Below are 57671 nucleotides of genomic sequence, written 5' to 3'. Positions count from 1 at the left end.
TGGGCCAAGGGCGGCAAGGCCGGCAAGGGTGTCCGCGAGGTGGGCCGCAACCAGGTCGAGATCGTCGACATCGGCCAGGCCAGCCTGGACAACCTGGAGCTCAACCCCGGTGAGCGGCTCGCCTTCTCGCTGAGCTTCACGGCGGCCGTGCCGACCCGGGAACAGACCGCCGTCAACGTGACCCAGGTCGGCCCGGACACCACCGGCGCCGCACGGGCCGACCTCGGCGGCGTGCGGTACGACATCACGGTGGTCCAGCGGGCCAAGTAACGCCCTCGAGGGGCAGGGACGGAGGTCGCGGACGGGGCCCGCGACCTCCGTTCCACCCGTCCGGCCGGTGTCCCGGGCGGTCGCCGCCTCGCCCGGTCCCGCCCGGTGTCCGCTCAGCGCAGGGTGACCCAGGCGGTCGCCACCACGTACCCGGCGGTGCGGGCGCAGAACTGGACCGGGCCGGCGGGCGGCACCCCCATCGAGAAGTAGCCGACCGCGTCCACCGGCACCTCCTCGTACGGGCCGACGGCGGTCCGGGCCGCCACCCGCCCGCCCCGGGCCGGTGAGAGCTGCCCGACGATGCCGGTCGGGGTCAGCTCGATCTCGACCACCACCGCACCGGTGCGGAACGTCAGCGTGCGGGCCGAGCCGGCGGAGCGGGTGGGACCGGCCGGTTCCGGGTCGCAGACCGAGTCGAAGGTCAGCTCGGCGAGGGCCAACTCGGCGTCGACGGTCCGCCAGCTGAACGCGGCGTGCGCTGCGGCCAGGAACTCCTCCGGCACCGGGCCGGAGTCCCGCAGGGCGGCCCTCAACTCGGCCAGCAGGGCGTCGTCAGCGGCTGGCGGCCACGGCTCCATCCCGGTCACCTCCGCTCCCCTCGTCACCCGGGCGCGCCCTGAGGAAAGGGGCGAGTGCCGGACAGTTCCGCAGCTTGTGCAGGCACCGGGCCTGACTCGGACCGACGCTACCCACCGGCATGCCCAACCGCGCGCCGATCTCGCGGTAGCTGACCGGCGGATCGGCCAGCAGCAGGGCCAGCAGGTCCTGGCAGCGCGGCGGCAACTGCGCGAACGCCTCCCGCAGCGCCTGCTGCCGCTCGGCGCGCAACAGGTCCTCGTCCGGGGTGACCGGGTCCACCAGCAGATGGGCGCCGACGTGCCGGTCGACCGAGTCGTCGTACGGGTCGAACGGCTGGGTCCGCCGGCCGAGGCGAAGCAGCCGGTAACACTCGCGTCGGGTGGTGGTGACCAGCCAGGCGGGCAGGGCGTTCGACTCCCGCAGCCGTCCCAGGTGCTCCACCGCACGAAGCCAGACGGTCTGGTTCACGTCCGCCGCGTCGACCTGGTCGAGCCCGTGGGACCGGATCACCGAGAGCACCAGCGGGGTGTAGCGGCGCACCAACTCGCCCCACGCCCGCTCGTCACCGCAGGAGGCGGCGGCGACCAGCCCGACGGTGCTGCGCTCGCTCACCGGTACGACGCCCGGCGCGCCGCTGCCGACGACCTCACGCGACGAGCACGCCGTAGTCGGGATGCCAGCGGGGACCGGCGACCAGCACGGCTCGGGCCGCCTCCGCGCCGAGCCCGGCGCTGGTCATCAGCGCGGCCAGCCGGCCGGCGACGTGGCCGGTGGCGAACGAGGTGCCGGTCCAGGCCGCGAAGCCGTCGAAGTACCGGATCGGCTGGCCCGGCAGTTGCAGTCGACCCCTGACGTAGGTGCTGGTCCGGTCCCCCAGGGCACAGGCGTCCACCCACGACCCGTAGCTGCTGTACGGCGCCGGGACCGGGCCGGTGGCGCCGGCACTCACCGCGCCCACCGCCAGGACCCTGTCCAGGGCGGCCGGCCAGGCCCGCCGGCTGGTGCCGGCGTTGCCCGCCGACGCCACCACCGCTCTGCCGGGCAGCCCGGCCAGGGCGTTGACCAGCGGCAGCGGAGGCTGATCGTCCTGGGTGAAGTAGCCCAACGAGAGGTTGACGACCGACACCTGCGGGCCGAGCCGACCGAGGGCGGCGACCAGCATCTCCTCGTCGCCGACGCCGGTCGCGTTCAGCGCGGCCTCGGGATCGAGACGTACGCCCGGCGCCGCCTGCCGGACCACTCCGGCGACGAAGGTGCCGTGGCCGCCCTGGAGTGCGAGCACGTCAGCGCCGACGTAGAGGGCGTCCTCGTCGTCGACCTCGGGAAGGTAGCTGCCGGCCAACCACTGTGGATGGCGGGAACCGGCCAGCCGCCAGATGCCGGTGTCGCAGATCCCCACCGTCACCCCCGCCCCCTCACCCGCACGCGCCGGATCCGGTGCGGGCAGGGCAGCGGCGACCCGCGGCGGACCGCCCGGGTTGCCCATGATGTTGCCGAAGCCGAGCAGGGCGTGGTGCGGCTGGAGCAGGGGCGCCGGCTGCCCGGGCCACTGCTTCGGGTCGCGGAGCCTGGTCACCACCGACGGGATGTCGGTCTCGGTGGCGAAGAGGAGTCGGGCCACCCCGCCGAAGCCGACGCCCTCGGTGACCGGGTGGCCGTAGCTGCGCAGCCGACCCACGACCCGCTGCACGTCGGGGTGGGCCACGAGCAGTTGCCGGGGCCGGTAGAGGAACTCCCGGCCCGTGACGGCGTGGCGGCGCAGGTCGGGGTCGGCGGCCAGGGCCTCCAGGAAGACCCGCTGGTAGGTCTCGTCGGGCGACTCGCCGGCGGCGGCCGGGGCGCCGCGCCCGACGAGACCGAGCGGCGCCGCCGCGGCGGCAAGGGTGGACCAGGCCATGACCTGCCGGCGGGACAGCCCGGCGGGCGGGCGCGACGCGAAGGAGTCGTCAGACGGCACCGGTCCTCCAGGCGGTCGAAGATGCGTGGTCGGCGGCGGGCCGGGCAGCTACGGAAGCGCTCTCCGAGGCACCGGACGATTATTTCAAAGGATAGTCGGGTGTCAATTGATCGTCGGTCAGGCGACTGATATCCGATCCGCCTCGAGGCGATTGACCGGGGAGCGCGACTGCGGGATTCTTCTTGGCATGGCCGACAGCACCGATCCCGGTGCCGTCCAGGCCCAGGCCGCACTCGACGCCGTCCAGCGCTACCCCCGCGAGGCGATCGCGATCGCCCGGCAGGTCCTCGCCGCCGGGCAGCCCGACGCCGACGAGCGGTCCACCGCCGAACGCGCCATCGGGCTGGCCCTGCGGGAACTCAACGACCTGCCGGGCGCCCTGCGGCACCTGCGCCGGGCGGTGCGGGTCACCGACTCGCCCCGGGCACGGGCACTGGCCCGGATGAGCCTCGGGTACGTCCTGGCCAACGCCGGGCGCACCGGCGCGGCGCTCCGCGCGGTGACCCTGGCACTGCCCCGACTGACCGGTGCCGACGCCGGCCGGGCCCGGATGCAGCGGGGCGTCGTGCTGCACTACCGGGGACGGTTCGACGAGGCGGTCCGGGACTACGGCATCGCGGTGGAGATCGCCCAGCGCGAGGGCGACCTGCTACTGGAGGCACGGGCGCGCAACAACCGTGGGCTGCTCAACGCCCACCGGGGCACCAGCCGGGACACCGACGACGACCTGTTCCGCTCCGCGGCCATCTTCAGCCGGCTCGGGCTCGACCTGGCCGCCGCCGACACCCGCTGGAACATCGGCATCGCCGCCGGCCAGCGCGGCGACGTCGCGGGCGCGCTGCGCAGCTTCGCCACCGTCGGCGACGAGTACCGCCGGTTGTCGGTGCCCCGGCCGGCGCTGCTGTTGGACCGCTTCGAACTGCTGCTCTCCGTACCGCTGGTCGACGAGGCGGTCGAGGTCGCCACGTCCGCCGTGACGGAGCTGCGGCGGCGCGGCATGGCCTCGGATCTCGCCGAGGCGCTGCTGGCGCGGGCCCGGGCGGCGCTGCTCGCCGGTGACCTGGACACCGCCGCGACCGCCGCCGCCTCGGCCCGGGCCCGCTTCCGCCGCCAGGGACGCCGCATCTGGGCCGCCTTCGCCCGGCACGTCGAACTGCGCGCCGAGTTCGCCCGGGGCACCCGGGCGACGGCCCTGCTCACCGCCATGGTGCGCACCGCCGGGCAGCTCGACGCCACCGGCTGGCCCTCGCCGGCGCTGACCACCCGGATCGAGGCCGCCCGGCTGGCCGAGGCGATGGGCCGGCCCGCCCGGGCGGCCGAACTGCTGGCGGTGGCGGCCCGCGCGCACCGCCGGGGCACCGCGCCCCACCGGGCCCAGGGCTGGTACGCACTCGCGCTGCGGCGCCGGCTCGACGGTGACCTGCGCGGGGCCGCCCGGGCCCTGCGCCGGGGGCTGGGGGTGCTCGACGGCCACCGGGCCTCCCTGGGCGCCACCGAGCTGCGCGCGCACAGCGGGGCGTACGGGCACGAACTCGCCGCCGAGGGACTGGACATCGCCGTGCGCACCGGCACGCCCGCCCAGGTGTTGGCCTGGGCGGAACGCTGGCGGGCCAACGCCCTGCGGATGCGCGCGGTGCAGCCGCCGCAGGACCCCGAGCTGGCCGCCGCCCTGGCCGAGCTGCGGATGGTCAGCACCGCCCTGGAGGACGCGCTGCTCGCCGGGCACCCCGGGTACGCGCTGCGGCGCAGCCAGGGCCGACTCGAACAGCGCATCCGCGAACTGGCCCGGGGGGCGGACGGCGGGGCCCGGGGCGCGGACGGCGGCGACCTGGTGGCACCGCCCACGGTTGGCGCCCTCGCCGCCGCGCTCGGTGACGCCGTGCTGCTTGAGCTGGTGGCGCACGGGCCACGGCTGCGGGCGGTACTGGTCCGCGACGGTCGGACCAGCCTGCACGACCTCGGCCCGCTCGACGAGGCGCTGGGCCGGGCCCGCCTGCACCGGTTCGGCCTGCGCCGGCTGGTCACCACCGGCGACTCGGCCAGTGCCCGGGCCGGGGTCGAGTTCGCCACCACCGCGCTGGACCAGCAGCTCTTCGACCCGGTACGCCGGCTGCTGCGCGACCGGCCACTGGTGATCGTCCCGATCGCCGCGTTGCACGCCGTGCCCTGGTCGGGCCTGCCGACCTGCGCCGGCCGGCCGGTGACGGTGGCGCCCTCGGCGACGGTCTGGTTGCGCGCCGTCGGGCGGATCGTCCCGGCCGGCCCGCCGGTGCTGGTGGCCGGGCCCCGGCTGCCCGCCGCCGAGACCGAGGTACGTCAGCTCGGCGCGGCCCTGCCCGGCTCCCGCCCCCTCACCGGCTGCGCCGCCACCGCCGACGCGGTCACCGACGCGCTGAACGGGGCCGGGCTGGCGCACATCGCCGCGCACGGCGCCTTCCGCGCCGACAACCCGCTCTTCTCCACCCTCGAACTGGCCGACGGGCCGTTGACCGCGTACGAGTTGGAGCGGCTGACCCGCCCACCGGGCTGCGTGGTGCTCTCCGCGTGCGACTCCGGCCTCTCCGGCGTCCGGCCGGGCGACGAGGTGATGGGCTTCACCGCCGTGCTGCTGGCCCTGGGCACCCGCAGCCTGATCGCCACCGTGTTGCCGGTCCCGGCCGACCTGACCACCGCGCTGATGCTGGACCTGCACCGGCGGATGCGTGCCGGTGCTCCGCCGGCGGTGGCGCTCGCCGAGGCCCAGCGCGCGTTCGACACCGCCGGTGGTGGTGGCGCCCATGCCACCGCCGCCGCGTTCGTCTGCTTCGGCGCCGGCTGAGAGGAGCCCAAGCCGGTGGGGAGCCGCCTGGTGTCGAGCGACCGGCAGGAGAACGGCGACGTGGCGACGATCAGTGACTCGTCCACCTCGGATACACAACGGCACAGCCAGCACTATCGCCGTCCACTCGCACTGGGCGAGTTCGGCGACCTGCCGCCACCCGGTCGACTCGGGTTCGTGGCGACGTAGGTCGCGATGATCGCGCCCGTGCTGGTCACCTGGCTGTCGGCCAGCCGCAGCGGACGGTGTGCGCCGTCGGCGCCGAACAGGCGCTTGCCGCCGCCGCCCACCACCAGCGGATCGATCATCACCCGGAGTTCGTCGACCAGGCCGAGGTCCAGCAGGGTCTGGAAGAGACCGGGACTGCCGATCAGATGCAGGTCCTTCCCCGTCTCGGCCTTCAGCGCGCGCACGGCCGCCTCGATGTCGTCTGGCAGCAGTGTCGAGTTCGACCAGCCGAGCGGCTCGTCGAGAGTCGTCGAGGCGACGTACTTCGGTAGCGCGTTCAGGGGCCCGGCGAGCACCTGCTGCTCCTCCGGCGCGTTCGGCCAGTGGGCCGCGAAGATCTCGTACGTGCCCCGTCCCAACAGGTAGCCGCCCGCGCCGCGTACGTTCTCGATCACCCAGCCCATCGACAGGTCGTCGAAGTAGTGGGCATGCCAGCCGCCGTGCTGGAAGCCACCGGTCAGATCCTCGTCGGGATAGCTGGGAGCCTGCACCACCCCGTCCAGCGTCATCCACTCGTTCGCGATCACTTTCCGCATCCCGGCTCCTACCGATCGTTGGTTCCGCCGCTCCGCCCGCACGGCGGAACAGCCCCGTCACCCTCGAGGACGGAGCCGGGCGCCCGTCTTCGACATGACCCGCGAGCGGCCGGGCGGCCCCTACCGCCGGCCGGTGAAGTCCTCGACGTGGTCGCGAGCCCACTGCGCGAACGTCAGTGCGGGCCGGCCCAGCAGATGCCGGACGGTGTCGGTGACCGGCTCGGGGTGCGTGATCATCGCCGCGTGGCCGGCGATGATCGCGGCGGCTACGCCCGCCGGCATCGTGGGGAAGAGCTCGGCGGCGGCCTGTGCGGAGTCCATCTCCTCGTAACGCAGTGTCCGGCCGAGCGCGGCACCGATCGCCGCGAGCTGATCGACCTGCGTCAGTTGCTCGGGGCCGGTCAGGTGGTGGGCCGCGCGCTGGTGCCGATCGTCCGTCAGCAGCCGCGCCGCCACCGCCCCGAGGTCCGCCTCGTGCACCAGGGCCCGTCTGGCCTGGGGAACGAACCACCGCAGTACGTCCGACTGCTGGATCTGCGGCGCCCACGCCAGGGTGTTCGCGGCGAAGCCGCTGGAGCGCAGGAAGGCGTACTCGGCGGCCGATCCTGCGAGCAGGCCCTCCAGATGGGCGTGGGAGCCCAGGATGGTCCCGTCCGGCCCAGCGGCACCGTCGGGGTCGTCCGGCACGCCGTGAGTGGACAGATAGACGATGCGCCCGACCCGCTCGGCCAGCGTCGCCACCAACCGACCTGCCGCATGGTCGGCCGTGACCGACGGGAAGACGAGGAACAGCGCATCCACACCGTCCAGCGCGGCGCTCAGGCCGTCGGGCACGGTGAGATCACCGCCGACCACCTCCACCTGCGGCCCCAGGGCCGCCGATGCCCTCGCCGGATCGCGGGACAACACGCGCACCCGCACGCCCTCGGCCTCGACGAGCCGGGCGACGACCTGCCCGCCCACTCGCCCGGTCCCCCCGGTCACCAGTACCGTCCGCTTCACGCTCATACCAACCACGCCCTGATCCGCTCGATCGAACCTGCCGTGTCGACGGTAGAAGTTGAAGTGGACTTGAGGGCAAGTGCCGGAGGACCGGCACCACGGTCGGCTGGGGCTCCGGCAGTCCCGACGACCATCCAGGGCGGACACCGCAGAGCCCGGGCGGGCGGAAGGTGCGTACGGCGTCGGCGGCCCGGCGCGGGTGGTTCCCCGCGCCGGGCCGTCGGACGGGTCAGCTCGCGGTGCAGGTGGGCGTGCCGGTCGGGCCGGTCCCGGTGCCCTGGAAGCCGAACTCGGTGGTGGCTCCGGCGGCGAGTCGGGCGTTGTAGTCGACGTTGCGGAACGTCACGGCGCCGCTGGTCCCGGTGGCGCGCGCGCTCCACGTGTTGGTGATCGTCGCGCCGCCCGGCAGGGTGAGGGCGACCGCCCAGCCGTTGATCGCCGCGGCGCCTGCGGTGACGCGTACCGTGGCGACGAAGCCGCCGTTCCACGAGTTCAGCGACACCGTCGCGGCGCAGTCGCCGGACGGCGGCGGGGTGGTGGGCGGCGCGGTGGTCGGGGGCGCCGTGGTGGGCGGCGGAGTGGTGCCGCCGTTGAGGGCGTCGAGGGTGGCGGTGTACGCGGGCTTCTTGTTGCCGCTGCCGTCGAAGAGCAGCGGGGTGCCGCTGGCCCGCCAGGAGTCCGTGTCCCGGATGCCCCACACGGTGATGCCGGTGCAGCGGGTCACGGCGAGGCAGGCACGCACCACCCGGCCGTAGTTGTCGGCCTGCGCCTGGCCCGAGCCCTCGATGTCCAACTCGGTGATCTGCACGTCCACGCCGAGGTTGGCGAAGCGCTGCAGGTTGGCCTGGTAGTCGGCGGGCACCGGGGAGGCGCTGTTGAAGTGCGACTGGAAGCCGACGCAGTCGATCGGCACGCCCCGGGCCTTGAAGTCCTGCACCATGGCGTACACCGCGTTGCTCTTGGCGTTCTGCCCGTCGGTGTTGTAGTCGTTGTAGCACAGCTTCGCGGTCGGGTCGGCGGCGCGCGCGGCGCGGAACGCCACCTCGATCCAGTCGTTACCGGTGCGTTGCAGGTTCGAGTCGCGGCGGGCCCCGCTGCCGCCGTCGGCGAACGCCTCGTTCACCACGTCCCAGGAGTGGATCTTGCCACGGTAGTAGGTCGCCACCTGGGTGACGTGGTTGACCATCGCCTGGCGCAGCGCGCTGCCGTTGAGGTTCTGCGCCCACCCCGGCTGCTGGGAGTGCCAGGCCAGGGCGTGGCCGCGCACCTGCATCCCGTTGGCGCGGGCGTGGTTGACGATCCGGTCGGCGTTGGCGAAGGTGAACTGGCCCTGGGACGGCTCGGTGGCGTCCCACTTCATCTCGTTCTCCGGGGTGACCGAGGTGAACTCCCGGTTGAGGATCCCGACGTACGTGGCGTCGGAGAGCTTGTTGGCGGCGACCGCGGCGCCGAAGTAGCGCCCCTTCTCGGCGGCGGACGCCCCCAGGGTCGTGCCGGCGCTGGCGCCGGACGCCACCGCGACCGTCGTGGCGGCGACGGCGAGACCGACCACGACCGACGCCAGCGCGACGCGTGGCCGCCGGCGGGTCACCGGGCGCCCGCTGGCACGGGCGAGCATGTTGTCCATGGCAGAGCCTTTCGATGAGCCGAATGGATGAGAAGGCCGCCTCGGCAACCGCCCGCCACGGTGTGGGGCCGGTGGAGTGGTCGCCCGGAGACCACGCCGCCGTCAGCATCCTCGACACCGTGAGTTGATCGAAGCCCTTCCATCGGACCGTATCGGAACATCTCCGGAACCTCAACGCCCGGTTATCGGATTCTTCCGACGGGTGCACGCTGCATCGCCGCCTCGGACAGGCTCACACCCTGCCCGCGAGCCGGACCGGCGCCTACCGGAGCACCGGAAGTTTCGGAGGTCAGGATCCGCGACGCAGGACGTCGACCAGAGCGGCCGGGTCGATGGTGGACGGCCGGTCGCTGACCTGCCCGTCACCGAGTTCGACGATCCGCCAGACGCCGTCGGCGCGCAGGGCCAGGTCCACGGTCACGAACGGCAGCCCCAGCGCCGCCACCGAACCGCTCACCGGGCCCGCGTCGAACGCCTCCGGCGGCGCGTCGTGCGGACTGTCGGGATGGGCGCCGACGAGGACGCAGACGCCGTCGACCCACCACGTGCGGACCTCGGCGGTGGTGAACCGCTCGAACCGGCGCAGCACCAGGCCGCCGACGAGGTCGTCGCCGCGCAGGTCGAGGAAGCGGCTGGCGACCCGCCAGGCGGCATCGCCGTCGTCGAGATCCGGGATGAACGCCGCCTCGTGCCAGTGGTGCTTCATCGACTTGGTGTAGTCGCGCAGCACCGCCGCCCCGCCGCCGAGCGCGCGCCTCGCCCGGTCGAATTCGGCACGCTCGGTGCCGACCGTCCACGCCGAGCGTGGCGTCAGCTCGATCAGGTCCGGGTACCAGCCCGGCAGCTCGTGGGCGCGCCGGTACTGTTCGGCGCTCGTACGCAGGCTGACGCCCCGTCGGGCCAACGCGTCCGCGAAGGCGGCGTACTGCTCGCCGCGCAGCATCCAACCGCGGTAGACCGCAACGCCCTCGGCCGTCACCCGCGACACCGCCCGCGACACGTCGTCACCACGGGTCAACGCGTCGTGGTCGACGACAGCGACCTCGACGCCGGCCTCCCGGGCGGCGCGTGCCTCCGGTGCGAAGTGGGCGTCAGGGTGGCGCGGTCGTAGCGGGTCCGAGGCGACGATCAGGAGCACGGGTGCATGCTGCCCCATCGGCGCTGACGACGCGAGCGCCGCCGGGCCGGCGCAGGACCGGCCGGCGGCACTCCGCCCGTCCCGAGGAAGTCGGTGCCCGCTCCTATGCTGAGCCGATGGACCTGGAGTTCGGTGGTGAGCTGTGGTTCTGGCGGGGCCCTGCGCCGTGGCACTTCGTCACCGTCCCCGAGGACGGCTGCCAGGAGTTGGCCGCGCGATCCGCGGGCGTGAGCTACGGCTGGGGCATGATCCCGGTCGCGGCCCGGATCGGGAAGACCGGCTGGAGCACGTCGCTGTTTCCCAAGGACGGGCGCTACATCGTGCCGGTGAAGGCGGCCGTGCGAAGGGCCGAGGGGCTGGCGGTGGGAGACACGGTGACGGTCCGGCTGGTCGTCGACGGGTGACCGGCCCACACCACACGCAGCAGCGCGACCGCGGCCGACGACACCCCTGACACGACACACCGGGCTGCGGCCGGCGCGGCTACAGCGTGGGTGGGTCCGGCAGGATCCGGAAGGCGACGTCGGCGGACTCGATCCGGGCAAGGTCCTCGGCGGTGATGCCGTGGCCGGTGAACCGCTGCACCGCGACCAGGCCCATCAGCTCCTTGCCACGGTGATGGTCGGCGAAGTCGAGGCCCGCGAGCACCCCCGCCGTCCCCCGTACCGGAAGGCACATTCCTACCATCGACGGCCGACACCGACATCGATCGAGCCGCGAGGGGCACGCCACCGGCGTCGTGCGGTGCGCGGCCCGGCGCGGTCGCTCCACGAGAACCCGCCCTGATCGCGGCGGCGCAGCAGTAGCGCCGGGGCGGATCGACAGGGTAGAAACATGCCAACCCTTCTTTCACGGCGTGATAGAAGTCGCGATGGCGAGAGAGCGCTCTCACAAAGGCGTCGTCCCCCGCCGCCGCCCCCACGAGGCAGGTCGACGACGACCGCGGTCCGGCCACCGGCGCGCCCACCCGGGCCGCGCCGGAACACCTCCCCCACCACGTCGCCGAGCCCGGCACCCGCCCCGGCCGGCGGAGAGGACGAACGATGAGAATGCAGTCCCCCGACCCGCGACGGCGGCTCCGCCGGACGCTCGCCCTCGGCCTGGTGCTGACGGCCGTCGCCAGCACCACCGGCACGGCCGCCGCCGCCGGACCGGCCCGGCACGGCGCCCCGGACTTCGGGCCCAACGTGACGATCTTCGACCCCGACACACCGGTCGCCGAGATCCAGGCGACCCTCGACGGGGCGCACGCCCGGCAGGTCGACGCCGAGATGGGCACCGCGCGGCACGCGTACCTCTTCAAGCCCGGCAGCTACGGTACGGACACGCAGCCCCTGCACGTGAAGGTCGGCTACTACACCGAGGTCTCCGGCCTGGGCGCCTCCCCCACCGACGTCACCGTCAACGGCAAGATCGAGACCTACAACCGCTGCCTCGAAGGCGGCGGGACCGGCAACTGCATCGCCCTGGTCAACTTCTGGCGCACCCTGTCCAACCTGTCGCTGTCCGTCAACGCCACCGGCCAGGACGGCTGCCGCTCCTCGGCGAACTTCTGGGCGGTCTCCCAGGCGGTGTCCATGCGCCGTCTCGACATCAGCGGCGGCGGCCTGTCCCTGATGGACTACTGCACCGCCGGCCCGCAGTACGCCAGCGGCGGCTTCATCGCCGACTCCCGGCTGCCCGCCACCACCAACGGCTCCCAGCAGCAGTGGCTCACCCGCAACAGCGAGGTCGAGAGCTGGTCCAACGCGGTGTGGAACCAGGTCTTCGCGGGCACCGTGGGCGCCCCCGACGACGCCGACTTTCCCGACCCGCCGTACACCACGCTGGACACCACGCCCCTGAGCAGGGAGAAGCCGTACCTGTTCGTCGACGACCGGGGCCGCTACCAGGTCCGCGTCCCCGCCGTCCGGCGTGACAGCCGGGGCATCTCCTGGGGCGACGGCATGACGCCGGGGCGCACCATCGGCATCCGGGACTTCTTCATCGCCAAGCCGTCCGATCCGGTGTACGTCATCAACGCCCAGCTCGCCCGCGGCAAGCACCTGCTGCTCACCCCCGGCGTGTACGACATCGCCCGCAGCATCGAGGTCCGACGGCCCGACACCGTGGTGCTCGGCATCGGTCACGCCACGCTCACCGCCGTGAACGGCGCCGTACCGCTGGACGTCGCCGGCGTGCCCGGCGTCGTCGTCGCCGGGGTGACCATCGACGCCGGCCCGACCGAGTCGCCGGTGCTGCTGCGGGTGGGGCGCGAGCACGGCCGCAACGCCAGTACCCCGCGCAACCCGATCACGCTCTCCGACGTGTACTTCCGCGTCGGCGGGCCGCACATCGGCAGGACGCACACCGCGCTGGAGGTCAACGCCGACCACGTCCTGATCGACCACACCTGGGTGTGGCGCGGGGACCACGGCGTCGAGGGCTTCACCGAGGGCGTCAACGGCGACACCGACCGCTGGCGGACCAACACCGGTCGCTACGGCGCCGTCATCAACGGCGACCACGTGACGGCCACCGGCCTGTTCGTCGAGCACTTCCAGCGGTACAACACGGTCTGGAACGGTGAGCACGGCACGACGGTCCTCTACCAGAACGAGCTGCCGTACGACCCGCCGACGCAGGCCGACTGGATGAACGGCAAGACCAGGGGTTGGGCCGGCTACAAGGTCGGCGACCGGGTGCGGCACCACACGCTGCACGGCGGCGGGGTCTACGTGTTCAACCAGAACAACCCGTCGATCCGCACGGAGAACGGCTTCGAGGTCCCCGCCGCCCCGGGCGTCAGGCTGCACCACGTCATGACCGTGAACCTGAGCGCCGGCACGATCGACCACGTGGTCAACGGCGTGGGCGCGGCGGCCGACACGACGCGGGTCGGCGAGCCCGTCTACGTCACGCGGTATCCCGCCGCGTAACCCCTGCGGGAGTCCGGGTCGGACGGGGCGCGCATCCCGCCCCGTCCGACCCGGTCGTCAGCCGGCGCAGTTGTTGTTGCGCGCGGGCTGGGTCAGCTTCTCCTGGCTGCCGAACTTCGCGTAGACCCGCAGGTAACACGGCAGCTCGACGTCGCCGTAGTAGCTCTGCACCTCGTTGGCGTAGTGCGTGGTGCCGCTCTGCGCGACCTGCCAGCCGCCGGCGTCGCCCGACTGGATCTCCCAGTAGACGTCGCCGGAGCAGCCCTGCAGGCCCTGCGACCAGGCGATGATGTTGGCCCCGTTGTAGATCTCGGACTGCACGAGCGTGCAGCTCGCCGCCTGCGCCGGGCTCGCGCCGGCGAGCAGGCCCACGGTCAGCATCGCTCCGGCTCCGACCGCCGACATCAACTTACGCATGCTCGATCTCCTCCACGATGGACGGCAGGTGTCCACCGGAGGGTATCCCGTTCCGGAGATTAGCTCCACGGCCATCGTCGATATTGGCGAAAAGTTTTACCGGCCTCCTCCGGCAGGCGTCGGCCGCCCCGCTACGGCCTCGCTGGCACGCCACCCCCGCCCCGCCGTTTACATTTAACAAAGTTAATTGATAGCCTCCCGCCATCGACGAGGAGGAATGCCATGCGACTTCGACGTACGATGCCCGCGCTGCTGGCCGGCGCGGCGCTCACCGCCACCCTGGCGGCCATGCCCGCCGTGCACGGCCGCGCCGCCGCGAATACCGCCCCCGACGTCGCCGCCGCGGCCTGCACCGCGCCGGCCTGGGCCGAGGGGACCACGTACGCCGCCGGCAGCCGGGTCAGCTATGCGGGGCGCTCCTACCAGGCGCTCGTGACGCACACGCCCCCGCCGGGCGCCGGCTGGAACCCCGCCGCGACACCCTCGCTCTGGACGGACCTCGGCGCCTGCGCCGGCGGTGGCACGCCCACACCCACCCCGACCGCCACGTCGGGGCCCTCCCCCACCCCGACGCCGACGCCCACCGCGACGCCGACCCCGCCCGGCCCGGGCACCTGCGCCGGCAAGCCGAAGCCGGCCGGCAAGGTGCTCCAGGGCTACTGGGAGAACTGGGACGGCGCGGCCAACGGCGTCCACCCGCCGCTGGGCTGGATCCCGATCACCGACGCCCGGATCCCCGCGCACGGGTACAACGTGATCAACGCGGCGTTCCCCGTCATCCGCGCCGACGGCACCGTGCTCTGGGAGGACGGCATGGACGCCACCGTCAAGGTGCCCACTCCCGCCGAGATGTGCCGCGCCAAGGCGGCCGGCCTGACCATCCTCCTGTCGATCGGTGGCGCGACCGCCGGAATCGACCTCAGCTCGGCCGCCGTCGCCGACCGGTTCGTCGCGACCGTCGTACCGATCCTCCAGCGGTACAACTTCGACGGCATCGACATCGACATCGAGACCGGGCTCACCGGCAGCGGGAACATCTCCCAGCTCTCCCCGTCGCAGGCGAACCTGATCCGCATCATCGACGGGGTGCTGGCGCGGATGCCCGCCGGCTTCGGCCTCACCATGGCGCCGGAGACCGCGTACGTCACCGGCGGCAGCGTCACCTACGGCTCCATCTGGGGCGCATACCTGCCGATCATCAAGCGGTACGCCGACAACGGCCGGCTCTGGTGGCTGAACATGCAGTACTACAACGGCAGCATGTACGGCTGCTCCGGGGACTCCTACCCGGCCGGGACCGTGCAGGGCTTCACCGCCCAGACCGACTGCCTCAACGCCGGGCTGGTCGTGCAGGGCACCACCATCCGGGTCCCGTACGACAAGCAGGTCCCCGGGCTGCCGGCGCAGCCCGGCGCCGGGGGCGGCCACATGGCCCCGGCGACGGTGGCCCAGGCGTGGAACACCTACCGGGGTGGCCTGAAGGGCCTGATGACCTGGTCGCTGAACTGGGACGGGTCGAAGGGCTGGACCTTCGGCGACAACGTGCGGGCCCTCCAGGGCCGCTGAGCCGCCGCGCACCCCGCGCGTCAACCGCCGGCCGCACCCCCGCGGCCGGCGGTCGGCGCCCCGGAACGCGCGGCGCCTCCGTCGCGTTCAGGGCCGGAACCGGTAGCCCATGCCGGGCTCGGTGATGAGGTGGCGCGGGCGGGCCGGGTCGTCCTCCAGCTTGCGGCGCAGCTGGGCCATGTACTGGCGCAGGTAGTTGGTCTCGTTCTGGTACTCGGGACCCCAGACGTCGTGCAGGAGCTGGCGCTGGCTGACGAGCTTGCCCGGGTGACGCAGCAGCTGTTCGAGCACCCCCCACTGGGTGGGGGTGAGCCGGACGTCGGCGCCGTCGTCCCGGGTGACCGTACGGGCGGCGAGGTCGACGGTGTGCCGGCCGACGCGCAGCGTGGCGGTGGTCGCGTCGGCGCTGACGTGCAGTCGCCGGGTCACGGCGCGGATCCGGGCGAGGAGTTCGTCGATGCCGAAGGGCTTGGTGACGTAGTCGTCGGCGCCGGCGTCCAGGGCCGCGACCTTGTCCTGGCTGCCGGCGCGGCCGGAGAGCACGATGATCGGGACGTGCGTCCAGCCCCGCAGGCCCCGGATGACCTCCACCCCGTCGATGTCGGGCAGGCCGAGGTCGAGCACCACCAGGTCGGGCGGGTCGCTGGCGGCTGCCTTGAGCGCGGCCGTGCCGGTCGCGACGGCCTGCACCTCGTAGCCCCGGACCCGCAGGTTGATCCGCAGGGCACGGACGATCTGCGGCTCGTCGTCGACGACCAGGATACGGGTCATTCCTGCTGCCCCTCTGCGGCGCTCGAGGTGGCGGCGGGCAACCGCAGCACCATGGTGAGGCCGCCCCCGGGGGTGGTCTCGGGAGTGATGCTGCCACCCATCGCCTCGGCGAGGCCGCGGGAGAGGGCCAGGCCGAGGCCGACGCCGGTGGCGTTGTCCCGGTCGCCCAGGCGTTGGAACGGCAGGAAGACGTGCTCCCACTGGTCCTGCGGGATGCCGGGACCGACATCGATGACGCGCAGCTCCACCTGGCCGGCGTGGGCGCTGGCGGTGATGGCCGGGGGCCGCCCGGGCGGGCTGTGCCGCAGGGCGTTGGCGACGATGTTGACCAGCACCCGCTCCAGCAGCCCCGGGTCGGCGACGGCGGCGGGCAGGTCGGCGGGGATGTCGGTGCCGACGTCGGCGGCCTGCGGACCCAGCTCGTCCAGGGCCCTCGGCACCGCGTCCTCCAGCCCGATCGGCACGCGGGTCACGCCGAGGGCACCGGCCTGCAGGCGGCTCATGTCCAGCAGGTTCGCCACGAGCCGCCCGAGCCGGTCCAGGGACTCGTCGGCGGTGGCCAGCAGCTCGTCCCGGTCGTCCGCGTCGAACTCGATGTCGTGGCTGCGCAGGCTGCTCACCGCGGCCTTCGCCGAGGCCAGCGGCGTACGCAGGTCGTGGCTGACCGCGGCGAGCAGCGCCGTACGCATCCGGTCGGCCTCGGCGAGCGGCCGGGCGCTGGCCGCCTCCTCGGCGAGGCGTTCCTGCCGCAGCGCGACCGCTGCCTGCGCGGCGAACGCCTCCACGACGCGCCGGTCCGCCGCCTCCAGCCGCCGGCCGGAAAGCACCACGGTGAGCCCGTCGTCCACCGGCACGGCCGTCTCGCCCGCGCCCGGGTTGCCCGCCGGATCCTCGCCGACGCTGGCCACGATCCGCCACGCCCCGTCCTCGCTGGCGTGCCCGGGCCGTCCCCCGGCGTCGGCGACGAGTTCGAGGACGCTGACCGCGCGCAGCCCGAACGTCTCGCGCAGCCGGTCCAGCAGCGCCGGCAGCGGCCGCTCGCCGCGCAGGACGCCACCGGCCACCGTGGCCAGCGTCTGCGCGTCGGCGGAGGCGCGCGCCGCCTCCCTGGTGCGCCGCGCCGCGACGTCGACGACCCCGCTGACGGCGACGGCGACGGCGACGAAGACGCCCAGGGCGAGCAGGTTGTCGGCCTCGGCGATGGTCAGCGTGCGGAACGGGGGCGTGAAGAACCAGTTGAGCAGCAGCGAACCGCCCAGCGCGGCGACCAGCGCCGGCCACAGCCCGCCGACGAGCGCGACCCCGACGACGCCGGTGAGGAAGAGCAGGATGTCGTTGGTGAGGCTGAGGTCCGGCAGGGCCCGCAGCAGGACCGTCAGCAGCGGCATGCCGAGCCCGGCGAGGCCGAAGCCGAGCAGCCGGCGCCGCCGCGACAGCGCGGCCGGCACGCCCGCGCCGCGCCGCCCCCGGCCCATCTCCGGGTGGGTGACCAGGTGCACGTCTATCGGCCCGGACAGCGCCGTGGTGGTCACCCCCACGCCACGGGAGAAGAGCTGCGCGAACCGGCCGCGCCGGCTCGCGCCGAGCACCAGCTGGGTGGCGTTCACGCCCCGGGCGAAGTCGAGCAGCGCCGCCGGGATGTCGGCGCCGAGCACCTGGTGGTACGTGCCGCCGAGGCTCTCCACCAGCACGCGCTGCCGGGCGAGCTGCGCCGGATCGGCGCCGGCCAGCCCGTCGCTGCGCGCGACGTGCACGGCCAGCAGGTCCGCGCCCTTGCTGCGGGCCGCGACCCGCGCGGCGCGGCGGATGAGCGTGGCGCCCTCCGGCCCGCCCGTGAGCGCCACCACCACCCGCTCGCGGGCCTCCCAGGTCTCGGAGATGCCCTGCTGGGCGCGGTAGGCGCCGAGCTGCTCGTCGACCTTGTCGGCCAGCCACAGCAGGGCCAGCTCGCGCAGGGCCGTGAGGTTGCCGATGCGGAAGTAGTTGCCCAGGGCCGCGTCGATCCGGTCCGGCCGGTAGATGTTGCCGTGCGCCATCCGGCGGCGCAGCGCCTCCGGGGTCATGTCGACCAGCTCGACCTGTTCGGCGGCACGGACCACCGCGTCGGGCACCGTCTCGCGCTGGGTGGTGCCGGTGATGCGCGCGACGACGTCGTTGACCGATTCGAGGTGCTGGACGTTGACGGTCGACAGGACGGTGATGCCGGCGTCGAGCAGCTCCCGCACGTCCTGCCAGCGCTTCTCGTGACGCGAGCCGGGCACGTTGGTGTGGGCCAGTTCGTCGACCACGGCGACCTCGGGCCGCCGGGCCAGCACCGCGTCGAGGTCCATCTCGGTGAACGCGGCGCCGCGGTAGGTCACCACCCGACGCGGCAACACCTCCAGGTCGCCGACCATCGCGGCGGTCTGGGGGCGACCGTGGGTCTCGACCAGGCCGACCACCACGTCGGTGCCGCGCTCGGCGCGCCGCCGGGCCTCCTCCAGCATCGCGTACGTCTTGCCGACGCCGGGCGCGGCCCCGAGGTAGATGCGCAGTTCTCCCCTGGGCACGCAGCCATCCTCCCTGATCACCGGCACGGCCGGTCGTCGGACCACGGACCACGGGTGGGGCGGGGCACCCGGCCCCGCCCCACGCCGGCCCTCACGCGACGGGCAGCGCCTCGTCGAGGGCGAGGTTGAGGGCGAGCACGTCGACGGCGGGGGCGCCCATGAACCCGAGCACCCGGCCCCGGGTGTGCGCGGCGACGAGGCGCCGGACCGCCGCCGGGTCCGCGCCCCGCTCACGGGCCACCCGCGCCACCTGGATGTCGGCGTACGCCGGACTGATGTGCGGGTCGAGGCCGCTGCCGCTGGCGGTGACCGCGTCGGCGGGCACGGCGGGGTTCTGTGGCGCGTCGCCCCGCACCGGCACGATCAGACCGCCGGCGGCCACGAGGTCCTCGCCGGGCCGGGCCAGCTCCACGGCCACCCCCTCGTGCGTGGCGAGGAACGGGGTGGCCGGCGCGCTCTGGTTGACGCTGACGACCCGGGTGACGGTGCCGGTCAGCCCGTCGGCGCGGAACACCGCCAGCACCGCCCCCACGCCGTCGGGGGTGCAGTAGGGACGCCGGCCGTCGACGCCGTCGAGTTCGCCGACGGCGCGACTGCGGGCGCAGACCTGGCTGAGCAGGCTCCGGCTCGACGCGCGCGGGTCCACGGCGAGCGTGTCGACCACGCTCTCCGGGCCGAGGTTGGACGCCGCGGTGGCCGTCGGGTCGTAGCCGTCGCCGGCGGCCGACGGCCGGGACTGGAAGTACCGGGGCACGGGCGCACCGTCGGCATCGGTGAACGCCTGGCCGATCAGGGCGCTGCCGACCGGCCGGCCGTCGGCGGCGAGCAGGGACCCGTCCGTCCTGTCGCGCAGGCCGGGCAGCCGACCGGCGCCGACCAGGGCGAGCGGGTAGGCCAGGCCGAGCAGCACCGTGAAGACCAGCAGCGCGCGCAGCGCGGCCACGTGTGCGGAGAGCCAGGTGGGCAGACGCATCAGGAGACCCCCGGGAGGAATTGCAGGAGCAGGTCGACGAGCTTGATGCCGACGAACGGCACGACGATGCCGCCGAGGCCGTAGACCAGCAGGTTGCGGCGCAGCAGCCGCGACGCCGACGCCGGCCGGTAGCGCACACCGCGCAGGGCCAGCGGGATCAGGGCGACGATGACCACGGCGTTGAAGACGACGGCGGCGAGGATGGCCGACTCGGGGCTGGCCAGCCGCATGACGTTCAACGCGTCGAGGCCCGGGTGGATGCCGGCGAACATGGCGGGGACGATCGCGAAGTACTTCGCCACGTCGTTGGCGATCGAGAAGGTGGTCAGCGCGCCCCGGGTGATCAGCAGTTGCTTGCCGATCTCCACGATCTCGATCAGCTTGGTCGGGTCGGAGTCCAGGTCGACCATGTTGCCGGCCTCCTTCGCGGCCGACGTGCCGGTGTTCATCGCGACGCCGACGTCGGCCTGGGCGAGGGCGGGGGCGTCGTTGGTGCCGTCGCCGGTCATCGCGACCAGCCGGCCGCCCTGCTGCTCCCGCCGGATCAGGGCGAGCTTGTCCTCGGGGGTGGCCTCGGCGAGAAAGTCGTCGACGCCCGCCTCGGCGGCGATCGCCGCAGCCGTACGCGGGTTGTCGCCGGTGACCATCACGGTGCGGATGCCCATCCGGCGCATCTCGTCGAAGCGCTCCCGCATGCCGGCCTTGACCACGTCCTTGAGGTGGATCACTCCCAGGGCCCGGGCCGGCTCGCCGTCGACGTGCTCGGCGACCACCAGCGGGGTGCCGCCCGCGCCGCTGATCTCGTCGACGATCCGCCCGAGCTGCCCGGCGGGTTCGCCGCCGTGCTCGCGGACCCACCCGGTGACGGCGGAGGCGGCGCCCTTGCGGATCCGCCGGGCCGGCCGGAGCGCGCTCCCGTCGGGGTCGAGGTCGACGCCGCTCATCCGGGTCTGCGCGGTGAACGGCACGAACGTGGCGTGCGGGAGCAGACCGGGCTCGCGCTCGCGCAGCCCGAACTCCTGCTTGGCCAGGACGACCACCGAGCGGCCCTCGGGGGTCTCGTCGGCGAGGCTGGCCAGCTGCGCCGCGTCGGCGACGAAACTCGCGTCGACGCCGTCGACGGGCAGGAACCCGGCGGCCTGCCGGTTGCCGAGGGTGATGGTGCCGGTCTTGTCCAGCAGGAGGGTGTCGACGTCGCCGGCCGCCTCCACGGCCCGGCCGCTCATGGCCAGGACGTTGCGCTGGACCAGGCGGTCCATGCCGGCGATGCCGATGGCCGACAGCAGCGCGCCGATGGTGGTGGGGATGAGGCAGACCAGCAGCGACACCAGCACCACGCCCGTCACGCCGGCGTCGGTGATCGCGCCGTTGTCGGGCGCCGCCGCCTGGTGGCCCTTGGCGAAGACGGCAAGCGGCTGGAGGGTCGCCACCACCAGCAGGAAGACGACGGTGAGCGCGGCGAGCAGGACGTTCAGCGCGATCTCGTTCGGCGTCTTCTGCCGGTTGGCGCCCTCGACCAGCGCGATCATCCGGTCGACGAAGCTCTCTCCCGGCCGCTGGGTGATCCGTACGACGATCCGGTCGGAGAGCACCCGGGTGCCGCCGGTGACTGCGCTGCGGTCGCCACCGGACTCCCTGATCACCGGGGCGGACTCGCCGGTGATGGCCGACTCGTCGACGCTGGCGATGCCCTCCACCACGTCGCCGTCGCCCGGGATCAGCTCCCCGGCCGCCACCAGGACGACGTCGCCCTGCGCGAGTTCCGGCGCGGGCACCGCCTCGTCGCGGTAGGTGCCGGCCGCGGCGCCCGGCGTCCAGTCGCGCAGGCGGGTGGCCACGGTGTCCTTCCTGGCGTGGCGCAGGCTGGCGGCCTGTGCCTTGCCGCGACCCTCGGCCACGGCCTCGGCGAGGTTGGCGAAGAGCACGGTCAGCCACAGCCAGGCCGCGACGGCGAACGCGAACGCCGACGGGTCGGCCAGCGCGAGCACGGTGGTGCAGGCCGCGCCGATCTCGACGATCAGCATCACGGGGTTGCGCCACAGGGTGCGGGGATCGAGCTTGCGCAGCGCGTCGGGCAGCGACCGCAGCAGCTGCCGCGCGTCCAGCAGGCCGCCGCCCCGGCCACCGCGTACGGCGGGGGTGCCCGCGTCGGCACGGGCCTCGGGTGCCCGCGTGGCGACGGTCATGGTCTCTTTCCTCATCGGGGTCACAGCCCTTCGGCCAGCGGGCCGAGGGCGAGCGCGGGCAGGAAGGTCAGCGCCACGAGGATCACCGTGACGCCGGCGACCATCGCGACGAACAGGGGCCGGTGGGTCGGCAGGGTGCCCTCGGAGGCGGGTACGGGTCGCTGGCGGGCCAGCGACCCGGCCAGGGCGAGCACGAAGATGATCGGCAGGAACCGGCCGAGCAGCATGCACAGGCCCAGCGCGGTGTTCCACCAGGGCGTGCTCACGGTGATGCCGGCGAAGGCCGAGCCGTTGTTGTTGCTGGCGGAGGTGAACGCGTACAGCACCTCGGTGAGGGCGTGCGGGCCGACGTTCAGCGCGGTCGCGTGGTTGCCGGTGGCGAAGGCGGTGGCCGTGCCGATCAGCACGAGGGCGGGGGTGACCAGGAAGTACAGCGAGGCGAAGCGGATCTCGCGGGAGCCGATCCGCTTGCCCACGTACTCGGGGCTGCGGCCGACCATCAGCCCGGCCACGAACACCGTGATCACGGCGAGCACCAGCATCCCGTAGAGGCCGGCGCCGACGCCGCCCGGCGCGACCTCGCCGAGCATCATGTTGCCCAGCGTCATCATGCCGCCCAGCGCGGTGTACGAGTCGTGGAACGAGTTCACCGCCCCGGTCGACGTCAGCGTCGTCGCGGCGGCGAAGGTGGCCGAGTTCGACACGTCGAAGCGCACCTCCTTGCCCTCCATGGCGGCGCCGACGGCCTGCGGGACGGTGCCGCCCGCCGCGAGCTCGAAGACGTTTGTCAGCGTGACGCTCGCGAGCGCGAGGACGGCCATGACCGCGACGATCGCGTGGCCCTGCCGGGTCTGGCCGACCATCCGGCCGAACACGCGCGGCAGGCTGAACGGGATCAGCAGGATCAGGAAGATCTCGATCCAGTTCGTCCAGGGGCTCGGGTTCTCGAAGGGGTGCGCGCTGTTGGCGTTGTAGAAGCCGCCGCCGTTGGTGCCGAGTTCCTTGATCACTTCCTGGCTGGCCACGGGCCCGCCGGTGACCGTCTGGGTGCCGCCGGTCAGGGTGGCGACCTCGGTGCCGCCGGAGAGGTTCTGCACCACCCCGCCGGCCATCAGCACCAGCGCGCCGAGGACCGCGACGGGCAGCAGGACCCGCAGCGTGATCCGGGTCAGGTCGACCCAGAAGTTGCCCAGCTCACCGGTGCGGCTGCGGGCGAAGCCGCGGACCAGGGCCACCGCCACGGCGATGCCGACGGCGGCGGAGACGAAGTTCTGCACCGCCAGGCCGGCCATCTGCACCAGGTGGCCCATCGTCGACTCGCCCGAGTACCACTGCCAGTTCGTGTTGGTCACGAACGACACGGCGGTGTTCCATGCGCCGTGGGCGACGACCGGGTCGAGGCCGAGCGACAGCCACAGGTGGTCCTGCCAGCGCTGGAACGCGTGCAGGAACAGGATCGACACGGCGGAGAAGGCGAGTACGGCGCGGGCGTACACGCCCCAGGTCTGGCCGGCGGCCGGGTCGACCCCGACCAGGCGGTAGATCCCCCGCTCGACGCGCGAGTGCCGGGTTCCGGCGACCACCCGGTGCAGGTGGTCGCCGAACGGGCGGTGGACGACGACCAGGGCCGCCACCAGGGACAGGACGAAGAGGGCGCCGGCTGTCGTGGCGGACATCAGAAGCGCTCGGGGAACAGCAGCGCGACCACCATGAACACACCCAGTCCCAGCGCCAGCACCAGGCCGACGGCATCGACGACGTTCACAGCTTCTCCACGCCCCTCACCACGAGGGCGAGTGCGGCGAACAGCCCCACCGTCACCAGGACGAACACCACGTCGGACACACTGACTCCTCTGCCGGAACCGCTCGTCACGACCGCCTTCCGGCCGTGCCGGGCAATCGAAACTCCGTGCCCGCGCGAGGGACAGGGGTCATCACGCGATCATGACGGCGGCGGCGCGTTTCTTGACGCGCTCTTCACGCGGCCGGGTTGCGGCGGTGACGCCGCTCACCGGCGCCCCCTCCGCCGGAGCACGCGGACGGGACGCGGCAGCCGGGCGAGGTCCGACAACCGGCCGGACGGGGACGGGCGTCAGCCGGGCGGGCGGACGTCAGCCAGGCGTGCAGGCGTGGGTCACTCGGGCGGGCGTCAGCCGGGCGTGCAGGCGTGGGTCACTCGGGCGGGCGTCAGCCGGCCAGCCAGTTCCGGATCTCGTCGCCGTGCTCGTCGAGGCCCGGCGGCGGCAGGTCGTAGCGCGCCGGGGTGGCGCTCAGGCCGATCGGGTGGCGGATGCCGGGCACGCCGCCGGTGGTGACGACCGGGTCCAGCCCGAGTTCCCGCGCCAGGTCGACGCCCCCGGCGACCGTGTTGATCGGGGCGCACGGCACGCCCGCCGCGCGCAGGTCCCGGAACCACTCGTCGCGGCTGCGCAGGACCAGTCGCGCGACCAGGAGGGGCCGCAGTGCCTCCCGGTTGACCGTGCGGTCCTGGTTGCGCCCGAAGCGGGGGTCGTCGGGCAGTTCGGGCAGGCCGAGGACCTGGCACAGCTTGCGGAACTGGCCGTCGTTGCCGGCGATGACGACGAGGTCGCCGTCGGCGGTGGGCAGCGGTTCGTACGGGAACAGGCTCGGGTGCCCGTTGCCCATCCGGAACGGCGTCGCGCCGCCGGCGACGTGGCCGCTGGTCTGGTTGACCAGGCCGGACAGCGCGGAGGAGAGCAGGTCCACCTCGACGTGCTGGCCGGTGCCGCAGCGGTCGCGTTGGTGCAGGGCGGCGAGGATGCCGACGGCAGCGTGCAGGCCCGCGATCACGTCGAACACGGCGACCCCGGCCTTGTAGGGCGGGCCGTCCGGCTCGCCGGTGAGGCTCATCAGGCCGGACGCGGCCTGGACCACGAGGTCGTAGCCGGGCAGGTTGGCGCCGGCACCGGCGCCGAACCCGCTGATCGAGGCGTAGACGATCCGCTCGTTGACGGCGGCGACGCTGTCGTAGTCGAGGCCGAAGCGCCGCAGTCCGCCGGGCCGGAAGTTCTGGATCATGACGTCGGCGCGGCGGGCCAGTTCCCGGGCGACGGCCAGGTCGTCGGGGTCGGCGAGGTCGAGGGCGATGGACCGCTTGTTGCGGTTGACACCGAGGTAGTAGGTGGAGGTGCCCTCCCGCACGGGCGGCAGCCAGGTCCGGGTGTCGTCCCCGCCGGGCCCCTCGACCTTGACCACCTCGGCGCCGAGGTCGGCGAGGAGCATGGTCGCGTACGGTCCGGCGAGGATCCGGGAGAAGTCGGCCACGAGGATGCCGCTGAGCGGCCCGGACCCTTGCTCCCCCATCGCCGCTCCCCCTCCCGTCGACGCCACGGCCGGCGCGGCGGCGTCGTGGCACCTGCCGGGGGCGCGTGGCGATGGCAGGACCACGATGGCACAGCGGGCAAGACGGACGTCGGTCGCCCCGACGGTCCGGGCCGGGGGCGGATGGCGACGGGTCGTCGCCATCCGCCGAGCGGGTCAGCCCTTGCGCCACTTCTGGTTGGCGGTGCCGGCGCAGTCCCAGAGCTGGAGCTTCGCGCCGTCGGCGCTGTTCCACTCCCGGATGTCGACGCACCTGCCGGCCTGGATGTTGACCAGGTCACCGGTCGCGGTCAGGGTGAACCGCTGTGCGCCCGTGCCGTTGCACGTGTAGAGCTGGACGACCGCGCCGTTGCCGGTGGCGCCGCCGTCGACGTCCATGCACTTGTTGTTCTGGCTGCGCAGGGTGTCGCCGGTGAACGTCCACTTCTGCGCGGCGGTGCCGTTGCAGTTCCACATCTGCAACTGCGCGCGGTCGACGAAGTTCGAGTTCGGCACGTCGATGCACTTGTTGTTCCAGTTGCTCAGCACGGGCACCGCGCTGCCGGGGTTCCCCGGTCCGCCGCTCCCGGCGCCGAACGGGCTCAGGACGAGTCCGGCCGCGCGGGGGTCGCCGTCGTGGACCAGCGACTCGAACGCGCCGACGTCGTCGAAGGCGAAGGCGTACGCCCTGCCGTCGGTCATGTTGGCGTGGATGACGCGGGCGTAGTGGTTCGTCGGGTTGTTGCGGTAGAACTGGGCGGCGTCGGTGCTGGGCTGGGTGTCGATGGTGCCGAGCGTGCCCCGGTTCAGCGCGGCGCAGAGCGTCCGGGAGATCGGGCCGACGACCGGGTCGTTGGGTGCGGGCAGGTCCCCGTCGCAGCCCCAGACGCTCGCCGAGGAGGGCCGGTTGAAGGAGGCGACCCGCTGGCCGGCGCTGTTGGTGAAGGTCATGACGTTGCCCGAGGTCCGCCCGAAGTAGCGGGTGTTCGGCTGGTCGGCGAACGGCACCACGGTCAGCGTCCTGGTCGTGTACGCGTTCCAGGCCGACGCGATGTAGGAGTCCAGGTAGGTGGCGCTGAACAGGCCGGCGCCGGCCGCCTTGCCGGGCGCGAGAACCCGCAACACGGTCCCGTCGGAGCGGGTGTGGACCGTGTTGGCCCAGCCCGGCTGGGACCGGATGCCCTCGATGATCGCGTTGCGGCCCCCGGCGACGACGTCACCGGTGCGCTTGGTGACGCCGGTGGCACCGGTCACCGTGACCGCGTGCGGCACCGCGAACATGTCGACCTGTGAGCTGTTGAGCCACAGTCCGGCGTCGTTGTAGGTGAACTCGCTCCAGTCGAACAGGATGTCGCGGTTGGCGTCGCCGGCCGCCCACGGGGCGGGTTGCACGAGGCCGTCCGGGGTGAGGAAGAACTTGAGCTTCTCGCCGAAGGAGAAGTAGACGCGGCCGGAGAACCCGCGCGGGAACCGGATGGTCGTGCTGCCGCCGTTTCCGGGCCCCGGGATGGACGCGTCCGGCGCGGGCGACGGCGGGAGCTGCCCGCCCGACCACGGGACGAAGGTGCCGCCCTGGTTGACGTAGCCGAGGCGGCCGCTGGAGAGCTGCACGCCGATCACGTAGAGGTGGACGGCCTCGCCCCGGCCGGTGCTGTTGGTGACCGTGACGGGCAGCAGCGCGGGGCCGACGGCGTGGGCGGGGGCTGCGGCGAGGGTCACCGGGACGGCGGCGACCAGCGCGGACACGGCGGCGAGCAGCCTTCTTCGAAGCTTCACGAAAGGTCCTCCTCGGGGTGGTGGGCGGCGCGAGAGAGCGCTCTCTCAGCGTCGGGCCGAGGCGGCTCTCCTGTCAATAGACACTGGCCAATGCGACCCCCGCACGCAGGCTCGCGGACCGTCTACTCCGGATGGAAGGTGGCGGAGGCGCGGTCGGCGTCGCCGCTGAAGAGCGTCGAGCCGTCGTCGCGCTCGACGCACAGGGCGACGTCGCGGTGGCGCAGGTGGTGATGAAGTGGATCTCCGGCGGGATCAGCGCCGTGTCGGGGCGGCGACGCTGCGACGGGAGACCAGGGAGGGCGCGACCGTCTGCCGCAGCGGGCCGGTGATGTCGGATTCCATCTGTGCCAGCAGCAGGTCCAGGCTCGCCCGGGCGACCGCGGCGAAGTCGGGCCGCACGGTGGTCAGCGGCGGGATGAAGTACGCCGCCTCGGGCACGTCGTCGAAGCCCACCAGGCTGATGTCGTCCGGCACCCGCCGGCCGTGCTCGTGCAACGCCCGCAGCACGCCGAGCGCCAGATGGTCGTTGGCGGTGAAGACCGCGGTGACCTCGGGCATCCGGGCCAGCATCTGTCCGCACCGGTACCCCGCTGCCGCCGACCAGTCCGCCGGCAGCAGCGGCGGCAACTCGGCGCCCGCCGCCTGCAACGTCTCCCGCCATCCGTCGATCCGGCCGGCGCTGTCGAACCAGTCCGCCGGCCCGGAGACATGCCAGACCGTCCGGTGCCCGGCGTCGAGGAGATGCTGCGTGGCGGCGCGGGCACCGGCGACCTGGTCGACCGTGACCAGGGGCACCGGACGGCGCGGGTCGCCGTCGACGGTGACCAGCGGAACGTCCTTGGGGAGCCGTTCGAGGGCCTCCCCCGCCGACTCGACCGGCGCGATCACCACGATGCCGGCGACCCGGTGCGCGAGGTGCCGCTCCACCGCCGCCGAGATGGACTGGTCGTCGAGGTCGCTCACGCTGCCGACGCTGACCGCGAACCCCGCCTCGGCGGCCGCCTGGTCCAGGGCCGCCAGCAGCGAGGCCGGGCCGTAGAGGGTGGTGTTCTGCGCGACCACCCCGATCACCTGGGACCGGCCGGTGACCAGCGCCCGCGCCGCGCGGTTGGGCCGGTAGCCGAGTTCCGCGATGGCCGCCTGGACCCGCAGCCGGGTCTGCTCGCGTACGTTCGGGTGCCCGTTGAGGACCCGGGACACCGTCTGGTGCGAGACGCCGGCGAGGCGAGCCACGTCCGTCATCGCAGGACCGCGCACGGCCACCTCACCTCTCCCGCCCGCCCCGTCCGGCGACTGCGCCACGTCCGACCTCGACGGAGCGCCTCAGTGACACGGAAACACACTCCGCCGCCAGCCGGCGCGTGTCGGACGGCCGGGGCTGGACCGCCGACAGTCTACGTCAGCGGTACGCCGGCCCTGGTGGGGCTGAACCGGCAACCGAGGCGCCTGCCCACGACATGGCCCGGCCGGCCGTCCCGCACCGGATGCTCCCGCGCGTCGTCACGCCGGATCGGCACCCCAGGCGGCGTGCACGAGGGCGGGAAGCACCTGGGCGGCCGGACCGCGCAGGTTCACGTCGGACACGGCGTCCAGGGGCGTCTCCTGCGGGTTGACCTGCAGCACGGTGGCGCCGAAGCGGGCAGCCACCTGGGGGATCTCGGCGGCGGGATACACCAGGCCCGAGGTGCCCACGGTCACCAGCAGGTCGCACGTGGACGCCGCCTCCACGGCGGCCTCCAACGCGGCGGTCGGCAACGCCTCACCGAACCACACCACCCCGGGCCGGACGGGGCCCGCGCAGTGCGCGCACCGGGGCGGAGGCACGCGCCGGCCGTCGTCCGGTTCCTCAACAGCCTCGTCCGGCATCGGCGCCGGACGGGCGCAGGCCGAGCAGCGCGGCGCGAAGAGGCTGCCGTGCAGGTGGATCGGCGCGACCGAGCCGGCGCGCTCGTGCAGGTCGTCGACGTTCTGCGTGACGACGACCGCGCCGGGTACGCGTGCCTCGATCGCGGCCACGGCCACGTGACCGGCGTTCGGGCGGGCCCGCCGCACTGTGGCGCGTCGCCACTCGTACCAGCCCCAGACCAGCGCGGGATCCTCGCGGAACGCCTCCGGCGTGGCGAGCCGCTGCGCGTCGAAGCTGCGCCACAGGCCAGTGAGGGCGTCGCGGAAGGTCGGCACACCACTCTCCGCGGAGACGCCCGCGCCGGTGAAGATCACGACGCGCCGCGCCTGCGCCAACAGCGCTGCGGCCTCCCGCATCGACCGCTCCCCCATTTGACCTGCTCCCTTCGACCCGGTCCCGCTGGGCAAGACTAGTGCGGTCTCCGTGCCGGTCCAGCGGGGCAGCGCCGGACCGCTCGCCGGCTGCGGGCCCCGGCGGGCGGACGCCACGGGTCGGGCGGTTCAGTGCTGGGCGCGGGCGGCGAGGAAGCCGTCGACCGCGGCCAGGAACTCCGCCGGCCGGCTGGCGTGCACGTCGTGCCCGGCCGGGATCGTGACGAGGGTGGCGTCGGGCATCCGGTCGACCATCTCGGCGAGCAGCTGCTGCGGGATGGGGCTGTCCGGGCCGCCGCCGACCACCAGGGTCGGCACGTCGACGGCGTCGGTACGGTCCCACCAGGCCGGGTCGGGGTCGTTGAGCTGGGCGCGGATGGCGTTGACGGCGGCGAAGTCGAACGGCGTGGGCGCGTCCGGCGGGGGCAGGGGCGGCCGTTCGAGAGCGCCCGGTCGGGGTGCTGCCACGTCCTCCAGGATCAGGTGGGTGAGTCGGTGCGGGGCGGCCTCGGCGAGCAGGATCGCCACGGCCCCACCCATGGAGTGGCCGATCACCACGCACCGCTCGACCCCCACCGCGTCGAGGAACCCGACGAGGTCGTCGCGCATCGACTCGAGCGAGTACCGGCCGGGGTGGTCGCTGCGGCCGTGGCCGCGCAGGTCCAGCGCGTACACCCGGTGCCTGGCGGCGAGCGCGGCCAGGACGCCGTGCCAGTCGCGTTCGTCCTCGCCGAGGCCGTGCAGCAGCACCATGGGTGGGTCGGTCGAGTCGCCGGCGACGCGATAGGCCAGGGCCACTCCGTCGACCGTGACGGCCCGCAACGCCCCGATGTTCGACTCGTCCACGCGCCACACCGTATCGCCGGGGCCGGCGAGGCGTCGCCCCCGACCGCTGGAGGGCCGGGTGCGGGCGGCTCCCCGTCGTCGAGCGTGGGCGACGAACGCGACGCGCGGCCTTATTCGATAGTGCGCACTTCACCGACTCACGCCGGTGCCGTTTTCCGGCACGCGGACCGGCCGGGCGTCGAGGGCGAACAAGCCGACCTGCGAATTTGCTCCACCGGCCGGCGCGAATCGCCGGAACGGTATCCGGAAATGGGAATCCCACGACACCGGGTGAGGCTGGTGTGATCGCGTACGGCCCGACAAGAATGGGCCAGGCGCTCCAGCGGAAAGGCGTGTCGTCCATGATTGCACCGAAGGTCGTGTCCCGGGACGAGTGGGTCGACGCCCGAAAGGAACTGCTCGACCGCGAAAAGGAGATCACCCGCCTGCGGGACAGGGTCACCGCACTCCGGCGCGAACTGCCGGCGGTCGCCGTCGAGAAGGACTACTCCTTCACCGGTCCCGCCGGCGCCGTCCGGCTGCCCGACATGTTCGAGGGACGACGACAGTTGATCGTCTACCATTTCATGTTCGATCCGGAATGGGCCGAGGGATGCACGAGCTGCTCCCTGCTGGTCGACAACTTCGGGCACCTCACGCACCTGCACGCCAGTGACACGACACTCGCCGTGGTCTCCCGCGCGCCGTTCACGACCCTCGCGGCCTTCAGGAGCCGGATGGGCTGGCGCTTTCCCTGGTATTCCTCGCACGGCAGCGACTTCAACTACGACTTCCACGTCACCATGGACCCGGCCATCGCCCCGGTGGAATACAACTACAAGGACGCCGAGACCCTGGCGGCCCAGGGCCTCACCCACCACCTGCAGGGCGAGGCCCACGGCCTGAGCGTCTTCGTCCGCGACGGCGAACGGATCCTGCACACCTACTCCGTGTACGGCCGCGGCCTCGACCCGCTGCTGAACACGTACAACTATCTCGACCTCACGCCGCTGGGCCGGCAGCGCTACGTCAACGAGTTCCCCCACCACGACACCTACGACACGGACGCGGCCGGCAGCCACAGCCACTGACCACCCGCCGCCGACCGGCGGCGTCGGTCATTCGGGCACGCAGTTGTTGCTCTTGCGCCTGACCGTGTACTCGGTGTCGTCGTGGGTGATGCCCGACGGCGCCCCGTCGAAGTAGGCCTCGACCTTCTCCCAGCCCCGGCGCTGCTCGTAGTGCAGGTGCGGCGCCCCGGAGTTGCCGGTGCTGCCGACCCGCCCGATCTGCTCACCCTGGGCGACCCGCTGACCGACCCGGACCAGCGGCGGTTCGAGCAGGTGCAGGTACTGCGTCTCCCACTTGCCGCCGTGGTCGATCTTCACCCAGTAGCCGCCGCCGCGGCCACGCGGCCCGTCCGGGTCGTCGGGCGTACGGCCACCGAGCGATCCGTTGATCCCCGCCACGGTGACCTCCCCCGCGTAGGACGCGAGCACCGGCCGCCCCCACGCCCTGCCCTCGGTCGGGAACAGGTCCACGTCGTAGTCGTCGTGACCGGGATAGGTGCCCAGTTGCCACGTCTCCCCGCACGCGACGGGAAGCTGGAACAGCGGGCGCGGGCCCGCCGGCCGCACCAGCGGCACCACCACCGCGGCGACGAGGACGGCGACGGCGAGGACCACCGCGGCCGCGCCGGAGACGAGCGCGATCCGGGTGCGGCGGCTGCGGACGCGGCGGTGGGTGCGGGGGGTGGTGGGGCGACCGGTCGTCACCGGCCCGAGCATGGCAGACACCGGCAAGGCGCCCCTCCCCGGGCGGCCGGCGTCACCCGCAGGCCCTTCGACGGTATGGCGGACCAACGCGGCGGTCGACGACCCGCACGCCCGACGGCTCCCCGGACGCACCAGGCGCGGCTTCGGGGATCCCGCGTGGCGCCCGCCCGCCGGTTGGCAGAGTGGGCGGGTGGCGATGAGCGCGTCGGGGGCCGGGCGGATCCGCGCCGCGGTGTCCGGGCGGATCCAGCCCGGTCCGGGCGGGGTGACACGCCTGGAACTGTTCCTCGACCTGGTCTTCGTCTACGCGTTCTTCAACGTCACCGCGCTGATGTCGGCGAACTTCCACCCCGTCGGGCTGTTCGAGGGGTTCCTGGTGGTCGCGCTGCTGTGGCGGTGCTGGGCGTCGTACGCCTGGTTCGGCAACACGGTGCGCTTCGACCGGGGGATCATGCCGCTGGTCGTCTTCGGGGCGGCGGCCGGCATCTTCGTGGTCGCTGTCACCCTGCCGGTGGCGTACGCGGACCGGCCGGGTGGCCGGTGGGGGCCCCTCGTCTTCGCCGTCGCGTTCGTCCTGGTGCGCCTCGTGCCGGTGGCGGTCACCACCCTCGCCGGGCTGAACGCCGGCGACCGGCCCCTGTTCGCCCGACGCGCGTGGTTGCCGCTGTGCGTCACCTCGCCGCTGCTGCTGGCCGCCGCGTCCCTGCCGGCGCTGCTGCCGGACCGGCCGCCGGTGCGCCTCGCGCAGGTGGTGCTGTTCACCGTGGCCACCGCCGTCGACTACGCCGGCCTGGCGGGGCTCGGCTCGGGCGACTGGCGGATCGGGTCCGTCGGGCACTGGGCGGAACGGCACAGCCTGATCGTGCTCGTCGCCCTGGGCGAGACGATCATCTCGATCGGCACCAGCCGGGGACTGGTGGGCGACCCGCCGATCACCTGGTCGGTGCTCGGCGGCTCTGCCCTCGGCGTCCTCGTGGTGATCATGCTGTGGTGGACCTACTTCGACCTCGCCCGGTTCGCCGCCGAACAGTCGCTGCGGCGTCTGCCCGGCGGCGCCACGTCGCTGGTCGGCCGCGACGCCTACGCGCTGCTGCACCTGCCGATGGTCGGCGGCCTGATCCTGCTCGCGCTCGGCCTCAAACACGCCCTGAGCGCGACGGAGGTGAGCACCGCCGGCCGCTGGGGCACGGGCAGCGTGCTCGCCCTGCACGGCGGGGCGCTGCTCTACCTGCTCGGGCTGCTGGCCTTCGAGAAGCGCGGGTTCGACCTGGTGGGGCGCAGTGTCGCGCTCGGCATCGGGCTGCTGCTCGCCGCCGCACCGGTGGCCCTGAATGCGCCGGCGCTGGGATCGCTGGCGATCCTCGCCGCCTGCCTCGGCACCGCCGTGATCGCCGACCGTACCGTCTTCGCCGGGCGGCACCGCCGGCTGCACGAGGCGGTCGCCGGCACGGTGCGGCGGGTGACGGCGGTCCGCCCCCACCAACTCTTCCTCGACCTGATCGTCGTGTACGCGTTCATCCAGATCACCGTCCTGGTGACCCGTCAGCCGTCCCCGGCGGGGCTGGCGCAGGGCCTCGGTGTCCTGGCCCTGCTCTGGTGGTCCTGGTGCATGTACGCCTGGCTGGAGAGCGTGGCGCCCCGCGTCAGCACCCTGGTGCGGGCGACGGTGCTGGCGGCGGGCGCGTTGACCTTCGTGCTCGGCGTCGCCATCCCGCAGGCGTTCAGCCGCGTTCCCGGTGGGCTTCCCGGCCCGCTGATCGTGGTGGCCTGCTACGTGGCGCTGCGGGCGCTGCACCTCGCCGCGCTCTTCCGGGTCGCGAGGGGCGATCCGGTGCTGCGGGCCCAGGCGGCCCGGGCCGCCGTACCCACCGCGGCGGCGCTGGCGCTGCTGGTGGGCGCGACGCTGACCTTTCCCCCGCTCGGTCGGCCGATCCCCCCGGCCACCGCCGTGTGCTGGACGGCCGCGGTGGTGGTGGACCTGGCGGGCGGCTACCTGACCAGCGCCCGCGACCAGGGGATCCGCTCCATCGGGCAGTGGCCGCACCGGTACAACCTCGTCGTGCTCGTCGCCCTCGGAGAGGGATTCATCTCCACCGGCGTCGCACTGGCCGACACGTCGATCTCAGCGGCTTCCCTGGTCACCGTCGCGTTGATCGTCACCCTGCTCGCCGCCCTGTGGTGGACGTACGTCGGCACCGACCGTGTCCTCGACCGGCGGCTGTCGCAGGTGTCGACCGGCCCTCGCGGCGCGGCCCTGGCCCGGGACGTCTACACCTACCTGCACCTGTTGACCGTCGCCGGTCTGATCCTGGTCGCCCTCGGCCTGACGACGGCGCTGGCCCAGGCGGCCCAGCGGCCGGGCGCGCCGCTGGCGTCGCTGGGACACGCCGCCCTGCACGGCGGCGTGCTCGTCTTCCTCGCCGCCGACCAGCTGATCTGGCGACGCGCGACGGGCCGGTTCTGCCGGCGACGGATGCTCGGGCTGCTGGTGGTGGCGCTCGCGGCTCCGGCGACCGCCGCGCTGCCCAGCCTCGCGTCGCTGGTGCTGCTCGCGGCGGTCGGCGTCGCGGTCGCCACCACCACCTCGCTGCCCGCCGTCGCGCCGCCCGGCGGCCCTTGACCGGTGGACCGGCAGGACGGTGGTCGTCGCCAGGCGCCGGGCGGATAACGGGTCGGCGGGGCGGCCCCCCGACCGCCACAATGGTCGGCGTGCGGAGATCGACACGACGGCTGCTCGGCGAACTGGACGCGCTGGCCCACCCGGAGCGGATGGCGACGCTCGCCCGTCGCGCCCGCGAGGCGGCCGCCACGGGGGAGCTGCCGGAGACCCTGGCGGACCTGCGCGCCGAGGCGTCGTCGTACCACCGGTTCCTGGCCGTCACCGCCGCCGAGATCGTCGGCGACCACGCGGCGGTGCGGGCGGCGCTGGGCGACCGGCACGGCACGATCCGCGCGGTCGCCGTGAAGGCGGGCCTGCGCGCCGGCTGGCTCGCCGGCGACGACCTGCGCGCACTCGTCCGGGACGCGCCGGCCGACCTGCGGCACCTGGTCTACCGGTCGCTGCGGCACCTGCGCCGGCCGGCGGTCGCCGACGACCTGGTCGACGGCGTGCTGGGGCGCTTCGGGGCCGTCGAGGCGGTCGCCCTGCTGCCCGCCTGCGGGGCGGACACCGTCCGCCGGCTGCTGCCGGTCGTCGAACACGCGTTGCCGGGCTCGGTCTGCCTGGCCCGTCGCCACGGCGACGTGGTGCTCGACCACGCCGAGTCGACGCTGCCCCACCTCCAACCCGACGAACGGGACCGCTGGTGGACGGCGCACGGCAAGAGGGTCCTGGTCGCCGGCCGGCGCCGACCGGAACGCGCGCTGACGCTGCTCGAACGGTACGCGCCCACCGGGCACCTCCCCGGCGACCTCGCGTACTACGGCCCGCTCGCCGCGTCCGCGCCACGACGGGTGCTGGCCCTGCTGACCGCGCCGTCCCGCGCGGACTGGGTGGCTTACCAGTGGCTGCCCCCGGCGCTGCTGCGCCGGATCGCCCGGCTGCCGCAGGCGGACCTGGTCGCGCTGGGCCGGCGGGTACGCGGCCACAACAACGCCCTGGACCGGCTGTTGGGGGCGCTACCCCCGGCGCGCCGGGGCGACCTGTACGACGCCGTGTTCGCCGACGTCGAGACGGCCACCCGGATCCCCGACGCGTCGCTGATGGAGGTGCTGCCGCACGACTGGCGGGAGCGGGAGGCACGTCGGGTGCTCGCCCTCGACGACGTCCGCCACGACGAGGCGCAGGTGCGGTCGTGGAGCGCCCTGCTGCCCTGGCCGGCGGCGTCGGCGGCGCTCACCCCCGCCCTGCGCGCCGCCGACGCGCACGACCGGGCCGTCGCGTACCAGCTGCTCCTGGCCGCCGCCCGGCGCAGCCGCCACCCCGCGGCGGCGGCCGAGGCCCTGACCAGGCTGGATCGGCTGCGCAACGAGCAGGACCCGGTCCGGGCCGTGGCGCTGACGGAGCTGGCGGACCTGGCCCCGTTGCTGCGCGCGGACGCCGTCGAGGCGCTGACCCGGATCACCGTCGACGCCACGACCACCCGCGACGCGTCGACACGCACCCTCGCCGCGCTCGGCACCCTCGCCGCCCGGGTGCTGGGTCGGCACGTCGACGAGCCGGCCCTGCTGCGGTGGGCGTTGGACACGCTCGACCGGCTCTTCGGCGGGCACCGGCTGCCGCCGCTCGGGCGGTTCGACGAGACGCTGCGCCGCGGCCAGGAGACGCTGGTCTTCGCCCGGCTCCGCGGATGGATCGAAGCCGGTGTGGCCCGGGGGCAGTTCACCGCGTTGTTCGCGGTGACCCGGGCCCTGGGGCGGCGGGCGTGGCAGCTGCCCGAACTCCAGGAGCTGCTGCGCCGCGCGACGACCCCCGGCACCGTGGCCGCCGTCGTGCGGGAGGCCGTCGAGCTGTGGCTGGCCGACCCGAGGACCCGGGCGCAGCGCGTGGCGTACGTGCTGGACTCCGACAGCTCCACCGTCACCCTCCCCACGGTGTGGCGGACCGTCAGCGCCCGACGTACCGACCTGCTCGACCGGGTGCTGCGTCACCCGCCGAAGGGGGCCTTCCTCACCGCCGGCACCCGCTGGATTCCGGGCCGACCGGTGCGCGTCGAGCGGTGGCTGCCCCGCCAGCAGGAGGCGTTCGTGCGGCTGCAGGCGCGCCTCGCCGCCGACGCCGGCACCCCGCTGCACCACCGGGCCGCCGCCGTACGGGCCGCCGCGCGGGTGCCCGACGCCGGGCGGGAGCTGGTGCTGCGTCACGTCGGCTCGCCGAACGTGACCCTGGCCGAGGCGGCCCTGGAGGCGCTGCCGTGGACCGACCGGCCCGCCGAGGCGCTGCCGCTGCTGCTGTCGCACGCCGACGACGATCGGGCCAGGGTCGCCCTGTACGCCGCCACCCGCGCCGTCCGCTTCACCCGCCCGGCCGACCTGATGGCCCCGCTGTCCGGCGTCGCCCTGGGGCGGGGCAAGGTGACCAGCCGCAAGCAGGCGGTCCGGCTGCTCGGCCGCTTCGGTCCCCCGGAGGCGATGGCGGTACTGGTGTCGGCGTGGCGCCAGCCCGGCCAGCACCGCGACGTACGGGCCGCGATCGTCGACGCCGCCCGGCAGCGGCTGCACGCGCCGGAGAGCTGGCCGATCCTCGAGGAGGCGATCGTCGGGAGCCGGGAGGAGTCGCTGGCCGTGCTGGCGACCCCGCCCGGCGGAATCGCCGCACCGGATCGCCCCCGCTACGCCGCCCTCGTCGCCCGGGCCTGCGCGAGCCCCGACCGGGAGCTCAGCCGGCTGGCCTGGCCCCGGCTCGTGCACTGGCTGCCCTGGGCGCCCGACCTCACCGGCCTGCTCACGGCGGCGCTCACCGACCTGGGCGGGCAGTACGACTGGCAGTCGGTGCGCCCGATGCTGACCGCGGTGCTCCGTCACCCGGACCGCGCCGAACGGGAGGTGCCCGTCGCCGCGCTGGACGCCCTCGTCCGGATCGACGGCGCCGACGCGGACCTCGGTGGCCCCGCCGGGGACCGCCTCGCCCGTCGGCGGATCGACGACATCGTGGCCACGGCGTCCTGGACGCTCGGGCCACTGGCCGACCCGGCGCCGGTCCGGCGGGCGGCGGCGGAGTTGGGCCGGCACCGCGCATACGTTGCCCAGGCGGGCACCCTGCTGACCAGCGCGCTGCCGTTGAGGGACACGACGTCGGCGCGGCTCACCGCCGAGATCCTCACGATCGCGGAGCTGGTGGCGGGCCGGCCGGCGCTCGCCGCCCGGCTCGCCCACCTCCTCGCCCAGCGCACCGCCTCCCCGACGGCCCTGGACGCCGAGCCGATACTCGACACGGCTCGTACGCTCGCCGCCCGGGGTGAGGCCGCCACCGGCCTGTTCGCGGTGGCACTGGCCGCCGGCGGCAGGGCGTTCGGTTGGTCCGCTCCCTGGCGCGACGTGCTCCACCTGCTGCGCGGGCACCCGGTCGCCGATGTCCGCGACGCCGCCTTCGACATCTCGATGCAGGCGTGATCCAGGCCGGACCGCACCGATGGCGCGGGTCAGCGGCGGTTCGCGGTCAGTCGTCGGCGGCGGGGATGTCCTGCGGCAGCAGCGTCCGCAGCTGCTCGGCGGTCGGCGCCGGTACGTCCCCGAGCCGTCCCGCCTGCCGTTCGATCATCGCGTTGAACAGCTTCCGCGCGCCCCGGCCGTTGCCGAACACCGGGTCGCGGACGGCCTCGACGAGCCGGTCCAGCAGGGCGTCGGCGGTCGGCCCGGTCAGGTCGTAGCCGTGCTGCCCGGCCAGCGCGGAGATGATGGCGAGCAGCTCGTCGGGGGCGTAGTCGACGAACTCGATGGTCTTGGTGAACCGGGACGCGAGGCCGGGGTTGGTGGCCAGGAACTGCACCATCTCGTCGGAGTAGCCGGCGACGATGACGACCGTCTCGTCCCGGTGGTCCTCCATCAGCTTCACCAGCGTGTCGATGGCCTCCAGCCCGAAGTCCGAGTTGGTGCCGAACGTGCGGGCCAGCGCGTACGCCTCGTCGACGAAGAGCACCCCGCCGAGGGCCCGCTCGAAGGCCGCGGCGGTCTTCAGCGAGGTGCTGCCCAGGTACTCGCCCACCAGGTCGACCCGCGCCACCTCGACGACCTGCCCCTTGGTGAGGACGCCGAGCTGCGCGAGCAGCCGCCCGTAGATCCGCGCGACGGTCGTCTTCCCGGTGCCCGGTGAGCCGGCGAAGACGAGGTGCCGGCTCACCGGCGGCACCGGCAGGTTGGCCCTGCGGCGCTGTTCGCCGACCCGGATGAGCTGGACCAGCGTCCGCACGTCCCGCTTGACCGCGGCCAGGCCGATCATGCCGTCCAACTCCGCCAGCACGGCGTCGACGTCGACGTTGGCCGACGTCGGACGGGCGGGCACGCCTGCCTCGTCGGCGGAGCCGGCCCGGTCCCCGGGAGCCGGTACGACCGGGGCGGCCGGCTGTTCCGGGGCGGTCACCGACACCCGCGCACGGTCGGCGCCCCGGACGGACTCGCCGGCCACGTCGACGAACTCGCACCGGTCGACCAGCACCGGGGCGTCGGTCTCCACCTGCACGCCGTCGCCGCCGCAGGCGCGCAGCGTGCTGGCCCGCAGGGTCAGCCGGGACTGCTCCCGCAGCAGCATCCCGGAACCGGTGGTCCCGGTTACCGTGCTGGCGGTGAGGTGCAGGGCGGCCTCGCCTGCCCCGGTCACACCGACGGTGCCGCCGGAGAACACCGCGTCGGTGAGGGTGATCGCGATCGCGTCGGTGCCGACCAGCCCCACCGGGGCGTTCTCCACCCGGACGTTCGTACCGGTGAGCCGGCCCGCTCCTCCGGCGGCGATCCCGCTGCTCGTCGCGCCCCGGATGGTGGCGCCGTCGAGGCGGACGTCGGCCTCGACGGCGCCGTCGAGCACCACTCCCGCCTCGCCACCGTCGACCGTCAGGTCCGTCAGGGTGGGGTCGCCGCCCTGCACGATCACCCCGTAGCGGCCCGGAGCCTCGATCCGCACGCCGGTGTACCGGCCGGCGGCGGCCCGGACCAGCAGGGCGTCCTCCCGCGCCCGGCGCAGGACGCCGCCGCGCACCAGCGGCGCCGCCCCGTCGACCACGGCGATCGCGGGCAGCCGGCTGGCCGTCACGTCGCAGTCGGTGAACGTGCCCCGCGCACCGCTGACGTAGATGCCGTTGCGGCCGACGCCCTCGATCCGGCAGCGGCGCACGTCGGGCTCGGCGCCGCCGGAGACCTCGACGCCGCAGCCCTCCAGGTCCGTCAGCTCGCACTCCTCGACCAGCCCGCCGGCGGACCCGCTGAACACCAGCCCGCTGCCGCGTCCGCCGGAGACCCGGCACCGCCGCACCGTCGGCCGGGAGCGCCCGCCTGCCGTGACGGCCCCGATGCGTACGCCCGTGAAGTGGCAGTCCTCGACGGTGCCGCCACCGCCCTCGAAGGCATCGAAGCCCCGGTCGGTGTCCCGGACGTGGCAGTGCCGCACGGTGGGCTGGCTGTCCCGTTTGGACAGCACGGCGTACTCGTCGAGGTCCCACAGCCGGCAGTTCTCGACGACCCCGCTGCCGTCGACGAACGCCACGCCCCGACGCATCCCGCTGACGTCGCACATCCGCACGTGGGCGGTGCTCCGCTCGCAGAGCACGGCGTTGAAGGCCTGCCCGGTGACGACGCAGGACTCGATCGTCAGGCTGGCGCGGACCGCCGACACCGTCGCCGGCGCGTCCGCGCTCCACGTGCGCAGGGTCAGCCCCTGGAGGACGACCTGAGCGTCCTCGCAGTACACGGCGGGGGCGGCGGCGCCGCTCTCCACCAGCACGGGTGGCCCGCCCGGTACGGCCGCGCGGATCGTGACCGCCTTGGCCCGTACGACGACCTGCCCGTCGTAGCGGCCCGGCTCCACGACGACGACCGCGCCGTGCGGTGCCGCCGCCACCGCCGCCCCGATGTCCCGGTAGGCGTTCGCCCTGCTCAGCGAGACCAGCAGCGTCGGCACACCCACTTGACCCGTCCCCCCGCCCAGGCCGCGCCACCGACGGCGGCGAGGCACCAGGAGCATAGATCGGGCCTGCCCCCCGTTCGCGGCCCCCGTGGCCGCGAACGGGGAGGCGCCCACGCCCGTCCGGTCCCGGCGCGACGGCCGCACGGCCTGCGCGGCCCCCGTGCTCAGAAGTCGTCGTCGAAGGCCACCGTGCCGCTCACCCCGACCTGGTACGCCGACACGCGTCGCTCGAAGAAGTTCGACAGCTCCTGGACGTCCTGCAACTCCATGAACGCGAACGGGTTGGTCGAGCCGTAGTGGGCGGGGATGCCGAGCTGCGTGAGCCGCCGGTCGGCGACGTGTTGCAGGTACTCGCGCATGTCGACCAGGGACAGCCCGGGCACGCCCTGGCCGAGCAGGTCCTCGGCGAACTGGACCTCGCACTCGACGGCCTCGGCGAGCATCTGCCGCACCTGAGCGGCCAGCTCGTCGTCGAACAGGTCCGGCTCCTCCCCCCGTACCGTCTCCACCACGTCGAAGGCGAAGGCCATGTGCATGGACTCGTCGCGGAACACCCAGTTGGTGCCGGACGCCAGGCCGTGCAGCAGCCCCCGGGAGCGCAGGAAGTAGACGTAGGCGAAGGCGCCGTAGAAGAACAGCCCCTCGATGCAGGCGGCGAAGCAGATCAGGTTGAGCAGGAAGGCCCGCCGGTCCTCCCGGGTACGCAGCTGGCGCAGCTCGCCCAGCGAGTCGATCCAGCGGAAGCAGAACTCGGCCTTGCGCCGGATCGACGGGATGTTCTCGATGGCCGCGAACGCGGCGAAGCGTTCGGCCTCGTCGGGCACGTAGGTGTCGAGCAGGTTCAGGTAGAACTGGACGTGCACGGCCTCCTCGAACAGCTGCCGCGACAGGTAGAGCCGGCCCTCCGGCGAGTTGACGTGCTGGTACAGGTTGAGCACGAGGTTGTTGGCGACGATGGTGTCGCCGGTGGCGAAGAACGCGACGAGGCGGCTGACCAGGTGCCGCTCGGCCGGGGAGAGCCGGTCGAGGTCGGCGAGGTCGGCGTGCAGGTCGACCTCCTCCACCGTCCACGTGTTGCGGATGGCGTCGCGGAAGCGGTCGAAGAAGTGCGGGTAGCGCATCGGGCGCAGGGTGAGATCCATCCCCGGGTCGAGCAGCATGTGTGTGGTCCTCGGTTCGCTGGTGGTCGGGGTGGTCACTGGCAGGCCTCGCACGACTCGGGGTTCTCCAGGGAGCAGGCCAGCGCCTCGTCCACGGTCGCCACCGGCGCGACGACACCGGCGGCACGGGCCGGTCCGACCGGCGCGACGGTGGCCTGCTGGATCCGGGTGGCCGGCCGCGACCGCAGGTAGTACGTCGTCTTCAGCCCGGCCTTCCAGGCGTACAGGTACATCGAGGAGAGCTTGCCGATCGTCGGCGCGGCCAGGAACAGGTTCAGCGACTGCGACTGGTCGATGTACGGGGCGCGGGCCGCGGCCAGGTCGATCAGCGCCCGCTGCGGCAGCTCCCACGCGGTACGGAACAGCTCCCGCACCTCGGCCGGCAGTTGCGCGACGTCCTGCACGGAGCCCTCGGCGCGCTTGATCGCCGAGCGGATCCGCTCCGTCCACAGGCCACGCGCCTTCAACTCCCGCACGAGGGCGGTGTTGACCTGGAGGAACTCCCCCGACAGGGTCTCGCGCTTGAACAGGTTGGACACCTGCGGCTCGATGCACTCGTAACAGCCGGCGATCGAGGCGATGGTGGCCGTCGGCGCGATCGCCACCAGCAGCGAGTTGCGCAGCCCGTACGCGGCGACGCGCTCCCGCAGCGCGCTCCACCGCGCCGTCTGGGTGCCCGTGACGCCCCACAGGTCGGGTTGCAGCTGCCCGCGCGCCGCCCGGGTCTGCCCGTACGCCGGGTGGGCGCCCGAGCGTCGCGCCAGGTCGGCGGAGGTCTCCAGGGCCGTCAGGTACAGCTCCTCGCTGATCCGGGTGGACAGCTCCCGGGCGGCCGGCGAGTCGAACGGCAGCCGCAGCGCGAAGAACACGTCCTGAAGGCCCATCAGCCCGAGCCCGACGGGTCGCCAGCGGGGGTTGCTCGCCGCCGCCTGCGCCGTCGGGTAGTAGTTGATGTCGATGACCCGGTCGAGGTACGTCACGGCGGTGCGGACGGTGGCGCGCAGCCGCTCCCAGTCGATGCCGCCCGCGCCCAGGTGGGCGGCGAGGTTGACCGAACCGAGGTTGCACACGGCGGTCTCGGCGTCGCTGGAGACCTCGACGATCTCGGTGCACAGGTTGGACAGGTGCACCACGTTGCCCGCCTCGGCGGTCTGGTTGCACAGCCGGTTCGCGGCGTCCTTGAACGTCATCCACCCGTTGCCGGTCTGGGCGAGGGTACGCATCATCCGCCCGTACAGCTCGCGCGCCGGAACCTGCCGCACGTAGCGGCCCTGCTCCTCGGCGGCCCGGTACGCGGCGTCGAACTCCGCGCCCCACAGGTCCGGCAGTTCCGGCACCACGTCGGGGTCGAACAGCGACCACACCCCGTCGGACTCGACCCGCCGCATGAACTCGTCCGGGATCCAGTTGGCCAGGTTCAGGTTGTGGGTGCGCCGGGCGTCCTCACCGGTGTTGTCGCGCAGTTGGAGGAACTCCTCGACGTCCGGGTGCCACGGCTCCAGGTAGACGCAGGCCGCGCCCTTGCGCCGGCCGCCCTGGTTGACCGCCGCCACCGAGGCGTCCAGCGTCCGCAGCCACGGCACGATCCCGTTGGACTGCCCGTTGGTGCCCCTGATCAGCGCGCCCCGGGAGCGCACCCGGGAGAACGCGATGCCGATGCCCCCGGCGAACTTCGACAGGTTCGCCACCTGCGCGTACCGCTGGTAGATCGAGTCCAGTTCGTCGCGAGGGGAGTCGACCAGGTAGCAGGAGGACATCTGGGTGTGCCGGGTGCCGGAGTTGAACAGCGTCGGCGAACTCGGCAGGTACGCCAGGCTCGACATCAACCGGTAGAACTCGATCGCCTCGTCCGGTGCCTGCGACAGGCCGCAGGACACGCGCAGCAGCCAGTACTGCGGGGTCTCCAGCACCAGCCGGCTCGTCGGGTGGCGCAGCAGGTACCGGTCGTAGACCGTACGCAGCCCGAAGTACTCGAAGCGCAGGTCGCCGCGCGGGTCGACGGCGGCGTCGAGGGCGCCGGCGTGGGCGGCGACGAAGGCCGCGGTGTCGTCGCCGATCAGGCCCTCGGCGTGGCCGTGCCGGATCGCCTCGCTGAAGGAGCCGATGCCCTGCCGGCGGACCTCCTTGTCGACGTACCCGGCCAGCAGGCGGGCGGCCAGCCGCGAGTACTGCGGCTCCTCACCGATCATCTCCGCGGCGGTCTGGATGGACAGCCGGTCCAGTTCGGCAGTCGTCGCCCCGTCGTACAGGCCGCTGATCGTCCGGGTCGCCACCCGCAGCGGGTCGACGTCGGCGAGGTCGTCGGCCCACCGCTCGACCGCGCGGACGATCCGGTTGACGTCGACCGCCTCGGTGCCGCCGTCGCGCTTGCGGACCCGCATCTGCGGCCGCCGCTGGCCCACCACGACCGCATCGTCGGCCGGAAAAACCTCGGTGACTGTCACCACTCACTCCTCGCGAGCCTTGATCCCAGACGGATTTCCTGGGCACGCGGGGAGCGGACACCGACGACGACGCGCCGCAGGGCAACGCGTCGGGATGGCGTCGGCCGTCCCACGCGGCCTCGGACCGCCACACACCCGGAAGCGGGCGTACGGCGCACTGGCAGGTCTTCGGACTCGCGGGCGCGACCGGACTCGCCGGTCTCCTACTGGCCGTCGCTTCCCAGGCCGCTGGCGGCCCAGTGCTGATGACGGCGGTCGTTCCCACTCACCGCTGCGGGGCAGTCCCGGATTCCCACCGGGTTCCCTCTTGCCTCGACCACTCCGGATGAGCGGCCGAACCAGCTGCGCCGACACCATATATAGGGTTGGCGCCGTTGTCACACCCCACATGTCGGTCCCGGGCGTGTCGTCGGCGGCGCGGGTCACGCCCGTCGATCGCCGGCCAGAAGCCCGCGTCGATGCACCGACCCGCGCACCGGCGCACCGCGACGCGGTGCCGCTCTCTGCCGCAGCTCTCTGCCGGCCGCGCCCCGCAAACGGTGATCAGGACGCCATGGACCCTAAAGCCGCCGGGTCACGTCCATGGCGTCCTGATCACGTTCGGGTGGGTCTGTCGGCGCGCTGGTGGCGGTGGAGGAGGGCCGCGAGGCGTGGCGCGGCGACGCCTGCCGAACGCCCGGCCTCAGCCCGGCAGCGTTCCTAGACCCGGGTGACCCGGACGGCGTCGGCCACCACGTAGCCGGTGCTGCTGGTCCAGCGGCTGACCGCGACCAGGTTACGGTCGCCGGCGGCCAGCCCGAAGGTGCCCAGCGAGCGCCAGACGCCGCCGCTGGAGCGCTGGTCCACGTTGACGGTGCGGTTGCCCGAGGCGGTGACGACGACGTGCGGGGCCGAGCTGTTGTAGCCGGGGTCGGCCGGGTGCCGCACCTCGACGCGGTAGTTGCCGGCCGCCGGGATGTTCACCTTGAACCAGGCGGAGTCGCTGGCCAGCGTGGGGTTGGCGAAGCGGTAGTCGGCGCCGTAGCGCTGGGCGGAGTACGAGGAGGTCCCCCAGTTGGTGCTCGCCGTGAACCGTCCCGCCGTGGTGTTGTCCACGATGGTGCTGAACGTGGGCGGGTTGGGGGCGCTCAGGCCGAGGTAGGCGGCGATGCCCTCGGCGTGGCCACGGGCGGTGGCGGTGATGAAGTCGGCGCGCCTGAGCAGGTTCGAGTCGGCGACGGAGTCGATGAAGAGGTTCTCGGTCAGCACCGCGGGCATGGCCGACTCGCGCAGCATGTGGAAGTTCGCGGTCTTCAGCCCCCGATCGGTGACCCCACCGATCGTCCGCATGCCGCCGATCACCCTCGGGTGCAGGGCGTTGTGCAGATTGACGGTGGCGGCGTCCGACGTCGGGTAACGGTAGCTCTCGAAGCCGGTGCCACCGCCGGAGTTGATGTGCACGCTCACCAGCAGGTTCGCGCCCCACGCGTTGGCGTCGTCGGTGCGGTACGCCAGGCTGCGGGTGATGTCGGTCGTGCGGGACATCCGGACGTCCACGGCCCAGTTGGCCAGCAGGATGTTGCGCAGTTGCAGGGAGATGTCGAGCGTCAGGGCCTTCTCCTGCAGCCCGTTGCCGACCGCGCCGGGGTCGGTGCCGCCGTGGCCCGGGTCGATGTAGACCTTCGGCAACGCCGCCCACGCGGGGCCGGCGATGATGGGGACGGCCGCGGCGCCAGCGACGGCCGCCAACAGGGTACGCCGCCGAAGCGTCGGGTTGTCGAACATGTGCACCTCGTCATCGGGAGAGATCGACACTGCTCGGCAATATAGCGGGACATCGATACAACATGAAAGATGTCTACGGCCCTTGATCTGAGATCTGAAGGTTTCCTCCTACGGCCCGCCGGACCGCCGAGCCCGACCGCTGGCCGGCTGAGCGTGGGTGCGGTCGCACGGCCGTCGTGCCGCGACCGCATCCCACGCCCAGGCGAGCACCCACTCACACCGATCCGCCGGCCCACCGAGCCGGTCGACGGCCCGCTTGAAGGGCCAACTCGACCGGGAGGCTCACGCCCCCGGAGCCTTCGTCCCGGCCGATCAGGGTTCGATCGGGCGGACCTGATCGCGGTACCGCTCGTAGAGGACGCGGTTGTGCGCGTCGCCCTGCGCGAGATTCGCGGATACGTGCACGGGCGGGTCGATGTCGCGGCCCAGCAACCGGCGGCAGACCAGTTCGGTGAGTAGCTGCGCGATGAGGACTCCGGTGAACGACGAGACCGCCCCGATCCGAACTCCTGGGGTGATCTCCAGCGCCGCGTCCCCCGCCGGCGCCTGGTTGTCGATCACCACATCCGCCAGGTCGGCGAGATGCGGTCCCTGGGTCGCACGGGCACCGGCCGAGCGAGTGTGTGCCAGTGAGGTGACCGCCACGATCGGATGGGAGCGCTCGCGGGCCAGCACCGCCATCTCGGTGACGGCGGCGTTGATTCCGGAGTTCGAGACGATCAGGAAGGCATCGTGCGCGGAGGGTGCGGCGAGCTGGTAGATCCGCTCGGCGAGGCCGGGCTCGCGCTCGTACGTCGGATCGAGGATCGGCCCCGGCTCGGCGCCACCGAACATCACGAGATCCTTGACCGCCAGCATGCTGACGGCGGCGAGCCCGCCGGCACGCCCCGCGAGTTCGAGGGTGACGATCCGCGAGTGGCCGGTCCCGAACGCCTGCAGGACACCACCGGCGGCGATGGCGTCGGCGACGAGCCCGGCCGCTGCCTCGATGGCGTCGAGCTGCGTTGACAGGACCTGTTCGAGTGCGGTCCGGGCGATGTTGGCGTAGGCAGGCTCAGGCATTGATCCTCCTGGAGTGGTCCCGGTTGCCGACGGCCGCCGCGACGGCCGCCACTGCGGCCTCGACGACGATCTCGCTGCTGCCCGAGGTGACCGGACTGGCATAGGTTTCGTAGCAGGGCTGCGTGTCACGGGCGGGTAGGTAGCCGAGGTAGCCGTTCGCGTAGCCGAGGACCACGACGTCCCGTGCCTGGTCCGGCGCCGCGGCCCGGATCGTCTCGCCCAGTTCCAGGAACAGTTCGCCGGGAACGGCCACGACCGTGACGCCGTCGAGGTCCACCGCCTCCACGTCGATCACGTACGGTTCCGTGCGTTGCCGGGCGGCCTGTTCCGCCGCGATCCGCAGCCCCTGCTGCATGACCCGGTGGATGCGTTCGTTCCCGCCCCCCGGCGGCGGGGTCTGACGCACGGCGACGTCGAGTTCCGCCGGCTGCTTCGGCGCGAGCGTCACCGTCCGCACGACCGGCGGGCGTACCGGCGGCACCGCACCCTCGCCGACGCGCGGCGACACCGGTTCGACCCGGTCGGCCAGCCAGGCGCCGAGCCGGTCCGCCTCGTCGAGCCCCCGCCCCTGACGGGTGTGCCGGGTGCTGATGTCGCCGGCCGCACCGGTGGCGACGACCACCCACCGGTCCGGCGTGGCCAGCGCCCGGCGGATGCCGCCGTTGAGGTCCGCGCTCACATGGTTGTTGTCGGCGGGAAGGATGGTCGGGTGGACCGGTGAGACCACGACCAGCCCCACCACTTCGGTGCCCGCGGTGACCACGATGGTGTCGACGGGAATGTCCAGGGGAGCCGGATCAGCGACGTTACGGTGACCGGCCAGTTGGGGAACCAGCGTGCGGGCGGAGCCGAGTCGGGCGGCACGCTCGGACGCCACGGCAGACCGCGCGGCCACGAGGGACGCGGCTTCGAGCCGGTCGGCGACGTGCCGTGGCGTGGCGTCGCCGCCAGGGCTGCAGCCCGCCTCGGGGCTCGCGTGGGTGTGGGTGGCGGCGACCCAGCAGGACTGCACGCCGACGTCTCGCATGGCGGCCCGGATCCGGTCGACGACGTCGACGTTGACGCAGATCAGGTCCGCGACCACCAGGGCGAAGCGGTGGCCCTCGTCGGCGAAGGTCACGACATGGACCTCCAGCGGGTCGAGCACGTTCCGCACGCCGTCCGAGCGGTCGGCGTACCCACCCATGGGTTCCCCCGGCACGACCTCGAGTCGCGCCACCCCGTGCCCGGCCCTCACGCGTCGCCGCCCTGGCGCGCCAGCAGGCGCGCGTAGGGGGCGGCACCGCTCAGGAGCGCCGGACCGCCGTCGAGCGGCTCCGCTCTGGGCGTCACCAGGGGCAGCCCTCTGGCCTCGAGTTCGGCCGACAGCGCCTGGTGAAGAGGGTTACCCGGCGTCAGCAGCCGTCCGCTGAAGGACACCCGGCGGGCTGGCCCGCCGAGACCGAGCCGTTCGGTTGCCGCCTGTGCCGCGTCGGCGAGGTCGGCCGCGGCCCCGGCGCAGATCCGGCCCGCCACCGGGTCGGCCCCGGCGGCCGCGTCGAGCACCTCGCGGGCGAAGGCCGCCGTACGCGAGATCATGGCCGGGTCCCGGTAGTACCGCTGCAGCGCGGCCAGGTCCACGCCGCCGAGCGCCGCGACGAGGCGGTCGGCCAGCCCGGTGGCCGGCCCCACCCGGTCGTACGACGCGGTCGCGGCGCGCATTCCGGCCAGCCCGATGGCGTGCGCGCTGCCCCGGTCACCGAGGTGGGGACCCCATCCGTCGAGCCGGGCGTGGTCGCCGTCAGCGTCCACGGCGAGCACGGTCGTTCCGGTCCCGACACACAGCAGTACGCCGGGGCCGCCGAGAGCGCCGGCGTGCGCGAGGATGCTGTCCTCCACGACCACGGCCGGACCGCCGAACTGTCGTTCGAGGGCGAGGGCGAGGCGCCGGCGTTCCGCCGACTCCCCCGGCACGCCGGTCAGGCCGGCCACCACGCCCGCCACCTGTTCGGGAAGGGAGATCGTCGCCGCGGCGCCACGAACCGCGGCCAGGATCCGGTCGACGCCGTCCTCGTGGGGCTGGTAGGAGAAGCCCGGGCCGACGCCGAGCTGGCGGCCCGCCGCCGCGCGTAGCAGCAGCCGGAGCTCCGACTTGCCGCCGTCGATGGTGATCGTCGTCGTCAACGTGACATCCCTGCGGTCAGGCCCGCGACGATCTGCTTGGTCGCGAGGGCGAACACCACGGCCAGCGGCACCAGGGCGATCACGAGTCCGGCGAAGAGGGTGCCGCGGTCGGCGGCGAACTCGCCGAAGAACCGGGTCAGCCCGACCGGGACGGTGTACTTGTCCCCGCTGCGCAGCAGCACCAACGGATAGAAGAAGTCGTTCCAGGTCGGCGCGAACTGGAAGACCGTGGCGACCGCGAGCGCCGGCCGCATCAGGGGCAGGACGACCGACACGAACAGCCGGCCCTCGTGTGCCCCGTCGATGCGCGCGGCCTCCTCCAGCTCACCGGGTAGTCCCCGCATGAAGCCCATGATCACGAAGATCGAGAACGGGATTCCGCTCGCCGCGTAGAGCAGCACCAACCCGATCCGGCTGTCGATCAGACCCATCGACTGGAACATGTAGAACACCGGCAGCAGGCCGAGCTTCGCGGGGATCATCAACCCGGACAGGAAGAACGCCGCCAGCAGGGCGCGGCCCCGGAACTTCCACCTGGACAGGGCGTAGGCGGCCATCGCCGACACGCTGACGCACAGCGCCACCGAGGCGCAGGTGACGGTCAGGGAGTTGACGAAGTACGTCGAGATCGACGCGGTCTGCCAGGCCCGGGTGTAGTTGCTCAGGTCGAACGAGCTGGGCAGCCCGACCGGTGCCTGGAGGATCTCCGCGTTGCTCCGCAGCGATCCGATCAGCACCAGCAGCAGCGGGCCGAAGGCGATCGCGGCGTAGGCCCACAGGACGAACTGGCCGCCGGCGGTGCGCAGCAGCGAACGCTGGCGGGTGCCACGCGGAGGTTCAATATCGCCCCTGGCTTTTTGTGCCGTGCGGGGGGCGGCGCGCAGGGTCGTCATCTAGTGGACCTCCCGGCGGCGCAGCACCCGCTCCAGGCCCAGGGAGACCCCGAAGATGAACACGAAGATGAGCATGGCCAACGCCGAGGACTCTCCGATCGCGTTGCTGCCGCCCTGGAAGGCGGTCCGGTAGTAGAGCAGGCCGAGCACGTCCATCGCGCCGCCGGGTCCGCCGTCGGAGCCGCCCAGCGCGTAGACGAGGTCGAAGATGTTGAAGCACCCGATGAACGTCAGCACGGTGATGACGCCGACCGCCGGCATCAGGAGCGGGAACCGGATGCTCCAGAACGCCCGGGTCGCGGACGCGCCGTCCATCGCGGCCGCCTCCTCCAGCTCCTGGGGGATGCCGCCCAGGGCGGCGCCGAAGATGAGCATCGGTCCGCCGATCCACTGCCAGGCGTTGACCAGGATCAGTACGGGCAGGGCGAGGTCCGGCTCACCGAGCCAGGGACGCGCCCATGCGTCCAGGCCGACCGCGCGGAGCGCGAAGTTGATCGGGCCGAAGGTGGGGCTCAGCAGGAGCGACCAGATGTACCCGACGATCAGCGGGCTGATCAGGTAGGGAAGCGAGAAGAGCGTCTGGAACAGCCGCTTGCCCCAGGGATTGCGGTGCAGGAGCACCGCCAGGCCCAGTCCGACGGTGTTCTGGATCGCCATGGTGCCGACGAAGAAGAGGACGTTGTGCCCCAGCGCGGCGGGGATCTCGTCGCGTAACGGATAGCGGGCGAGAACCTCCTGGTAGTTACCGATCCCGACGAACTCCCCCTGCCGGGTGCCGTCCCAGTGGAACAGCCCGTAGTAGAAGGCGGTGACGAGCGGCACCACGACGAAGAGGCCGTAGAGCGCGAGGGCCGGCAGGCAGAAGGTCGTGATCCACCCTGCCGAGACCCGTCCCGCCCGGCGGCGTGACCGCCGGGCAGGACGGACCGTCAGTTCTTGGGCCGGAACCACTGATCGACCCCTCGTTGGACGTGGGCGGCCGTGTCAGCGGCGCTGCGTCGACCGAGGACGTAGTCGGAGAACGCCTCGGAGGCGAGGTCCCAGCCGGTGGGTGTGCCGCCGGAGAAGTACGCGTAGGTGACGTACGGACTCGGGTTCGCTTGGTATTCCCGGAGTGCCTGGGCCAGCAGTTCGTCCTGCGGCTGGACGCCCGGCACCGCGGAGATCTGGTGGAGCTCGGTGGCCAGGGCGCGGCCGAACTCCTCGGTCGCCATCCACCGCACGAGTTCCAGAGCCGCGTCCCGCCGGGGCGACTTCGCCGAGACGCCGAACGACCCGTCGACGTAGCCGGGGACCAGCGTCTTGTCGACCGCCGCGCCGGGCGCGGGCGGCACGTTGAAGATGCCCAGGTCCAGCTGCGGGTTGGCCTTCTTGAACCCGGCGATCTCCCACACGCCGCCGGGGAACGCGGCGGCCCGGCCGGAGGTGAAGAGTGCCTGCGCGTCCGCGTAGCTCACCCCGGACGCCTGCGCCGGCCAGTACTTCTGGGTGCTCTTCCACGCCTCGAGGGAGTTCACCCAGGGCGTGCCGGTGAACTTCGCCGAGCCGTCGAGCATCCTGGTCAGGTAGTCGGGGCCGCCGTACGTCGTGGCGCCGAAGATCTCCTGCTCGATCGGGAGCATCCACTTGTCGGTGACGGTGTTCGCCAGCGGGGTGACGCCGGCCTTCTTGAGCTTGTCGAAGCCCGCGATCATGTCCGCCCACGTGGTGGGGGCGGCGATGCCGTTGTCGGCGAAGATCTTCTTGTTGTAGATGACGTGCAGGGTCTGGAGCGCGAACGGAACGCCGTAGACGCGCCCGTCCTTCTCGCCCTTCGCGCCGTCGAGGACCGGCTTCGGGAAGCCGCCGAGCTTGTCGACCTGGTCGTCGAGGGGCACCAGGCTGCCGGCGGCGACCAGCGGCTGGAGCAGCCCGTAGGAGCGCAGCTGCGCGACGTCGGGGCCGCTGGAGTCGGTGAGGCCGGTCTTGAGGATCGTGTCGTACTCGGTGTTCTTGTAGGGCAGGTACTCCACCGTCACGCCCGGGTGGGCCTTCTCGTAGATCTGGAAGATCTTGTTGTATGCCGCGACATCCTCCTGCCGCCAGCCCCAGACCTTCAGGTTGACGGCGTCGTCGCCGCCGCCCCCGCTGCCTGGCGCGCACGCAGTAAGGGTGATGGCGAGCAGCGCTGCCGCCCCCAGCACACCGCGTCTTCTGGGCATCGCATCTCCGATCGTCGTGGCCGCCACCCCGCTGGACGTGGCGGACCAGCCGAGGCTAATACTGGTATAGACCGGAGGTCAACGGTTACGCCGACCTCACCAGCCGTCCGGGCGTTTGCCCGTACGATGGCTTGAATTGCGTAGGAAGGAGAACTGGTTCGTGCCAAGGACGCGACATGAGCCGAGCGACGGGGCCCTTGAGTCCCTGCCGGCGGAGCGCAACGGCGGCAAGGGCGAGCACATCAGGGACGTCCTCACCGCCATGGTCCTGAACTCGCGGGACGGTGCGCTGCTCCCCTCGGAGCGGGTCCTCGCCGAACGGTTCGGAGTCGCCCGGATGACCGTCCGGGGCTCCATCGACGCGCTGGAGTCGAAGGGAATGGTCCGGCGCGTGCCCGGGCGTGGAACCTTCGTGCAGCACCCCACGCTGACCCACTCGGAGATCTTCCGCTCGTTCAGCGAGGACATGCGGATGCGCGGCATGACACCGGGTGCCAAGTCGTACCGCGCCCGCACCCGCCCGGCCGCCCGCCAGGTCGCCGCCAACCTCGACATCGCCCCGGGCGACCCGACCCACTACATCGAGCGGATCCGCACGGCGGACGGCATCCCGATGGCGTTGGAGCGGACGAACCTCGCCGCGGCACGGTTCCCCAGCCTGCTGAAGGTGATGGAGCGCGACGACTCGCTGTACGAGGTTCTGGGCCGTGTCTTCGGGGTGCGGCTCGAATCGGCCCGGCAGACCGTCACCATCGCCCGGCTGACCGGCACCGAGGCGAAACGGCTCGAAGTCGGCGAGGACACCCCGGCGTTCCTGATAGAGCGCATCTCGGTCGACAACATGGGCAAGGTCGTGGAGTACGGCCGCTCGCTCTACCGCGGCGACCGGTACGCCATCCAGATGCACGTCAGCCCCCCGTCCCAGGGCGGCTGACGCGCATCCGCAGGGCCGGTCAGCGCAGACCGGTGAGATGGTGCGCCTCGATTTCGGCTGCCGTCAGGGCGCGGTCGTAGATCGCCGCCTCGTCGAGGTCACCCTGCAACCGCTGGGACGTGTCGTCCCCACGGCCACCGAGCTTGACGCTCGCCGTACCGCTGCCGGGCGGCACCGACGTCGCGACGCTGTTGTCCGCGACGCCGTCGAGGTACACGGTCAGTCGCGATCCGTCGAAGACGGCGGCGACGTGGTGCCACTCGTCGACCGTCAGCCGGGTACGGCCGGTCACGAGGCCGTGCCCCTTCCCGGCGGCGCCGAGCGACCACGCCTGCAGGACGCCGTCGGTCACCCGCAGGGCGTAACCGTTGACCGCCGGCCCGGAGTAGCTCTCGATGACCGCCTGCCCCGGCGCCGGGGCGAGCCTGTCGAGCTTCACCCACGCCTCCAACGTGAAGGCGCCCTGAAGGTCGGTCCGCGGGCCTCGCGGCGCCTCGATGTAGCCGGCGGAGAGGTCCGCCGCCCGGTCACCGGTGATCGCGCCCTCGGCGACCGGCTGGGCGCCGGCGAGGTAGGTCCCGTTCCGTCCGCTGGCGGAGCTGTCCACGGCGGTGCTTGAGCCGGCCGGGTCGCCGAGGCGCCAGTAGCCGGCCGGGTCCGCCCCGGTCACGAGGTTCGGGTAGCTCTGCTGCCCGACCAGGATCGGCAGCGACACCTTCACCGGGGGCGCGCCGTCCTCGTTGAAGGCCACCGTGACCTGGTGGCGCCCCGGCTCCGCGCCGGCCGGTACGCTCACCTTCACCGGCACGCTCGCGACGATGGTCCGGCCATCCGGCCGGGCACGGAACACCTGCGTCGCCGGGTCGACGGTCCAGCCGTCCGGGCCGGTGGCGGTCACCCGTCCACTGAGCCGGTGATCCGCGAACACCTCGACGGCGACCTGGAACCGCTTCGTCTCCCCCGGCGCGATCAGCGACCCGGGCGGATCGACCGAGACGGCACCGCTGAACACGTCGGAGTAGTGCGGGACGATCTCGTAGACGCGCGGGGCCGCGCTGCCCGACGCCCACCGGATCCGCACCGCGCCGGCCGAGAGGTCTCCCGCCGGCACCTTGGTGAACCCGTCAGCGAGCGGTCCGAGATCCACCCAGGCGCCGTCGACCAGCGCCTGGATCACGCCGTCGGCGGGAGCGGTCGCGTCCTGCACCACGGTCACCGCCGACAGCCGGTGCGGCTTGGTGATCGCAACCGTGATCGCGTCGCCGTCCTGCGGCTTGCCGGCCGCGACGTAGGCCGTGTCGTCGCGCCGGTCGGTCAGGTTGCCCAGCGCGGACCCCTGGGCGGCAGCCGGTAGGCCCGTGGGGGCCCCGAGGTCGCCGTACCAGCGGTCACCGATGTAGCCGTCGCTCTGCGCGGCCGCGAAGCTGAGCAGTTCGTCGACCGGGCCGGGGCTGATCTGGTGCGATGTCCTGTCGAGGATGCCGCGGGCACGCGCCTGCTCCCGCCGGGCCAGCCAGGCGGCTTCGCCGTTCCCCCGGTCCTGCGCCCGCAGGATCGCCAGCGCCGCCCGGCCCGCCTGGCCGGTCGTGCCGACCCGGTCCAGCCAGGGCTCGATCTGCTTGAGCAGCAGAGGGTTGTCGAGCTGCGCCCGCAGCGTGGTGGGGAGTTCCTCCAGACGGCGCAGCTCGCGGTCGAGCTGGTCGAGCTGGGCGTCCACCGCTCGGCCCGCCGAGTAGTCGGCGATGAGCCGGTTGACGAGCGCGGCGAACTGGGGCCGCGCGGTGTTGTCCAGGGCGCTGGCCTTGTTGTTCTCCGCGAAGAGTCGCAGCTGCGCGTACGCGTCGCCGCCGATGATCTCGAGAGTCCGCGTCCATGAGCGCTCGGCGTCGTAGGCCCCGGGGTTCCAGGCGTAGTCGGCCTGCGTGCCGAGTGGGATCTGCGAGGCCTCCTGGTGCTGGACGAGTCCGTTGAACGAGATGCCCAGGACGTCGTCCGCCATGCCGGCGTCGCGGTTCACCAGTGGGCCCAGCAGGAGTCGGTTGGGGCTGTAGTCGTTGACCGGGTAGTTGTCCCAGATCATGATCCGGTGCCGCGGCCAGACGCCCTGAGCGGCCCGCAGGTCGTCCTCGGTGATGCGCGGCGAGACCACCTCCGAGCCCGTCCAGTAGAGGTCGACCTCGGTGCTGAGCAACTCGTCGAACCGGTTCTTGTACGGCGTGGGCGTCATGCCCCAGTACTCCGTCGGCACCGTCACCATGCGGCTGGCGCCGGGGCGCTTCTCGATGAACTCGCGTTGGACCAGGTTGGTGACCCCGGCCTGGGCCGCCGCGAGCGGCGACGGATCGCCCTGGTAGGCGTCCCGGTCCTCCTGGCACGCGAAGTTTCCGGACACGTCGTCCCAGGCGATGACGTAGCTGCGGACCCCGATCTCCCACAACTGCGCCAGACGCGCCAGCAACTTGGCCCGATCGGTGTCGCGTACGTGGCAGATCCCCCTGCCCGGCGCCAGGGGCGCCTCCGGCGAGATCCGGTACACGAAATCGACATGACGGGACGTCGCCAGGTCGAGGATCTCCTTCAACCGGCCCAGTTCCGCCTCGTCGTACAGGGAGTCCCAGTGCGATCCGGTACGCAGGTCGTCCGCCGGCCCGTAGAAGAACTGGTTCATCTTGTGCCGGGCCAGGAACTCGATCTGCGAGCGCCGGTCCTCCTGCGACCACACGGGTCCGTAGAACGACTCCATGCCCCCACGGATCCGGTAACCCGGCCAGTCGCGCACCGCCACGCCGTCGACGGCCACCCGGGCGCCTCGCGACACGAGCAGCTGACGCAACGACTGGACCGCGTAGAAGGTGCCCGCGCCGTCCACCCCCGCGAGGACGATCCGCGGTCGCCCGAGCCGATCGTGCCCGGCCGCCAGCACGTACCCCTCACCGGGCAGTCCCGCTGGCCCCTGCACCCCGAGGGCACTCAGCGCGGCGACGCTCGCCGACGTCTCGTTCGGGCCGCCGAGGAGGATCACCGGACGCGATGTCGACATGTCCGCGCTTCCGACGACCCTGGCGGTGACCCCGCGCGCGTCGAGCACGTCCACGAGAGACTGCCGGGCGGCCGGATCGGCGGCCGCACCCGCGACGACGTCGACGTGGTCGGGCAGGACGACCGATCCCGCACGCGCCTGCACGCGCTGCGGCGTCGGAAGGACGCGCGCCACGCCCACCCGATCAGGGGCCTGGGCCTCCCCCCGAGCCGGCACGGGGTTCACCAGGCCAACGGCGAGCACGACCGATCCGGCCAACACGCCGGTGCGGCGACAGCCGCGAAACGAGCGCAACAGAAACATCGAACCTCCACTCATGCGATTTGGGCCAGCCGTGGTTCCGTAAAGGGTCCGGCGTGGCGTGCGGTGAGCGGACCACCGCGAGGACCGGCCGACATGGCAACCGCCGGTCTGGTCGAGTCAGCAGGGACGAGGCCGGCCGTCGGGGTCGGAGCCGACGGCCGCGCGAAAGGGGCTCCCGGAGGATCGTCCGGGCCGGGCTGGCATCCGCGCGTGGGATCGGTTGTGGCCGACCGGTCTATACCGATGACGAGGATCCATGCCACACCCGGTCACGTCAACCCCCTACCGTCGTACGACAGCGCTGGTCCGGGTCGCTGCGCGTAGCGAGCCATTGACATCGACTCGGTCGGACTTCACGATACTGGCCTAGGCCGGTATCTGGTCGTGCCGTGGACATCGACGGCCGACCCCGAAGGGAGATCGCCATGCGTATCCCGCCCATCCGCCGCGGCCAGGCCCACGCGGCCATGCTCGCAGCGCTTGCCTCCGTCGCCCTCGTCGTGCCGGCCGCGCCGGTCGCGGCGGGCCCGAGTGCCGTCACCGCGGTAGCCGAAGGTCCCAGAAAGCTCATCGCACAAGGGTTCGCAGACCCGGACGTGGTCCGCATCGGCCAGACCTGGTACGCCTACGCCACCAACGACTTCAGGCACCTCCCGGTGGCCAGCGCGCCCACCATCGACGGGCCGTGGCAGGTCCTCGGTGACGCGATGCCGGGCGGACCCGGCAGCTGGGCCGTCGCCGGCAGGACCTGGGCACCCGACGTGCACCCCAACCCTGACGGCAGTCTGACCCTCACCTACACGGCCCAGGACGCCGCCTCTGGCCGTCAGTGCATCGGTGTGGCGCTCGCGTCCTCGCCGCTCGGTGGGTTCGTGCCCTACGGATCGGGGCCGCTCATCTGCCCCCTCAGCCAGGGCGGCGCGATCGACGCGAACACCTTCGTCGCGCGGAACGGAACGCGCTACCTCACCTGGAAGAACGACGGCAACGCCATCAACCGGCCGTCCACGCTCTGGGTCAGCCAGGTCACCAACAACGGCACCGCCCTGGTCGGTCCGACGACGGCAATGCTGACCGTCGCGGCAGGCCAGATCATCGAGGCGCCGGACCTGGTCCAGCGTGACGACAAGATGGTGCTCTTTTACTCCGGTGGGTCCTTCGCCAGCTGCGGCTACTACACGTCGTACGCCACGGCGCCGACGGTCATCGGCCCCTGGACGCCGGCGCCGAACGCCTTCATGACCCAGGCCGACACGGGACTCTGCGGTCCGGGTGGCGCGGACGTCGTGACGGCCCAGGACGGGCTGGGCGGCGGCGACAAGGTCGTGATGCACGCGGCGGTCGCCGACGGCAGCAGGCACATGTACTCGATCAACCTCCGCTGGGTCAACGGCCTCCCGGTGCAGGGCGGCAGCCGCAAGTCCTCGCTCGACGGCAACGGCCGCGCCGAGATCGCCCTGGTCCAGGCCGACGGGCAGATCAAGGCCTGGCACAACTACAAGGGCTTCGACAACATGCCGTACGGCGCCGCCGCGGTCATCGGGACCTCCTTCACCGACCCGGCCCGGGTGCGCTTCGCCGACCTCGACGACGACGGGAGGTCCGAGCTGATCCAGATCCAGGCCGACGGCCAGATCAGGGC

Annotated in this window: 42 protein-coding genes and 1 riboswitch (1 of these 43 cut by a window edge); of the genes, 10 read left to right on the top strand and 32 right to left on the bottom strand. The window is 73.1% G+C overall.

Annotated elements, in window-relative coordinates; translation table 11 throughout:
* Positions 1–270, top strand: partial view of a hypothetical protein gene (locus ACLQ20_RS09855; protein WP_151455736.1) — the 3' end only. Its footprint begins 774 nt before the window's first position; the window shows 270 of its 1044 coding nt (coding positions 775–1044); its start codon lies beyond the left edge, outside the window; its stop codon occupies positions 268–270.
* Positions 271–383: 113 nt separating this feature from the next.
* Here the strand turns inward: ACLQ20_RS09855 and ACLQ20_RS09850 are convergent, their stop codons facing one another.
* Genes ACLQ20_RS09850 through ACLQ20_RS09840 form a run of 3 tightly spaced genes read right to left on the bottom strand, consistent with a single transcriptional unit; the run spans position 384 to position 2806 of the window.
* Positions 384–848, bottom strand: a complete 465-nt coding sequence (locus ACLQ20_RS09850) for a hypothetical protein (RefSeq protein WP_425855368.1) — start codon at positions 846–848, stop codon at positions 384–386.
* Positions 823–1461 (bottom strand): RNA polymerase sigma factor, encoded by a 639-nt coding sequence (locus ACLQ20_RS09845; protein WP_425855093.1) that lies wholly within the window; start codon positions 1459–1461, stop codon positions 823–825. Before ACLQ20_RS09845 ends, ACLQ20_RS09850 begins: the two co-directional genes overlap by 26 nt.
* A 34-nt stretch (positions 1462–1495) precedes the next feature.
* Complete coding sequence (locus ACLQ20_RS09840; RefSeq protein ID WP_425855092.1) at positions 1496–2806, bottom strand: S8 family peptidase; 1311 nt, start codon at positions 2804–2806, stop codon at positions 1496–1498.
* A gap of 187 nt (positions 2807–2993) precedes the next feature.
* Here ACLQ20_RS09840 and ACLQ20_RS09835 point away from each other — a divergent pair, with 187 nt between their 5' ends.
* On the top strand, positions 2994–5624 hold the full coding sequence (locus ACLQ20_RS09835) for a CHAT domain-containing protein (protein WP_425855091.1): 2631 nt from the start codon (positions 2994–2996) through the stop codon (positions 5622–5624).
* A 113-nt stretch (positions 5625–5737) separates the two neighbouring features.
* Here ACLQ20_RS09835 and ACLQ20_RS09830 read toward each other — a convergent pair whose 3' ends face one another.
* The 4 genes from ACLQ20_RS09830 to ACLQ20_RS09815 all read right to left on the bottom strand — a co-directional run bounded on the left by ACLQ20_RS09830 (position 5738) and on the right by ACLQ20_RS09815 (position 10155).
* Positions 5738–6388, bottom strand: a complete 651-nt coding sequence (locus tag ACLQ20_RS09830) for a dihydrofolate reductase family protein (protein WP_151457690.1) — start codon at positions 6386–6388, stop codon at positions 5738–5740.
* Positions 6389–6508: 120 nt separating this feature from the next.
* On the bottom strand, positions 6509–7537 hold the full coding sequence (locus tag ACLQ20_RS09825) for an SDR family oxidoreductase (protein ID WP_327028177.1): 1029 nt from the start codon (positions 7535–7537) through the stop codon (positions 6509–6511).
* 82 nt (positions 7538–7619) lie between these two features.
* Complete coding sequence (locus ACLQ20_RS09820) at positions 7620–9017, bottom strand: endo-1,4-beta-xylanase (RefSeq protein WP_425855090.1); 1398 nt, start codon at positions 9015–9017, stop codon at positions 7620–7622.
* 289 nt (positions 9018–9306) lie between these two features.
* Entirely contained in the window at positions 9307–10155 is an 849-nt protein-coding gene (locus ACLQ20_RS09815; RefSeq protein ID WP_192581562.1) for an ATP-grasp domain-containing protein, read from the bottom strand.
* Between the two features lie 116 nt (positions 10156–10271).
* On the opposite strand from ACLQ20_RS09815, the gene ACLQ20_RS09810 reads away from it, so the two are divergent.
* Entirely contained in the window at positions 10272–10559 is a 288-nt protein-coding gene (locus ACLQ20_RS09810; protein ID WP_151457058.1) for a DUF1905 domain-containing protein, read from the top strand.
* Between the two features lie 79 nt (positions 10560–10638).
* Here ACLQ20_RS09810 and ACLQ20_RS09805 read toward each other — a convergent pair whose 3' ends face one another.
* Positions 10639–10803 (bottom strand): hypothetical protein, encoded by a 165-nt coding sequence (locus ACLQ20_RS09805; protein ID WP_425855089.1) that lies wholly within the window; start codon positions 10801–10803, stop codon positions 10639–10641.
* A gap of 401 nt (positions 10804–11204) precedes the next feature.
* On the opposite strand from ACLQ20_RS09805, the gene ACLQ20_RS09800 reads away from it, so the two are divergent.
* Positions 11205–13073 (top strand): adenylyl cyclase, encoded by a 1869-nt coding sequence (locus ACLQ20_RS09800; protein ID WP_425855366.1) that lies wholly within the window; start codon positions 11205–11207, stop codon positions 13071–13073.
* A 57-nt stretch (positions 13074–13130) separates the two neighbouring features.
* On the opposite strand, the gene ACLQ20_RS09795 is transcribed toward ACLQ20_RS09800, so the two are convergent.
* Positions 13131–13490 (bottom strand): hypothetical protein, encoded by a 360-nt coding sequence (locus tag ACLQ20_RS09795; protein ID WP_327028173.1) that lies wholly within the window; start codon positions 13488–13490, stop codon positions 13131–13133.
* Between the two features lie 222 nt (positions 13491–13712).
* Between ACLQ20_RS09795 and ACLQ20_RS09790 the strand changes: the two genes are divergently transcribed.
* Entirely contained in the window at positions 13713–15056 is a 1344-nt protein-coding gene (locus tag ACLQ20_RS09790) for a carbohydrate-binding protein (protein WP_425855088.1), read from the top strand.
* An 87-nt stretch (positions 15057–15143) separates the two neighbouring features.
* Here the strand turns inward: ACLQ20_RS09790 and ACLQ20_RS09785 are convergent, their stop codons facing one another.
* From ACLQ20_RS09785 to ACLQ20_RS09735, 11 genes are all read right to left on the bottom strand, one after another.
* Positions 15144–15827 carry a response regulator gene (locus ACLQ20_RS09785; protein WP_151452738.1) on the bottom strand — a complete coding sequence of 228 codons (684 nt, stop codon included), beginning with the start codon at positions 15825–15827 and terminating at the stop codon, positions 15144–15146.
* On the bottom strand, positions 15824–18376 hold the full coding sequence (locus tag ACLQ20_RS09780) for a DUF4118 domain-containing protein (RefSeq protein ID WP_425855087.1): 2553 nt from the start codon (positions 18374–18376) through the stop codon (positions 15824–15826). Before ACLQ20_RS09780 ends, ACLQ20_RS09785 begins: the two co-directional genes overlap by 4 nt.
* Before the next feature lie 91 nt (positions 18377–18467).
* A complete protein-coding gene (locus ACLQ20_RS09775; RefSeq protein ID WP_425855086.1) occupies positions 18468–19349 on the bottom strand; it encodes a potassium-transporting ATPase subunit C in 882 nt (293 codons plus the stop codon).
* A complete protein-coding gene (gene kdpB / locus ACLQ20_RS09770; RefSeq protein ID WP_425855085.1) occupies positions 19349–21535 on the bottom strand; it encodes a potassium-transporting ATPase subunit KdpB in 2187 nt (728 codons plus the stop codon). The genes ACLQ20_RS09775 and kdpB overlap by 1 nt, the downstream gene beginning before the upstream one ends.
* A 20-nt stretch (positions 21536–21555) precedes the next feature.
* On the bottom strand, positions 21556–23211 hold the full coding sequence (gene kdpA, locus ACLQ20_RS09765) for a potassium-transporting ATPase subunit KdpA (RefSeq protein WP_425855084.1): 1656 nt from the start codon (positions 23209–23211) through the stop codon (positions 21556–21558).
* Entirely contained in the window at positions 23211–23300 is a 90-nt protein-coding gene (gene kdpF / locus ACLQ20_RS09760; protein WP_151452733.1) for a K(+)-transporting ATPase subunit F, read from the bottom strand. The genes kdpA and kdpF overlap by 1 nt, the downstream gene beginning before the upstream one ends.
* A 424-nt stretch (positions 23301–23724) precedes the next feature.
* Positions 23725–24861, bottom strand: coding sequence for a CaiB/BaiF CoA transferase family protein (locus tag ACLQ20_RS09755; RefSeq protein WP_151452732.1), 1137 nt, complete (start codon positions 24859–24861; stop codon positions 23725–23727).
* Positions 24862–25035: 174 nt separating this feature from the next.
* On the bottom strand, positions 25036–26634 hold the full coding sequence (locus ACLQ20_RS09750; RefSeq protein WP_425855083.1) for a glycoside hydrolase family 64 protein: 1599 nt from the start codon (positions 26632–26634) through the stop codon (positions 25036–25038).
* Between the two features lie 252 nt (positions 26635–26886).
* Complete coding sequence (locus ACLQ20_RS09745; protein WP_425855082.1) at positions 26887–27876, bottom strand: LacI family DNA-binding transcriptional regulator; 990 nt, start codon at positions 27874–27876, stop codon at positions 26887–26889.
* 258 nt (positions 27877–28134) lie between these two features.
* Positions 28135–28896, bottom strand: a complete 762-nt coding sequence (locus ACLQ20_RS09740) for an SIR2 family NAD-dependent protein deacylase (RefSeq protein ID WP_327028164.1) — start codon at positions 28894–28896, stop codon at positions 28135–28137.
* Positions 28897–29040: 144 nt separating this feature from the next.
* The gene (locus ACLQ20_RS09735) at positions 29041–29664 is read right to left on the bottom strand and encodes an alpha/beta fold hydrolase (RefSeq protein WP_151452744.1); all 624 of its coding nucleotides are present in this window, start codon (positions 29662–29664) and stop codon (positions 29041–29043) included.
* 434 nt (positions 29665–30098) lie between these two features.
* Here ACLQ20_RS09735 and ACLQ20_RS09730 point away from each other — a divergent pair, with 434 nt between their 5' ends.
* Positions 30099–30827 (top strand): DUF899 domain-containing protein, encoded by a 729-nt coding sequence (locus ACLQ20_RS09730; protein WP_425855081.1) that lies wholly within the window; start codon positions 30099–30101, stop codon positions 30825–30827.
* A gap of 27 nt (positions 30828–30854) precedes the next feature.
* Here the strand turns inward: ACLQ20_RS09730 and ACLQ20_RS09725 are convergent, their stop codons facing one another.
* Positions 30855–31523, bottom strand: coding sequence for a M23 family metallopeptidase (locus tag ACLQ20_RS09725; protein ID WP_327031214.1), 669 nt, complete (start codon positions 31521–31523; stop codon positions 30855–30857).
* A gap of 184 nt (positions 31524–31707) precedes the next feature.
* Between ACLQ20_RS09725 and ACLQ20_RS09720 the strand changes: the two genes are divergently transcribed.
* Positions 31708–34131, top strand: coding sequence for a low temperature requirement protein A (locus tag ACLQ20_RS09720; RefSeq protein WP_425855364.1), 2424 nt, complete (start codon positions 31708–31710; stop codon positions 34129–34131).
* 89 nt (positions 34132–34220) lie between these two features.
* Complete coding sequence (locus tag ACLQ20_RS09715; protein ID WP_425855080.1) at positions 34221–37562, top strand: hypothetical protein; 3342 nt, start codon at positions 34221–34223, stop codon at positions 37560–37562.
* A 46-nt stretch (positions 37563–37608) separates the two neighbouring features.
* On the opposite strand, the gene ACLQ20_RS09710 is transcribed toward ACLQ20_RS09715, so the two are convergent.
* The 10 genes from ACLQ20_RS09710 to ACLQ20_RS09665 form a co-directional block, all read right to left on the bottom strand.
* Positions 37609–40065, bottom strand: coding sequence for a right-handed parallel beta-helix repeat-containing protein (locus ACLQ20_RS09710; protein ID WP_425855078.1), 2457 nt, complete (start codon positions 40063–40065; stop codon positions 37609–37611).
* Between the two features lie 164 nt (positions 40066–40229).
* Positions 40230–41225: a ribonucleotide-diphosphate reductase subunit beta gene (locus ACLQ20_RS09705; protein WP_425855076.1), complete on the bottom strand. Its 996-nt coding sequence runs from the start codon at positions 41223–41225 to the stop codon at positions 40230–40232.
* A 35-nt stretch (positions 41226–41260) separates the two neighbouring features.
* Positions 41261–43672 carry a ribonucleoside-diphosphate reductase subunit alpha gene (locus ACLQ20_RS09700; RefSeq protein WP_425855074.1) on the bottom strand — a complete coding sequence of 804 codons (2412 nt, stop codon included), beginning with the start codon at positions 43670–43672 and terminating at the stop codon, positions 41261–41263.
* A 140-nt stretch (positions 43673–43812) separates the two neighbouring features.
* A riboswitch (cobalamin riboswitch) is annotated at positions 43813–44027 on the bottom strand.
* A gap of 341 nt (positions 44028–44368) precedes the next feature.
* Positions 44369–45463 (bottom strand): N-acetylmuramoyl-L-alanine amidase, encoded by a 1095-nt coding sequence (locus ACLQ20_RS09695; RefSeq protein WP_225851933.1) that lies wholly within the window; start codon positions 45461–45463, stop codon positions 44369–44371.
* A gap of 282 nt (positions 45464–45745) precedes the next feature.
* Positions 45746–46495 carry an SIS domain-containing protein gene (locus ACLQ20_RS09690; protein ID WP_327028159.1) on the bottom strand — a complete coding sequence of 250 codons (750 nt, stop codon included), beginning with the start codon at positions 46493–46495 and terminating at the stop codon, positions 45746–45748.
* Positions 46488–47681 carry a hypothetical protein gene (locus tag ACLQ20_RS09685; RefSeq protein WP_425855071.1) on the bottom strand — a complete coding sequence of 398 codons (1194 nt, stop codon included), beginning with the start codon at positions 47679–47681 and terminating at the stop codon, positions 46488–46490. Before ACLQ20_RS09685 ends, ACLQ20_RS09690 begins: the two co-directional genes overlap by 8 nt.
* Before the next feature lie 47 nt (positions 47682–47728).
* Positions 47729–48658: an N-acetylglucosamine kinase gene (locus tag ACLQ20_RS09680; RefSeq protein WP_151452720.1), complete on the bottom strand. Its 930-nt coding sequence runs from the start codon at positions 48656–48658 to the stop codon at positions 47729–47731.
* Positions 48655–49551 carry a carbohydrate ABC transporter permease gene (locus tag ACLQ20_RS09675; protein WP_151452719.1) on the bottom strand — a complete coding sequence of 299 codons (897 nt, stop codon included), beginning with the start codon at positions 49549–49551 and terminating at the stop codon, positions 48655–48657. Before ACLQ20_RS09675 ends, ACLQ20_RS09680 begins: the two co-directional genes overlap by 4 nt.
* Positions 49552–50502 (bottom strand): carbohydrate ABC transporter permease, encoded by a 951-nt coding sequence (locus tag ACLQ20_RS09670; RefSeq protein ID WP_225851932.1) that lies wholly within the window; start codon positions 50500–50502, stop codon positions 49552–49554.
* Positions 50481–51752, bottom strand: coding sequence for an ABC transporter substrate-binding protein (locus tag ACLQ20_RS09665; RefSeq protein WP_151452718.1), 1272 nt, complete (start codon positions 51750–51752; stop codon positions 50481–50483). The genes ACLQ20_RS09670 and ACLQ20_RS09665 overlap by 22 nt, the downstream gene beginning before the upstream one ends.
* A 160-nt stretch (positions 51753–51912) precedes the next feature.
* Here ACLQ20_RS09665 and ACLQ20_RS09660 point away from each other — a divergent pair, with 160 nt between their 5' ends.
* Positions 51913–52686 carry a GntR family transcriptional regulator gene (locus tag ACLQ20_RS09660; protein ID WP_151452717.1) on the top strand — a complete coding sequence of 258 codons (774 nt, stop codon included), beginning with the start codon at positions 51913–51915 and terminating at the stop codon, positions 52684–52686.
* Positions 52687–52705: 19 nt separating this feature from the next.
* Here ACLQ20_RS09660 and ACLQ20_RS09655 read toward each other — a convergent pair whose 3' ends face one another.
* On the bottom strand, positions 52706–56029 hold the full coding sequence (locus ACLQ20_RS09655; RefSeq protein WP_425855070.1) for a beta-N-acetylglucosaminidase domain-containing protein: 3324 nt from the start codon (positions 56027–56029) through the stop codon (positions 52706–52708).
* 425 nt (positions 56030–56454) lie between these two features.
* Between ACLQ20_RS09655 and ACLQ20_RS09650 the strand changes: the two genes are divergently transcribed.
* Positions 56455–57671 (top strand): family 43 glycosylhydrolase (locus tag ACLQ20_RS09650; RefSeq protein WP_425855068.1); only part of this gene is annotated, 1217 nt, incomplete at its 3' end.

Source organism: Micromonospora sp. DT46, from assembly GCF_049841735.1.
Lineage (GTDB): Bacteria > Actinomycetota > Actinomycetes > Mycobacteriales > Micromonosporaceae > Micromonospora > Micromonospora reichwaldensis.
This window is presented reverse-complemented; position numbering and strand designations above follow the sequence as displayed.

Coding starts and splice junctions, on each gene's coding strand:
- ACLQ20_RS09690 (WP_327028159.1), bottom strand. CDS start 46,495: ATGCCTGAGCCTGCCTACGCCAACATCGCCCGGACCGCACTCGAACAG.
- ACLQ20_RS09735 (WP_151452744.1), bottom strand. CDS start 29,664: ATGGTGCTGCTGCACGGCCTCGGCGAGGACGAACGCGACTGGCACGGC.
- ACLQ20_RS09800 (WP_425855366.1), top strand. CDS start 11,205: ATGCAGTCCCCCGACCCGCGACGGCGGCTCCGCCGGACGCTCGCCCTC.
- ACLQ20_RS09730 (WP_425855081.1), top strand. CDS start 30,099: ATGATTGCACCGAAGGTCGTGTCCCGGGACGAGTGGGTCGACGCCCGA.
- ACLQ20_RS09795 (WP_327028173.1), bottom strand. CDS start 13,490: ATGCGTAAGTTGATGTCGGCGGTCGGAGCCGGAGCGATGCTGACCGTG.
- ACLQ20_RS09830 (WP_151457690.1), bottom strand. CDS start 6,388: ATGCGGAAAGTGATCGCGAACGAGTGGATGACGCTGGACGGGGTGGTG.
- ACLQ20_RS09790 (WP_425855088.1), top strand. CDS start 13,713: ATGCGACTTCGACGTACGATGCCCGCGCTGCTGGCCGGCGCGGCGCTC.
- ACLQ20_RS09725 (WP_327031214.1), bottom strand. CDS start 31,523: ATGCTCGGGCCGGTGACGACCGGTCGCCCCACCACCCCCCGCACCCAC.
- ACLQ20_RS09785 (WP_151452738.1), bottom strand. CDS start 15,827: ATGACCCGTATCCTGGTCGTCGACGACGAGCCGCAGATCGTCCGTGCC.
- ACLQ20_RS09675 (WP_151452719.1), bottom strand. CDS start 49,551: ATGACGACCCTGCGCGCCGCCCCCCGCACGGCACAAAAAGCCAGGGGC.
- ACLQ20_RS09685 (WP_425855071.1), bottom strand. CDS start 47,681: ATGGGTGGGTACGCCGACCGCTCGGACGGCGTGCGGAACGTGCTCGAC.
- ACLQ20_RS09775 (WP_425855086.1), bottom strand. CDS start 19,349: ATGCGTCTGCCCACCTGGCTCTCCGCACACGTGGCCGCGCTGCGCGCG.
- ACLQ20_RS09820 (WP_425855090.1), bottom strand. CDS start 9,017: ATGGACAACATGCTCGCCCGTGCCAGCGGGCGCCCGGTGACCCGCCGG.
- kdpA (WP_425855084.1), bottom strand. CDS start 23,211: ATGTCCGCCACGACAGCCGGCGCCCTCTTCGTCCTGTCCCTGGTGGCG.
- ACLQ20_RS09740 (WP_327028164.1), bottom strand. CDS start 28,896: ATGCGGGAGGCCGCAGCGCTGTTGGCGCAGGCGCGGCGCGTCGTGATC.
- ACLQ20_RS09655 (WP_425855070.1), bottom strand. CDS start 56,029: ATGTTTCTGTTGCGCTCGTTTCGCGGCTGTCGCCGCACCGGCGTGTTG.
- ACLQ20_RS09810 (WP_151457058.1), top strand. CDS start 10,272: ATGGACCTGGAGTTCGGTGGTGAGCTGTGGTTCTGGCGGGGCCCTGCG.
- kdpB (WP_425855085.1), bottom strand. CDS start 21,535: ATGACCGTCGCCACGCGGGCACCCGAGGCCCGTGCCGACGCGGGCACC.
- ACLQ20_RS09665 (WP_151452718.1), bottom strand. CDS start 51,752: ATGCCCAGAAGACGCGGTGTGCTGGGGGCGGCAGCGCTGCTCGCCATC.
- ACLQ20_RS09705 (WP_425855076.1), bottom strand. CDS start 41,225: ATGCTGCTCGACCCGGGGATGGATCTCACCCTGCGCCCGATGCGCTAC.
- ACLQ20_RS09755 (WP_151452732.1), bottom strand. CDS start 24,861: ATGGGGGAGCAAGGGTCCGGGCCGCTCAGCGGCATCCTCGTGGCCGAC.
- ACLQ20_RS09720 (WP_425855364.1), top strand. CDS start 31,708: ATGAGCGCGTCGGGGGCCGGGCGGATCCGCGCCGCGGTGTCCGGGCGG.
- ACLQ20_RS09745 (WP_425855082.1), bottom strand. CDS start 27,876: ATGACGGACGTGGCTCGCCTCGCCGGCGTCTCGCACCAGACGGTGTCC.
- ACLQ20_RS09835 (WP_425855091.1), top strand. CDS start 2,994: ATGGCCGACAGCACCGATCCCGGTGCCGTCCAGGCCCAGGCCGCACTC.
- ACLQ20_RS09850 (WP_425855368.1), bottom strand. CDS start 848: ATGGAGCCGTGGCCGCCAGCCGCTGACGACGCCCTGCTGGCCGAGTTG.